Consider the following 57,671-nt stretch of genomic DNA (forward strand, 5'->3'; position numbering starts at 1 on the left):
GAGATGCGGTCAGATGTCATGAAAATGCATTTCAGTTCTATGGAGGACGAACAGAAGAAATTGTCTATGATCAGGACCACTTAATCACAGTGAGTGAAAATGCAGGCCAGCTGCTTTTAACAGCTGAATTTCAAAGCTATTTAAATGAGCGTAAATTCAAAGTTCACTTGTGTAGAAGAGCTGATCCAGAATCTAAAGGCATGATTGAAAATGTAGTGAAATACATAAAAGGCAATTTCGCTGATAGTCGGGTGTTTAGCGACATAGAAGATTGGAATAATCGAGCACTACAGTGGCTAGATCGTACTGGAAACCATCAGGTTCACCAGACCACGAAAAAAAGACCAGCAGAAGTGTTTCTCCTCGAAAAGCAACACTTACAGCCAGTCTCTTCGTTACTTTCATTTGAAAGTACCAATAACCAAAGTATAACAAGAAGTGTAAGCAAGGACAACACTATCCGTTATAAGTCAAACCGTTATTCCGTCCCACTTGGGACTTATCAAACAATGAGTGAGAATCTTGTATGGATTGAAGCGACAGGCGAAGAGCAAAAGACGCTCATCATCCGCAGAGAAGCAAATGATAAGGTACTTGCCGAACATCTTATTAGCTCAGAAAAAGGAAAACTCATTCAAAACCGTGATCATACTCGTGATCGCTCCAAAGGGGTTGAAGAGCTTAAGCAACGTCTAATCTCTTACTTTGTAAATCGGACACAAGCAGCTGCTTATTTGAATGAGATCAGCCAAAGATACCCGAGGTATCGTCGAGACTGATTACAGCCAAGGGTTTTTACCACCCTTGCCATCTTTTTTACCACTCTTCGCCAAGGAATTTACCAGGCTACGCCAACGTATTTACCAGTACGCAATAAGCCCTACAGATTAACATTCTAGTAATCCTGTAGGGCTTTATTTTAAATTAACTATTTAGAGTGGTTAATGAAGTAATTGAAGATTAACTTTCTAGTCCCTTCAAATATATCTTGCTCAGTCCAGCTATAAGGAACAGGTTCCTCACCGTATACCTTTAAAATCTTTTCATTTAGTTCCTTTGGGAAAGGAATCCAGGTTTTGTAACCCACCCAATAATAGTATTCTTCAATCTTCTGAATCTCTTTAGGGGTTAATGTGGCCAAATCAAGGTTACCTTCCTAACCCGTGACGCTCACGCATAGAAACTTCTCCATCTAGTAGAATTTGATAGGAGTCATGAATAATGCGATCTAAGATTGCTTCCGCAATCGTTTCATTTCCTAGCTTTAAATGCCATCCACTAGGATCAATCTGTGAACAGAATATAGTGGAACCCACCTTATGACGCGCCTCTGTAATTTCCAAGAGGATTGCTGCTTCATCCGTTGTTAAATCTGTTAATAGCCATTCATCTAGAATAAGGAGGTCTACTTTCGTATATTTTTTTATGCTCTTCCGATAACTTCCGTCGGCTGCTAATTTAGCGAGTGACAGCTCATCCAGTAATTCTGGTAATCGAATATATTTAACGTTGAAAAACTGGCGACAGGCAGATACTCCGAAGGCAGTAGCTAAGAATGACTTTCCTGAACCAGTAGGTCCTTTTAATATAATGTTGTGACTATCAAGTATATAATTACAACTAGCCAACTTCAAAATCAGTTCTTTGTTTAGCCTTCGATCTTCATGATATTCAAGGTCTTCAATACATGCATTGGAATTAAGAAAAGTCGCCATTTTGATTAACCGTTGAAGCTTATTACTCTTTCGGCGGGCATGTTCTAAATCGACAAGTAAACTAAATCGATCTTCAAAAGTCATTTTTTGAAATTCTTTATTAGCTGCTTGTTCCTTATAGGCTTCTGCCATTCCACTTAATTTCATCTCGATTAATTTGGTTAATGTTTGTTCATTCATCATTTATCCGTTCCCCCATAGTAAGAAGCTCCACGTGTAAAGCCAAAATTATTTGTGTTGATTTCTGTTTTCCGTTTTAATTCTTGCTCTGCGTCATTCTTCTTGTTAGTCTTCAGTAGCGTTTGAATACTTTTGACCGTTGGTCTTTTAGTCATTGAGATTACCATCTTACAAGCACGTTCAATCTCATATTTCGTGTATCGACGCTCAAACTTCTTCAAAGAAAATATAGATTGTAGGGCTAGCTTCTCTGTTTGTGAAGTATCTAGAAGATATTGAATTACACTTAACGTTGATTCTCCAATATTTTCTGCCCATTCAATCGCAGCTTCTGGGGTTTGATCAACGAATAACTTGTGATTATCTGGCATATGATCGTGAACAGTGGTAGTTTGACCAAATTTACCATATAATCGTTTATGAGAGGCTATTCTCATATGGTTAAAAAATACTTCTAAGAGTTTATCAGACACTCTCACTTCGACTTCTCGATTGATATATTCGTATGGTACGGAATAAAACATGCTATCGAAGGAAACGTGATAGTCAGGTGCTACAGTTGTCTTTTTCCATTCAGACATTTTATAAAGTTCTATCGGAAGGGGAGAAAGGGCAAATTTCTCTTCTTCTTCAAATGCAGACAAACGAGACCCTTTTTTTCGAGTAAAGGGTCTTTTATTAAATTCGTCTAATTTCTTCCTAACCTCTTCGTTCAATTCATCAATAGTAAAGCAATGCATGTTTCTTAATGCTGCGATTATCCAAGTAGAAATCACTCCAACCGAACCTTCTACACTGGCTTTATCTTTAGGGGTACGAACCCTCGCTGGCATGACAACAGTATTGTAGTAGTCCGCCATCTCTTTATAAGCAGGATTTAAGATCAATTCGCGGGTTGTATGCTTAGTAACGCTTGTTCTTAGGTTGTCTGGAACGACAATTTGAGTCGTACCACCGAAATACCTATAGGCATTATTGTGAAGTGTGATCCATGAATGAGAGTCCATAGACAGGCTTGCTTCTGCGTATGATAACTGGCTGCACGGCAAGGTCGCAACGAACACATAGGCTTTTACCTTTTCTCCAGTATCTCTATCAATGATGAATGCTGTGGAGCCCGCCCAATCGACTTCCATGATTTCACCTGGTTTTCTGCGAATGCGCAAAGTAGCTTTGTATTTATCTGCATAATTACTGTAATGACGTAAGAAACTTCGATAAGAGTATGGGATCTTTTGATTCGCTCTACATTCAGCTTCATATTCATGGTGGAGAAGTGAAAGTGTTACATTGGGCTTTGCCAACTCCTCATGAATATAGTCAAAATTCAAGGGATGCCGACCTGAAGCCTCCAATGTTTTCTGAGGAAAAAGAAATTCTTCAATCCATTTATCCGTCATTTCCTCCTCTAACGGACAGACTAGGCCCTTCTTTTCGGCAAGGGTGATGATCTCTGTTACTTTTTGACGAGAATGGCCAGTACTTGAGGCAATACCTCTAAGGCTAATACCCTCATCCTGTAATTCCAATATCTTTCGATAATGAATCATACAAAAAACCTCCTGAATAATAATGACACACCAATAGGTGTGCTCAATAATTATACAGAAGGCAATGTAGTGGTAAACAGCTTGTCATTTGCTGGTACATTTCTTGTCACTAGGTGGTAAATAGAATGTCATTAGTGGTACATTTCATTGGCCGTAATCACGAGACCAGTTTGCGATTATCTACAAGGTGATTCAACAGTATCCAGCATTAATTGATACTGTGATGACTAAGTGCGTGACAGAGAAACTATACAATGCGAATGATTTTCGGGATTTCGCTCATCACCTTGATACATTGCGTGAGGAATCAGTTATAAAGGTACAGTCCTGTTATGTCAATCCAGCAAAACATCCTCATATTAAGGCCTCCACCCGTTCTTTAAATACGTATACTAGCATTTTAGGAGGTCAAGTATGATGAACAAAACAGTGCATGAATTACAAGACCAATTTCGTCAGTTACGATATCAGAGACTGCGGAGGAGCTGCCGCAGCTTCTCCGCGAAGCTGAAAAAGCCTCATGGACCTACTTAGAATTCTTAGAATCTATCACAAGATATGAATTAGCAAAACGTGAAGCGAAGAGCCTTGAAAAAAGAATGAAATGGGCACGCTTCCCTAACGTAACGTCATTAGATGAGTTTGACTTAAAGGTCAATACGTTCTAACAGCCCACCAGCTTTCTCAGCTTCGAGAATTGAGTTGGCTAGAACAACAATATAATTTGATTCTTCTAGGTCCCCCTGGCATCGGAAAAACGTATATCGCAATTGGGCTGGGACTCGAAGCCGTTCACAGTGGATTCAATGTTTACTTCGCTACAATGGGTGAGCTTGTGCAGCTTTTAAAGACAGAAGAATACCTGAATAAATCTAAAGTACAACTCAAACGGATTAGATATGCCGATCTTGTAATTATCGATGATTTAATGTACATGGCGATGGATCAGAGAGAAGCAAACTTATTTTTTCATTTAATCAATCATTTATACGAACGAAGTTCGATCATCCTGACTTCAAATAAAAGTCCAGATGAGTGGGGTAATTTAATTGGAGATCAAGGCATTACGACAGCTATTTTAGATCGTTTACTTCATCGTGTGGAAGTCATACACGGTGGAGAGGATGAGGAAAGTCATCGGATGAAAAACCGGAAGAGCATTTTTTCAGCAGAAGTGTAAAAAGGAAACGAGCAATAAGTGTAAAATTCGACTTGACGTCTACAAGTGGCTCAAATCTCCGCACTGATGGCTCAATCTGTCCGCAATACTCATCTATCATCAATTAATTTACTCATTAAAATTTCTCTGTTAATAATCACTTAAACGCAAAAAATGGCTCACCTCCCTGAATGGAGATGAGTCAGTAATCTATTACTCTATTAAATTTCACTCAGCAAAGCTATTAACCTTACAAACCTGATAATGAAACACTTCTCTAGTTCCACCCTTTTCCGGTGCCTTGAACCTTTCTAGTATCCCCTGCTTCATTAATGGTCTCAAAATAACTTGGAAGGTGCGCGTATCAGAAATGTCCATCCTCTCATTCATAAAATCCACAATCTCTTTAACTGATTTTGGCTCCTCGCAAAATACTAGCAACTCCTCAACCTCAGGACCATAAATTCGGGTGGTGACAGGCACCCGAAATCAAACAACCATTATTTTTTTCTTCATAATAATCTACCAAATTTAACAAAATATTTGTAGAATATGATTTCTACATAGTCAAGTCAAGTTCTTCTCAAAGCGCCATGCATCAGTACACATTTCAATAATATCGCGTTTTGCTGTCCAGCCTAGTTCCCGCTTCGCTTTTGATGCATCAGCGTAGCATGAGGCAATATCCCCAGGTCTACGATCAACTATTTCATAAGGAACTTCGATACCGTTAGCCTCTTCAAAAGCTTTCACTAATTCTAGTACACTAGCACCTTTTCCTGAGCGGGGGTCTTATCCTAGAACCACTTAGTAAGTATATTCATTAGATTGATTCCACCTTATTTTAATTCCAAATATTACATCAATAATCGACAAATTTTGAGTGGTTATAGTGATCTAGATTTGAAAGAACCTCTAATAATTTTAGCCATTCTTTTATTAATAGATATAAATAACCCTCTTTCATAGTTATTACAGCCTATTAACCACATTAATCTTCCAAATATTACAGAAAACAATACAATCTTTAATACTAGAAAGCCAATACTATTTTGTGCTATTAGGTGATTTATTCCAAACCCTGTTAACAATGATAACAGAACTGGTATTGACATAAATATAATATGTTTCCAAAATAGTGGTATATTGAGTCCGAGTTTGCGTTGATAATAAATATTCATAATAATTCCAGCACCTAAAAAATAAGAGACCCCTGTACCTAAAGCAACCCCAACCCCTCCGTAATTTTGTGCTAAGGGGATAGAGATAGTCACATTCAAAATTGCTATCATGATTAATACGAGCGACCTAAAGCGTTGGAAGTTCTTCGCTTGTAAAATCGATAAACAAATATTTTGAATTAAATCAATTGTAAAAGGAATCATAATTAACAATGTCATATAATAAGCTTGTGAATAATCTTGACCAGCCCAAATACTAATAAAGGGATAGCCATACAGAATAAATCCACTTAAAATATAGGACATTATAATATATTGCAATCGACCAAACTTAATCATCATATTTGTCAGCTCAAGGTTACTTGCATTATTTGCCACCATCATTGTAACCCTTGGCAAAAACACTCCACTTATAGAAGTTGAGAATTGCATATAAAGTCTGATGAATTGCATGGCAATGGCATATACAGCAACAGCAACAGTTCCTGACACTACTCCTAGAATTATCTGACCAGTATTCCAATTAATCTGGTCCACTATAACTCCCAAAAAAATAAAAAAAGAATATCCTAATATTTCCTTTAATAACTGATAATCAATTTTTCCAAAATAAAATCGGATCTTTAATTTTTCAAAACAATAATAGACATTAAATAGAAGGCATGAGATATTTACTATTGTGGTTATTACAACCATAGTTACTGAGCCATATCCCATAAATAAAAACGGCAAAATTATTAATGGTGATATTAGGGATCGAAATATGCCTAAACCCTTGACAATTGCAAACCTTTCATACGCTTGCATAATCGAACCGAAAACTGATAATGGAAATGAAACAGCAAAGTTAATAATAAGAATAATCACCATTATTTTTGCCTTTTCTAATTCCAATACTGTCAAACTAGCCCCAAATAGATTGTATATCGAATTATACAAAATCACACCTATAAACAATGTCAATATACCTATAACAGAATAAAGTACTATAAACATTCCATTTAATCGTGATTCCGATTCTTTATCTCCAATTGCTCTATTTCTTGCATTATATCTTATTACAGCATTCCCTAGCCCCATGTCCATTACACTTAGATATGCAGCTATAGAACCTACCATAGCGTATAAGCCATATTCAGATTGCCCCAGTAATCTAATCATGATTGGTGTATACAATAGGGCAATTAGAATTGTAATAAATATTGATAAATAAGATAAAATAGCTCCTGATTTCATTTGACTCATATAAAATACTTCTTTCTATTTAATCATTTTCTCAAACTATAAATATATTCTAATAAACTATTGTAAGTATTCGAATTACTACCTTGAGTAATTTCTAAGAAAAGTATTTAATAGTATAGATCAATATAGCCCTATAAGCTACTTAGAGTACTCTCCTTAAATTAATCCAGAAAAACTGAAAAAATTTTGGGCTTATTGATATAATTACTGCATACAGTTTCTTTTTAAATGAATTATCACTTTTTTGCTATTTTTTTATAGCTGAAAACAGACTTAGATATATTTTTGGGGATTTTGAGAATATATAAAGTGCGGTCTTTTGATATATTGATAAACCTTTAAAAAAGTGTGTCTTTTTTAAAAGTAAATAGTTTGTAATAAATTTCTCTTTGAATTGTGCTTCATAGTCTTCTTTTTTATTTTCATCCAAATTAGCTATGCTTTGAGCAAAACGATACCCTCTCATTGCCCTAAAGCAATACAAAGCAATTCCATAATCAGTTAGTTCCTTATAATAATTTTTAAAGAACTCATAATAATATTTTGGTTCGTACAGACAACTCTTTAGGTGTTTAATGGTATAAGGTCCTCTCTGGGTACTATTAGTTGAAAGCACATAATAATAACCAACATTTTCAATTAATAGTACCCTTTTGGATATTCTTAAAAGATTAAGTAATACCATTCCATCCTCATAGTAATAACCATCAGCCATACGTATATTTGTCCACAAGGATGAACGGAATAATTTATCACAAATACTGGAAACTATTAATTTTTCTATTACATTTGCACGTATTGAATCCTTGTAACTTATATATTCAGTTTCACCCCTCTTTTCAGTATTTATTTTTTCACCGTTAGGACTTACTACATAATGACCTATTTGTACGATGTCTGCGTTCTCTGTTAATGATTTTTCCAACATAGTTTCGTACATATCATGAGAAATATAATCGTCACTGTCTACAAAACCTATATAATCACCTGTTGCAAGATCAATCCCCTTATTTCTTGCACTAGCTTGCCCTCTATTTTCAGTATGGACAACATTTATTCTCTCATCCTGGCTGGCTAATTGGTTACATATTAGACCGCTATTATCTGTTGAACCATCGTTAATCAAAATAATTTCTAAATTTCTATGGGTTTGTGTAGTTACGCTATTTACACATTTTTCTAAATAGAGTTCTGCATTATACACAGGTATTATTACACTAATCTTTATTTTTTCTCGCATTGTATAGCCTCCATGTGTAAATAAGTTCATAATAAGATCTAATTAAAATAAGTCTCCTTAATTATGGTTTGATATTTGCACAAATGGATAACCTGTCTTAAACATCGCAATTTCTAATCTTTTGTCTAATATAATTTCTCCTCATTGATGCAATACCGATTATTAACCATATAAATAAAGTAAAGGACATATCATTACCAATAAAAATTACCCCATTAACACCAAAAATTAAAGTAGCTATCAAAAAACTCATAGATAATCGAATAGACTTTTCTCCAAGATATTCAAACATACTTATCCAAATAGAATACATAAATCCAAAAAATAAAAACAAAGCTATAAACCCACCACTTAACAAAATTTCCACATAAGTATTATGCGCAGACATATATAGGTTATAAGATTCAAGAATACTGTTTCCAATCCCTATACCATATCCATAAAATGGTGAATCTAAAATAATGTCATTCATAATCCCCCAAATAGTTTGCCTTCCTGAGAAAAAATTTTGTTCTGTGTAAGTACCTGATAATTGGTTAAGTCTAATTCCAAATTCTGTAGAGGATAACCAAACATATACAAACTGAAAACTAGTTACTCCAAAAGCAACTACCCAAAAGAACAACTTATAAATTTGTTTATGAAGTTTTAATATTGGGATTAAATAATAGATTAATATTAAGATAATTAAACTAATAGCAATTCCTCTTTCTCCTGATAGAAAAGGCATAGATGCAAGCCAAACAATAATCAAATAAGGTCTCTTGGATTGAAGCAACATAAAATATGAAAGTGCAAATATAGGCTGATATATACCAAGAGCAAATGATTGTTCTGTCATATTTACTTTTCCTAACGCTAGAGCAATCAAAAAAACAATAGAAAATATATAATAAAAGGTATTAAATAGTTTGCTCAATCTTATTAGGTAGGTTTCTTCTAATGTACCCAATGTTAATATTGTTATAAAGGTGAACGAAATTAACTGTACAAAAAAATAGTATAGTCCATGTATACTTGGAAAAAATAAAAGTAATATCATATTATAAAAAACAATAATAAATAAAAAACTAACTGTTCTGGTTAATTTTATATCTTTAAAATAAATTAACCCTCTAAATAAAATTAGACCAATAATCATTAGCATTGCTATTTTATTAATAGGCACGAACCTAGCCGCAATTAAAATCATATACAATGCAAAAACTAAAATAACTGGTATTCTTAAAAAGTTAGGCCTTGTTAATGAAAGGATTTTCATTTCTATGCTCCTAATAACGATAAATAAATAAATAAATTAATTAATTAATTAATTAATTCTTTAAACATCTTCAGTTCTTCCCTACTAGTATTATCATTAAAATACTTTTCGTTCTTTTTATAGGGTTTATTTAAATACAATGAATTAACTATCTTTTCAAGGTCAACATTGCTATTTCCATTTTTAATGAAAGCTACATTTTCAAACCCTTCAAAAATTTCATGGCAAACTGGTATATCAGAGGTGATTACCGGTATACCGAAAGTTGCCATTTCGCATGTCATTAAACCTTGAGCATCAGCTCTTGTTGGCATTAGTGCACATTTAGCTTTATTTAGCATCTCTATAATCTGATCATGAAAAAGGTAATTATTAATCCAAAATAGGTTATCAGGTTTTCTGTAATGATTAAAAAACTCCCCTTTTCCCACCAATAAAAAACTGGATTTCGGATTATTTTCTGCTAATTCGCAAATTAGATCGACACAATACTTTGAACCATCTATTACACTACGAATAGTAATAAAATCATATTCCTTTTCAATTGAATTATCATAACTCTCCTTTTCGTAGTTAGACCCTATACAGTTATACGTTATACTGTATCTACCGGCAATTGTATCTTTATCTATTTCAGTCCATTTCATGAATTCATCATACATCCATTTACTCACAAAAACAAAGTAAGATTTATATGCTAATTTGGAGTAATATTTTCTCCATGTTTTCAGTTTATACCTATCATAGAAGTTTTGAATATACTTCCTTAGTTTAAGTTTCTGTTCCATAAAAGGATAAGGTTTAGGGTAAACTTTTCTAGTCATTAGTACCTCGTGCCCATGAAAGAAAAAGACTATTTTAGGGAATTTTTTTTCATATAGCTTTAAAAACTTATAATGATTTCTTAAATTTGGTGCATGGGCGACTAAAAGGTCAAACTTATCATTTTTATACTTATTCTCATAAGTTTCTTTGGTTATCACATTGATATCATCAAAAATATAATTTTCCTTAGCAAGGAAATTCAATACAGTAACCTCAACTCCATTTTCTTTATAATACAAATTACGTGCATGGATATAATATAGAGTTGCATTATTTGTTTTATTAGGATAATCAGTAGCTAATACAAGTATCTTCATGAGGTACCTCCATTCTATTGGTCTTTTTTAAACTACCTTCCTTTTCGAGCAAGGTCCTTATAGTAAAATTTAAATAAAGTATTTAATATAGGTGTCCCGATTCGTACTATATATCCTAGTATAGGAATGTGTTTAACTCTAGGTCCTGTTTTATTAAAATCCATTTTAACAGCAGTCCAGTATCTCCACCATGCAATAACTTTTAATTTATATGGTAAGTTTGAAACATAAGGAAAAACATTATCTAACCGGGATACATAATGGTGTAAAAAACCAATAATATTTTTTGTTTTATAGTCTACGGTATTAGAGATTCCTTCTTCCAAATATTCTACATTCTTATAAACCCGATTTGTACAAAGTAATTTATATTTCACACCTACTTGATCAAATAGATAAGCTTCAGGTACAAATTTTGCTTCCTCTGGTTCTGGAAAGTGATATTGTTTCAATATATTTGTTTTATTACATTCACAACAATCACCAAAGGGTCCATATTTCAAACCAGAGAAGAAATGAAAATCAACATAAGAAGATATAAACGGATCATCCGGGAATTTATTTCCAATAAGACTCTTGCCGTTAATCATTGACCGCCCCATTATCCCACTAAATTCATCGTTATCCGCAATCTTTTTACATTCTTCATACATTTCTTTTAAGGCACCTGCTTTAAACCAGTCATCTGAATCTAATATACAGAAAAATTCCCCTCTTGCCTTTTTTATCCCCACATTAAGTGCTGTGTGTTTCCCACCATTTTCCTTTTTAAAGTATCTAATTTCAAATGATGCTGTTTTTTTGTAGTCATTTATTACTTGTGTAGTATCATCAGTAGATCCATCATCAATTATAACAACCTCAAAATCTTTAAATTCTTGTTCGTTTAAACTGTCTAATGCCCTTATAATTGTATGTGCTCTATTATAGGTTGGAATACATATAGTGAAAAACATAAACAAAGCCCTTTCTTAAACTACTAAGATATTCTTTAATATTAATGCCATTAAATTTCATCCTCATAGTTTTTTTAACACAAAATCTCCTGTAAATTCATTTATCTTCTTTGGACCGGTGTCCAAGTGATAAAATATGATTCAGAGCCATGGTTATAGCAAAAAAATCAAAACATTAAAGATGAAATTATAAAATAAGTTATAGTAGTTTTTTCTGATATTATACTGGTATTATTACACTAATTTTACTATTTATTAGATAGACCTCATGCCCTTGTTCTATTTTTCAAAAAATCTATTGACTATTTTCAATTGATTTAAGTGTTGAATTCCATGATTGAATTATAGATTCCTTACTAAAAGGACTTGAATTTGCTATTTCATAAGATTTTAATGACATCCTGTTTAAAATATCTCTATGATCATCTAAGAAACTTATCTTCTGATAAAGAAATTGAATTAATTCATCATTCTTTTTCCCCGAGTACAAAGTTTGTTCTCGATGATTCCAAACTTTAGAGTTAGGAATATTGTTTTTATCAAAAAACCACCAATGGGGGTTTGTTAAGAAACCATTTTCTCCATCCTTTACCATCTCGGGAATTGCATATAACCTTGTTGCAATAACAGGAAGTCCTGCCTTCATTCCCTCTAATATTGTCAACCCAAAACTCTCATCACTTGTTGGTTGCAATAATATGCTGCTTTTAGAATATAGGTCTTCCATTTCTTCATATGAAAGTTGAAAATCTAAAAGCCTAACTTTGGGAATTTCTCTTATTTCATCTATCAGTTTTTCATCTACATCTTTAATTGAAGTTACTATTGTTAAATTAATATTATCTCTTTCCAAACAGAGTAATTTAAATGCATCAATAACTTCTAATCCTCCCTTAGATAAAAAACGAATACCTTGAGAGATAAATAATAGATTTATATCACTACTTGCGGCTCTTTGACTTATTTGCAGTTCATTTACATATCCATTCGAAGGTACATAAGGATAAATTACCTTTTTTTGCCCCTCAAAATTTCCACAAACTTGTTCAAAAGTATCGCAACATGCTTCGGACATACATATTATTGCTTTTAAGTTAGTATCATTTAAATATCTATTGATATTACTTTTACCTAATAAACTTTTCTTCCTATTCAGTTTATAGTGGTATAGCGCTGTAGGATTTTCAAGATATATAAAATAAGGTTTATCAGATTTTAAAAATCTATTAAAACTCCCGTTAATAATACCAAGTTTGTTTTTTGCATTAATTCGTTGAATTATGCCTAACCAATCAAATACCGGAGACCTTCCAATCCAACTTAAGATTTTTCTTTTTTGATTATTAAGTTCATAGATATTTTTATTGTCTATAATGAAGTTAAATTCAATTTCATTGCATTTAAAAACATGATTTAAGAAGCCCCTAGCTCTCGTAGCAAAAAAAACTTTTTTCATTTATATCCTCCATTTAATGTTGGTAATATGAAAAATTCCAATAATTTTTTAAATAATAAGTTGCTAAACCCTAATCTCTTGAAGTAGGGAAACGTTATTTTTTTATACCTTTACTAATATCGCACCAGGTTTATTTTTGTTTCTTTTATTATCTCTACATACCTTATAATAATAAATTAAAGTAATAGTCCATAAAAAGAAATACCTAAAATCATAAAAATCCCCCTAAAACATTTGTACAATTATCATATAAAAGGGTATTCCTGACAAAATATAAATGTCTGTGTTTTTATATTTAAAAAAATACTAATAAAATAAAACATAATAATCCCTAGTAACCTATATCAACCATTAACTCTAAAAACAAATTATATGGGGAGGTATGATATATTGAATGCGCCCCAAAATTATTTAATCCAACTACTAATGGATCTTCATTTTTTATTTCTTCTCCAATAAAAAAATCTTTAGTTAATCTCTACTAAATAAATCCCTTGTATACACTTTTCCCTCTACATCTTTGATATCATCTGTCAGTCTGTTTGCAACAATCACATCACTAATATTCTTAAATTCTTCAAAGTCATTAACTACTCTAGAATTAAAGAATGTCTCTTCACGAATAGCTGGCTCATAAACAACTACTTCAATTCCTTTTGCTTTAATACGCTTCATAACCCCTTGAACTGCAGACTGCCTAAAGTTATCCGAATCCATTTTCATTGTAAGTCTGTAAATTCCAACAATCTTCGGATCTTCCTTTATTATCATTTCAGCAACATGATCTTTTCTTGTTCTATTTGCATCAACGATAGCTGTCATTATATTATTGGGAACATCCTCATAATTGGCTAATAACTGCTTTGTATCTTTAGGTAGGCAATAACCACCATAACCAAAGGATGGATTATTATAATGATTACCAATTCGAGGATCCAAACCTACACCATCAATAATTTGCTTACTATCTAATCCTCTTACCTCTGCATAAGAATCGAGCTCATTAAAAAATGCGACTCTCATCGCAAGGTATGTGTTAGCAAAGAGTTTAATAGCTTCCGCTTCTGTTGAGTTAGTAAATAATACAGGAATGTCCTCCTTAATCGCTCCTTGAACTAACAAATTAGCAAAAACTTGTGCTCTATCAGATTGTTCACCAACGATTACACGTGAAGGGTATAAGTTATCATACAGAGCCTTCCCTTCACGTAAAAATTCAGGTGAGAAAATAATATTATCTGTTTCAAATTTCTCTTTTATTTTTTCTGTATAACCAACTGGTACTGTTGATTTGATTACCATTACAGCATCAGGATTAATAGATAATACATTTGCAATAACCGCTTCAACAGTTCTAGTATTAAAATAGTTTTTCTCTGGATCATAATTTGTTGGCGTAGAAATGATTACATAATCTGCATTCTTATAAGCTTTATAATTATCTGTAGTAGCAGTCAGGTTTAGGTCTTTAGTTGATAAATATTCTTCAATCTCATTATCAATAATCGGAGATCTTTTATTATTGATCATATCTACTTTTTCTTGAATTATATCAAGAGCTATTACATCATTATGTTGAGCTAATAAAATAGCGTTGGATAAGCCAACATAGCCTATCCCAGCAATGGTTATTTTCATAATTTATTTCTCCTTAATTTTCTCTTACCTTGTACTCTCAGCTTTCTCCCAAAACGGCTTTGCCTTCCCAGTCAATATATTATAGACCCCTGCCCATTGTGCAAGTATTGTTACACAGTAGTAATAAACTAAAGTCAAATACTTATTATTGGATTTAGTAATTACTCTCGCCAATGCCAAAAGGTAAAACAATACCTGTCCTAGAAATGCTATTTTATAAAACAGTGACTCTGGTAGTAGTAAGGCATTAGATATAAATACTAATAGATGAGAAATCCATAATAAATATCTACATGTTCTATGTCCAAAATAAAAATATGAAAACCATTTATATTTAAATACGTTCAGAATTCTTACATCAGGTAATATATGTTTAAGGATAATTCGGTTCATCCTTACTTTGCGACCGAATTCATCTTCTATAACTTCTCCAGCTTTCTCGTAAGCAATAGCATCATGGTTTGCAATGGCCCTTTTACCCTGAAGAGCATATAAAGGTGGCATTGCACTATCATGGCATTGAATTGGATCAAAGTCATGGTAATCCTTTGTCCTACAAGCATATAATGCACCATTACCCGCAGTTATAGTTTGTATTCTCCCTTCAATCTCACGGGTTGCTAGATCACTATCCCAATAGCTTGCTTCAGCATTACTCACATCACTAGAATCCTGATTCACAAAAGATAACCTTCCCGATACATAGGCAATATCCTCAGAAGTAAAAGCTGCCATAAGTTCTATTACAGAGTCTTTATCCATAATTGAATTGGCGTCAGTCATAACTAGATATTCTGTTGTTACAGTTTTTTGTGCTTCATTTTGAGCATTTGTTTTTCCTTTTCGTGCCTTAACTTCATAGAGTCGTATATTTAACTCTTGATGTTCTTTTATGAACTGCTTTACAATTTCATTTGTTTTATCAGTACTATTATCAGATGCAATCAAGAACTCTATTTTTTCTTGAGGATAGTTTAACTCAATAATGTTATATAACTTGTCTAAGATTACTTTTTCTTCATTATGTGCAACCACCATAACCGTTACAGTAGGCTGACGAGAATAATCCTTTTTGAGACTTCGATCCTTAAATAGCTTCGCAATAAACTTTAACGATACTGGATAACCAAGCATTGCCCACAATATGATAAATCCACTTATATAAAATAATATTTTATATAGTAATTCCATGTAATTTCTCCCTTATTTCATTAGTATTCTATTTTTTTTGCAGGTGCCCCAACATAAACTCCGGGTTCATATATGTCCTTAACCACAACCGAACCTGCACCTACCTTGCATCCGTTAGTGATGTTTATATTATTACTAACTACACTGCCGATACCTAACCAAGATCCTTGTCCAACTTTAACCGTACCTGCTAGGTGAACTCCCGGTGATATATGAACGTAATCCTCAATAAAATTATCGTGATCTATTGTAGCTCCAGTATTAATAATGCAACCTTTACCTATTTTCGTGGAGCAATTAACAATTGCTCCTGCCATTACAACTGTCCCATTTTCTATATCTACTTGTGAACCTATAACCGCATTTGGGTGAATTAATACCGGAATACTAGCCCCAAATGTTTCAAGCATTTCATGAATCTTCCATCTCGTATCATTATTACCAATACCAACAAATATTTCGTACTCATCTATATGTGTAAAAACATCACCTGAAGTACCCATGACTTCTAAACCCATTGATGTTTTGATGCTTTTGTCGTCATCTAAAAAAACAATACTCTGCCATTTATTCATTTTCAATGCAATGTCTGCAACAACTTTTCCGTGGCCGCTAGCACCAATTATTAAAAGTTTGTTTTTCATATTTCCATTCTTTCCTTTTTTGTTCCCTTAAAAGGCTCAATCGTAGCAGCAGTTTCTGAATTAATACCCTCTCGAACGAAAACCTTTTTTATGGTTAGAAAAATTATTTTCCAATCTTTAATGAATCTTACTTTGTCCACATACTCAACATCGAGATTAAATTTATCTTCCCAACTAATCGCATTTCTACCACTAACCTGTGCCAAACCAGATAGCCCTGGTCTGACTTCATGACGTCGTCTTTGATGATTGTTATATAATGGTAGATACTGAACCAATAGTGGTCTAGGGCCAATAATTGACATATCACCCTTCAAAATATTGAAAAGCTCCGGTAGTTCATCAAGAGATGTAGAGCGTAGTAACCTACCAAACTTTGTAAGCCTAACACTATCTGGCAGTAATTCCCCTTTATCATCTCTTTCATCCGTCATAGTCCTAAACTTATACATCATAAAAATCTCTTCATTAAGCCCAGGTCTCTTTTGCTTGAAAAGAACAGGGCTACCTAATTTCGTTCTCACGAGAATTGCAACTACTAGAAGTATTGGACTAAGTACAATAATGGCGATTAATGATAGGATGAAATCCATCGGTCTTTTTATAAAGCTCCTATAAATACCACCTTTGGAATTATTCATTACTTAAACCACAACCCCTTAATAGTCTCCACAACTCTTTCTAAGTCCTCATCTGTCAACTTCGTATCAGACGGCAGACATACACCATTCTCAAACAAATTCTCCGAAACACCCTCACCAACAAAGTCGTATTTCTCAAAGAAAGGCTGCAAATGCATCGGTTTCCAAACGGGTCTTGACTCAATATTCTCAGCTTCCAATGCGCCGAATATATCTATAGGTCTAACTTTACCGGACAATGTTATCGAGCTTAACCAATAGTTCGGTTCATCCCATTCATTACTAGGCATAAATTTAATATCTTCTAGCCCACCAAGTTCCCTCTTATAAAACTCAAAAATGTAGTTCTTTTTTGCAACTCTTTGATCTAACACTTTAAGCTGCCCTCTACCAATCCCAGCAACAACATTACTCATACGATAATTAAAACCTAATTCGCTATGCTGATAGTGTCTAGCTTGGTCTCTTGATTGCGTTGCCCAAAATCTCGCCTTAGCAATTCGCTCTTCATTATTAGAAACAAGCATTCCTCCACCAGAAGTAGTGATAATCTTATTTCCATTAAAAGAGAAGATGCCATAATCACCAAAAGTCCCTGTATGCTTACCTTTATAGTAAGTGCCCAAAGACTCAGCGGCATCTTCAATAACCGCTACATTATGTTTCTTACAAATCTCCATTATCTTGTCCATATCTGCGGATAAGCCATATAAATGAACAACAATTACTGCCTTTACTTCTGGATATTTTTCAAATGCATCTTCCAATGCCTTCGGACTCATATTCCACGTTTCATAATCACTATCTATAAAAACAGGAATAGCATTTTGGTAGATGATTGGATTTGCAGTAGCAGAGAAAGTAAGTGTTGGACAGAATACAATATCCCCTTCTTCAACTCCTGCTGCTTTAAGAGCTAAATGAATAGCAGCTGTTCCTGAAGAAAGCGCTGCTGCAGCTTTAGAACCAACCTTATCAGCAAGTTCTCTTTCAAATCCATTTACGTTTTCACCAAGTGGTGCAATCCAGTTTGTATCAAAAGCTTCCTTAACATATTGCATTTCATAGCCTTCATCACTCATATGCGGTGATGAGAGGAATATTCTTTCTTTCACTTTTGTCGATTCCATTTTCTAATCTTCCTTCCGTTATTAAGTGAAAATTCTATTAGTAAATTAGGACTTGATTAGAAACTATTAATAATTACTCTAAACAACTCCTAAGCCACTAATCTTCTGTATATTGTTCTTTAAGTCTTATTGCAATATCAAATAATTTAAATTTCAAATCTAAAGGTAAACCTAGTTTCTTCCTATTCATATATCTTCTTTAATTAGTAAAGTAAATATAGGGCATCCAACCCCACCTCACACCACCGACAAAAATGTCTAAGGTCCACACCCACAGCGCAGCCGAGTGCCTCCATTGATAGTGGTCAGGAGACATCACCATTGGTACTTTCAACAATTTGTTACATATTCGGACATGTTTTGGACAAAAAAAGATCTAGATAAACTGTTTGTGTCTTCGGAACAGCCTATCTAGAATGTCGGTTTACACGTTTAATGCTTTTAATTCATTTAGTTTCGTTTCCATGTATTCCACTAAATCGCCATTGATTTCTTCGTTTTGCAGGGCGAATTCGAGTGTTGTTTTGATGAAGCCGAATTTTTCGCCGACGTCGTAGCGTGTCCCTTCGAAGTCGTAGGCAAAAACGCGCTGGATTTCGTTTAGCTGCTGGATGGCATCAGTAAGCTGGATTTCTCCGCCTGCGCCTTTTTCCTGCTTGTCTAAGAACATGAAGATTTCAGGTGTTAAGACGTAACGGCCCATGATCGCTAGATTAGATGGTGCCGTTCCTTGCTTTGGTTTTTCAACGAACTGGTTCACTTGGTAACGGCGACCATTTTGACTTGCTGGGTCGATAATACCGTAGCGATGTGTTTCATTTTCTGGCACGGTTTGAACTCCGATTACAGAAGAGAATGTCTGGTCATATTCGTTCATTAATTGCTTTAAGCATGGTGTTTCAGCTTGAACGATATCATCTCCAAGCAGAACAGCAAATGGCTCATCACCAATGAATTTACGCGCGCACCATACCGCATGTCCTAATCCTTTTGGTTCTTTTTGACGGATATAGTGAATGTCTACTTTGGATGATTTTTGAACTTCATTTAAAAGTTCAAGCTTTCCTTTTTCAATCAGGTTTTGTTCCAATTCAAAGGAGTTATCGAAGTGATCTTCAATCGCTCTTTTGCCTTTGCCTGTTACGATGATGATATCTTCAATGCCTGCTTCGATCGCTTCTTCAACAATGTACTGAATCGTTGGTTTGTCGACGATGGGCAACATTTCCTTTGGCATTGCTTTTGTTGCCGGCAGAAATCTAGTTCCAAGTCCTGCTGCTGGGATGATCGCTTTTCTAACCTTCATGTTTAAGTGCCCTCCTTAGTTAGCTACTAGTACTGCTTCCTTGGCTTTTACTCTGTTATTGGCAATATCAAGTACAGTTTTGCTTAGTTCTGCATCGTTCATATTCAGATTATTAATGAGTTCTCTTACTTCATCTACATATAAATTAGCGGTTTTGCCAATAAAGATTTTTGGGTATATAGCTTCTGGGTGTACTTCGTTGGCACCAAGCAGTTCTTCAAACATTTTTTCTCCTGGCCGTATTCCAGAGTATTTGATTCCGATTTCTTCTATCGTATAGCCGGAGAGTTGGATTAAGTTTTTGGCTAGGTCGACAATCTTGACGGGTTCACCCATATCCAATACAAAGATTTCGCCGCCACCTGCAAGAGCCCCTGCCTGCATGACAAGTCTAGATGCTTCTGGGATGGTCATGAAGTATCTGGTCATCTCTGGATGTGTGACGGTTACTGGGCCACCCGCTTGAATTTGCTTTTTGAACAGCGGGATGACACTGCCGCGGCTGCCAAGAACATTTCCGAATCGAACAGCGACATATTTGGTTGCACTATGCTTGTCCAGCTCTTGAATGACCATTTCGGCAATCCGTTTCGTCGAGCCCATCACGTTCGTTGGATTCACGGCTTTGTCAGTTGAAACAAGGACGAATGTGCCAACAGAGAACGTATCTGCTGCTTCAGCAACATTTTTCGTGCCAAGTACATTGTTTTTAACTGCTTCTTTTGGATTGTATTCCATAAGCGGAACATGTTTGTGTGCTGCCGCATGGTAGACTACATCTGGACTATGTGTCTCCATTACTTCAAAGATGCGGTCACGGTCTTGCACATCGGCAATAACAGGTACAATTTCAATGTCATTTTTCTTTAAGTTCCGCAGCTCCATATCAATCGTATAGATGGAGTTTTCTCCGTGTCCAAGCAGAATCATCTTTTTCGGTTTGAATTTGTATACTTGACGGCAGATTTCTGAACCGATCGAACCGCCTGCACCTGTGATCATGATCGTTTTACCGGTCAGTTTTTTCGAAATACTTTCGGTATTAAGAACGACTGGATCGCGACCAAGTAAGTCCTCTACTTGTACATCGCGGAATTGATTAACGGATACTTTGCCTAGCATGACGTCTTCAATCATTGGCATGATCACGGTTTTGGCCTTTAAGCCAACGCATTTCTCGAAGATACGCTGCATTTCTATTTTGTTTAGTGATGGTATAGCGATAATAATTTTTTGTACATCTAATTTGTCCACTGTTTCTTTGATCGCTTCACTATTGCCCACAACTGGAACGCCGTGGATTTGAAGACGGTATTTTGAACGATCATCATCGATAAACGCAACTGGTTTCATCCCCGCATCAGGATTATTCAGCAGCTGACGCGCCAGCATGGTTCCGGCAGCACCAGCACCGATAATGAGCGCTCGCTCAGGTTCGATCTCTGGTTTGATGATACGATCGCGATACATGCGCCAGGAAAAGCGTGATCCTCCGATCAGGAGTACATGCATCATCCATGCCAGCATTAACGCACGGAAGTAAATATCCTGGAATGCGAATTGCTGCACAATGGCGGTCATTAAGATGGATAAGCTGACCGCTTTAACTATGACCATCAGCTCTCCTACACTTGCATACTCCCACGCCTTACTATACAGTCGATAAACAGAAGCAAAAATATGATGGCTAAGCAGTAAAGTAATCGATGAAACAAGCAATGTTTCAAGAGTGAATATTTTCAGTGTCGGGTGCAGGGTCAGGTAGCTTACATAAATAGCGGATAAAACGATTAATGAATCGAGCATGATTAATAGAGCCATTCTTTTTTGGTACGTCAACTCTTAAGCCCCCAGTTCCTAAAAAGCAAGAGAAAATTTTGGGAATTCATATGCTTTTCGACCTATTTTTTAGTAGAAAAAAGAAGTATCTAACGAGAACGTTGTCGCGTATTTCATTAGATACTTATTACTGTGATCATGTTGGAAAGTAAGCGCTTAGAAGATTCCAAATAACTTCTTTCTTTTGACCTTTTCTGGTATTTCTTTGTAGACGTTTTGCCCATTTAAAAGCAGCTGGGCATTTTCCGTTAACAGATAGACCAGATCTGAACCATATTGTGACTGTATTTCCGCAAAGGCGTCTGCCATCTGGAAATTACGGTTGATCGTGTTATGGGCATCAGATGCTATAAAATGCGTTAAGTTCGCATCAAGTAATTGGTTTGTGAATTTTTGTATGTTCTTACCAAAATGTCCGTTAAGACTTGAAGCTGTTACTTGTGTAAGCGCCCCATTCTTTACAAATTGGTATAACAGGTCCGGCTGCTCCAGAAGCTGCTTGTTTCGTTCTGGATGGACAATGATCGGAGTGAGTTCCTGCAACTGAATGTCGTATAATAGTCTCTCGGTGTACCTAGGAACATGATTTGAAGGCAATTCAATAAAAAGGTATTGTGTGTGATTTAAAGATAAGATTTTGCCATTCTGCAAATCTTCTAGAAGTTCCCCGTAAATTCTGACCTCCTGGCCTGGCAGAACGTTCAGCGGGATTTGTTCCTTGTTAAGACGATCTTGCAGCTGCTCTACACTCGCTTTGATATCATCCTTATAATTCTGATAGGATGCATTTAAGTGGGGAGTGGCAATGATGGTGCGAATGCCTTCCTGAACAGCAGCTCTTGCCATTGCCAGACTATCTTCTATTGTTTGGGCACCGTCATCTACACCTGATAAGATATGACTATGAATATCTATCAATCTCTTCACCTTCTCTCCCACTAAATTCCCAGATTTAAAAAGCTATTGTCATAGTACCACCATACTTTTATGTGGTAAAGGATTTATTTTGTCGAAAAATGTCAGTTTGCACCATAATAATAATAATTATCGGTATCTTTCATCTTTTTGTTGTTTAAGACAACACCTAAAATCTTTGCTTGCGCCGCTGTCAGCATCTCTTTTGATTTGAGAAGCTGTTCTTTTTCCGTCTTCCCGCTTCCGACCACTATGATTGTTCCTTCACATTTGTTAGCGAGGATTTGTGCATCTGTTACCGCTAGTACTGGCGGAGTGTCAAACAGGATGATATCGAATTCGTTTAATGCTTCTTCCATTACGCGTGTCATCGCCCTTGATCCAAGCAATTCAGATGGATTTGGCGGGATTGGTCCGCTTGGAAGAATGAAGAGATTCTTCTCTTCATTTGCTTTAACAGCTTCCATTAATGACATCTGATTGGTCAGGACATTGGTTAAACCTGTTGTGTTTAATGTGTTAAATGTATAGTGTACGGTTGGCTTTCTCAAGTCCGCGTCAACAAGAAGAACTCTCTTTCCTTGCTGTGCAAAAACGACTGCCAGATTCGCCACTGTTGTCGATTTTCCTTCTCCAGGACCTGAAGATGTGACAAGAATGGTACGAATTTCTTGGTCGATTGCTGAGAATTGAATATTTGTACGAATGGTACGGTATTGCTCCGCAATTGGTGATTTCGGATCATTTTTTGTGATGAGCTTTCGCTTACTATTCATTAATTGCTTTTTATCTTTTTTCTTAAGAGCCAATTGATTCACCTCTTAATCGTGTAGTTCGCTCTGCGCGGCTTGCTGTTTCAGCAGTATTGTCAATCGTTGCGATGACACCGATGACTGGAAGTTCAGCGATTTTTTCAATATCCTGCTCCGTTTTGACTGTGTTGTCCATGTACTCTAGAAGGAATGCTAGTCCGACACCAGCCATTGCTCCGACTACTAAGGCGATTGCAATGTTTAATAGCGGCTGTGGTTTGATTGGTGACTGGTTCTCCGTCACTACAGCAGGAGATAGAATCGTTACGTCATTGACGTCTATGCTCATGATCGTTGCAATTTCGTTTCGGAACACTTCTGCTGTTGTATTGGCAATTTCTGCTGCTGTTGCTGCATTTTCATCTTGAACAGAAAGGTTCACAACTTGAGAGTTTTGCTCGTTTTGAACGGTTAATTTTGCATTCAATTGACTTGCTGACATATTAAGATTTAATTCATCGATTACTTTTTCAAGAATTACGGGACTTTTTATAATGATGTTATACGTGTTAATCAACTGTAGATTCGTTTGCACTTCATTTGTGCTGTATTGACCCTCTTCTGCTGTCTGATTCACGAGAATTTGTGTTGATGATTGGTAAACCGGGGTTAAAACAAAGTAACTAACGGCACCACTTGCCATCACTGCTACTAAAGTAATAATTATGATAAGAGCCATTCTCTTTTTTAACGTTTGAAATAGTTCTTTTAAACTAATCGTTTCTTCCATCTTATCCTCCTAGTTCGGTAAAGTGCTAAAACATAAAGTATTATACCATAATATATTGCTAATATTGTGATTTATTGTCATAATTTGAATGAAAATGTAACGTTGAAACACTTAACACTTTTTTATTTAACAATACTTTGTAAGCAAATGATAGTCTAAATAGCATAATGGAAGTAATTTACTAAGAAAGTTGGGTTCGGTTGGTATGCGAGCAGGTCTTTCGGTGTGGTTTTTTGGATGCTGGTTGGTTGATTAGGTAGGTTTTGGATGCGATTGTGGGTGGGTCGTGAGGATAGTTCCTCGATCCACTCGTTGATTATAGGAGGAAGTGGGTTGGGGGGACAGGTTCCTCGACCCAGCTTTGATTATAGGAGGAGTTTTTAATGAAGAACTTTTTATTAACTATACTTGCCGTTGGGTGTGCGGTGGTTCTTTTTTTAGGGAATATGCATTGGAAGGAAGAGACGGCTGTTTCGGTGGAGGATGTTGAGAGCAGCAGTGGTGGAGCTTCGGTGGCTGAAAGTGACGCACCTGTTGAGGAGGAAGCAGATTCTACTGGGGATACGGAGGCAATTCTGCAGCTGGCGAAGAATTGGCCGGAGGAAGCTCGATTACAATTAGAAGAGAGTATTGCTGAAGGTGTTCCTTTTAAGATGGCTTTTGTCGGGTCAAATGCTTTAGATAGCTGGGCATCATTATCCAAGGCTGCGATTGAAGAAGCATATGGCGAGGAAGTTGTGAGTGTTAGTTTGCAGGGGTTTGATGGAACTACGGCAGATTATACGAATGAGAACAAAGTGGCAGAGTTGAATGATTTAAATGCGGATCTTGTTTTGCTGGAGCCATTCACACTTGCGGATAATGGTGTGATTCGAATTGAAGATTCGCTGCTTCATATATCTAATTGGATGGATGCTGTTCAAGCTGAGCATCCGGATACGGTGTTTATGCTGCAGCCATCGCAGCCTATTTATCAGGCTGGCTATTATCTTACACAGTTGGATGCCTTGGAGCAGTTTGCGAATGAGCGGGAGATTGTGTATTTGGATCACTGGTCAGCGTGGCCGGGAACGCAGGAGGATGAACTGCTTGGCTACTTGACGGATGAGAACCTGCCGAATGAGGAAGGTGCGCGGGTTTGGAGTGAGTTTGTGAATGGTTTTTTTGTTGGGGAGTGATATGGATTGGGTTTGGGTTATGGGGACAGGTTCCTTGACCCATTTTTCACTCAGATAAAGAACACCTCGAATGGTTGGGCAGCCTGACCATTTGAGGTGTTTTTTTATTGTCGGAAACGATCTAATAAGACGAAGTTTTTTTCTAGCTCTTTTTCGCTTAGGGCAATTCTGGTGGATAAGTCGATTGGCCGAAGGACGTATTCTTTGATGCCGATGAATTCGGATTCGGCTATTAAGTAGAAATAGGTGCCTTTTTTTAGGCCTTTGAAGTTGTTTTTTAGTTTGTATTTTTTCATTGGTGATGGGGACAGGATCCTCGGTCCAACCTCCTTTGTCTTATCGTTAGTGGATTTTTTTAATATACCATTATTGCTTTCATATAGGGGCAATCTTTTATTTTTAGACCATATGGAGTTGTTTTTATCAGATAAGGATTTGCGATTTTTTATTGGAGTGAGTCATGTAGAGAGTATTTTAGCGGATTCGAAGAAGAAAATGAAGTTTGAGGAGGGTCTTCGTTATTTGGTGAGGAATATAGTGAAGCGAAATAGTTAGGAGAGGAGCAGAACTTGTGCCCCTCTCCTTTTTGTTTGTCTTAGTCAATCATTAGGTCTTCCCAATTTACTGAGAAGGTATCTCCTTGGGTTGTAAAGATGACTTTTTCGTTTTCTTCATCCACTTCGATTGCACTTACATAACGGTAGCCATCAAAATGGAAACGTTTCTTTTCTACTCCGTTCGAATCGTAAGCAATGACGATGAGTTTGTGGTAATTGTTGTTGTCATCATAAGGCCAGTACGTATGACCGTTCCAGGTGAAACCTTTGGTGTCATAGTATGAGACCCCGTTATCATAGCCTGTTGACCGATGGTACCCTTCCATTGGTGCCTGTGGTACTGGATGTGTATTGCTTGAGATTTCTGTTGGAATGCTATTCTCGTTTTATACCTAGTGGTTTTTATGACGAGCCTTCACCGGACAAGCGATTTTCATCGCATACGGCGATCGATCAACGTAGTACTTTTTTCTTATATCCCCTTGTTTTATTATATAGATATTTTTGTTGGGGGCAAGTGGGTTTATGGGGACAGGTTCCTTGACCCATTGTGGGTCGAGGAACCTGTCCCTATGCTCGCTGTATCACACTTTTCGAGATCCCGGTGACTCTTGATATTTGCTGGATTGTTACGCCGTCTAATGTTTTGAGTTTTGCGAGGATGCTGTTGCGATTTTCTTTTTCCAATCGCTGCAGGATGGGGACATTGGGGTAGCCCCATTCTTTTAGGATGCTGATTACTTCGCTGTCGGGGATGAGTTTTTTGACGTAGTCTTCGAGGCAGTTGTCTTCGCTGCTCTGCTGCATGTATTCATTGAATAGTGAGATGGCTTCGGTACGTTTTTTGGAAAACAAGTTAAACACGCGGGCAGTATTGATAAGCTGTTCTTTTTTGGTGTATTCGTGGATGCTTGTCCATTCGCATTCGAAAACGGACTGGGCTAAGCCTGCTTTTAGGGGATTTTGATGAATGTAGCGAATCACTCTCATGAAGTAGTCTCTATTTTCTACGGGCTCGCTTTTGAATCGTTCTTGGAATAGGTGTCCGCAGCGTTCGTACTTTTTGTTGTACCAGTGGACATAGCTGGCGCTGATCCTTTTTACAATTTGAGATACTGGATCGTCTTTTTCTTTTACTAATAGGTGGACGTGATTGTCCATTAGGCAGTAGCAGTACAGCTCGAGTTTGTATGCTTTGATGAATCTGAGGAGAATGCCCAAGAAGGTTGTTTTGTCTTCGTTATCCTCAAAGATCAGCTGGCGGTTTACTCCTCGGATAATGATATGGTAGATTCCGGTTTTGCTTTTTTTGCGGGGGAGTCTTGGCATGGGGGTGTCCTCCTAGTTTGGCGGCAAGGTTGGGGGCTTGCTGCATGGATTTGTTTTGTTTTTGGGTGCCTTTTTGGCGGATCGGAAATTATTTTATAAAGCGGTATTTTGAGGTGAATGGATTACAGTGATTACATTGTTGATGGATCTGGGTTTTCGTAGAGAGGATAAACTTAAGGTTGTCAGTGGGTAAATGGAATGTGGGGTCACAACTTTCAAATATTTGTGGGTGTGAGCCGAGTAAGCCTTTTTTATAAGTTCTACAGCGTATATGGGAGTTCCTGCTTTGGGGCTTTTTGGGGCGTCACAGTGACGCCCCGAAAAAACTCTCATATTGTCGAATGTGGTTCGAAGAACCTGTCCCCATAACCCACCATTTCCCTCTTCCCAATCCAAACTTTATAAACTATAATCATTTCGGGGATATAAGAAGAAAGAACTAGTTTTGACGGATCGCCGTATGCAGTGAAAGCTGCCCGTGCGGTGAAGGCTCGTTATAAAACTTGATTGCTTTATATGGATAAGACGAGAATAGCGAATTAAAAGCAGCACCAACTATAACACCTGTAAATGGTGAGGGTTTACTTTATTACTCTTTTGATGGTGGAGCAGATTGGATTCAATCAATAGAAGAAGTAACATTAAATGGAGAACCAATTTTGCCAGGCATCGCTACATTGGATCTTGAAGCTGTAAATAAAAATGTAGCTGAAACTTCCAAATATATCATTGCACCTAATCCAAAAGAGATTATAAATGCGGAGAATGTTATCTATTTTAATTTAGATAATCTGTCTGATGAAATAAGAAATGCCGGTACGCCACATTTACAATTTGTTATTAAGGCAAGCGGTTATAATAATGTGACTTTGGATTATACGATGAGTTTGTAAAGGATAGAGCTAGCGGGGCGTCACAGTGACGCCTCGCTTTTTGTCGATTTTGGGTTATGGAACCTGTCCCCATGACCCACCCCACCATTTCCCTCTTCCCAATCCTCTCTCTTTAAACTATAATCTTTCTGGGGAAGTAAGAAAAAAGAACTATTTTTGACGGATCGCCGTATGCAGTGAAAGCTGCCCGTGCGGTGAAGGCTCGTTATAAAACTTGATAGACATAAGAATAAGACGAGAATAGCGGATTGAAAGCAGCGCCAACTATTAATATAGTTACTGATTTATCAATTCCAACGCCACTTCCTATCTACTCTTTTAATGGCGGAGAGAATTGGATTAAATCTGTTACAGAAGTGACAGCTAATGGGATTAAACTAGATGGAATCTCTACAACAGATTTGAATGACATCAATCAAGAAGAAGTTCAAGGTGATGTTCTACAAGGAGACTTAGACTATATCATTGCTCCTAATCCAGGTGAAGCAGATCAGTTCAATATTGCCGGAGATAACGTTATCGTTTTCTATTTATTCGCTTCTCAACAACAGATTATTGAAGAAGGTACAACATCTTTGGAGTTTGTTATTAAAGCAGACGGCTATAATGATGTGACATTAAACTTCACTATAGATAAATAAGTTAAAGCTTAACCTCACCATTTTGGTGAGGTTTTTTCTTTTGATGGGTTTCGGAGTGTCGCTGTGACGCCCCGAAGTTCCTCGCTTTTTGTCGATTCTGGATCAAGGAACCTGTCCCCATGACCCACACGACCAACTCTGCCCACACCCATGCCAAAAGTATCAGAATCTTCCTTATTAACTTTAAATTTACATTGTTCTGTTGTTTCTGTCGAAATAAGTTGGTAAACTAGTATTGTTTTTAAAACCCATATTAGGAGGATCTAGAATGAAACCATTCGTTCTAAAGTCTTTAGTCAGTGCAACGGTAGCTGCTGGCTTCTTTTTGCCTGCATTTGCGTCAACACCAGAAGTACAAGCTGCGGAGGAGGCGACAATTGATCTCAGAATTCTTGAAACGTCTGATATCCATATGAACCTCTTAAACTACGATTATTTCGTAGATCAGCCAAGTGAGTCGCTTGGTTTGTCAAAGACAGCAGCATTGATCAAGCAAGCACGTGAGGAAGAACCAAACTCTATTCTTTTGGATAATGGAGATCTTCTTCAAGGAAATCCGTTTGGAGACTACTATGCAACAGGCAAGGAATTACAGCCTGGCGAGGTTCACCCTGCAATCAAGGTTTTAAACGAATTAGATTATGATGCAATGACTCTTGGAAATCACGAATTCAACTATGGATTGGATTTCTTGAATGAAGCAATTAATGATGCAGATTTCGATGTATTGAGTGCTAATATTTATAAACACGATCAGCAAGATGAAAACTATTTTACTCCATACACAATTATGGATAAAACAGTGAAAGATTCTAATGGTCAAGATCAAACGATCCAAGTTGGTGTGATTGGATTTGTTGCTCCTAAGATCATGAGCTGGGATAAGGCACACTTAGAAGGAAAAGTCATTGCAAATGATATCGTGAAGGAAGCTGAAAAGTTTGTTCCTCAAATGAAAGAAGAAGGCGCTGATGTGGTTGTCGTTCTTTCACACGCTGGTCTAGGTGAATTCGAAAATGGTGCACCTGCTGAATATCAGGAGTTTGCTGAAAACGCTTCTTATCACTTAACAAATGTTGAAGGTATCGATGCTGTTTTAACAGGGCATGAGCACGGTAAGTTCCCTGCCGCTGATCCGGCATCTGCAGATTATCCAGATGGGCACGGTATTGACAATGCAAAAGGAACAATCAACGGTGTTCCTGTCACAATGCCAGGTTCTTTTGGTGACCACCTAGGGGTTATCGATTTAGAATTGAAGCAAGAAAACAATGATTGGGTTGTTCAAGAGGAAGCTTCTACTGCAACATTGAAGTCAATCGAGGGTGTTCAAAACGATGATTCTGTAAATGAATTATTAAAGACTGAACACGAAACAACTTTAAACTATATTCGTGAAGCGGTTGGAACTACAACGGCTCCGATTAACAGCTATTTTTCATTAGTACAAGATGATCCATCTGTACAAATCGTTTCAAACGCTCAAAAATGGTATGTAGAGAACTGGGTTGAGAAAAATCCTGAATTCAAAGATATTCCTGTCCTTTCAGCTGCGGCTCCATTTAAAGCAGGCGGACGCAACGGCGTTGAGTATTTCACTGACCTTCCAGAGGGTGAAATCGCCATTAAAAACGTAGCAGATTTATACTTATATCCAAACACATTGTATGCAGTGAAAATCAACGGTTCTGAATTAAAAGAATGGTTAGAGTGGTCTGCTGGCCAATTCAACCAGATCGATCCGAACAAATCAGAGGTTCAATCTTTAGTAAACGCTGATTTCCGTTCTTACAATTTTGATGTTATCGATGGCGTTACTTACGAAATTGATGTGACTGAGCCAGCAAAATACGATAACGGTCAAAAAGTTCTTAACGAAGGTGCAAACCGTATTAAAAACTTAGAATTCAATGGCGAAGATGTAACAGCTGACATGGAGTTCATCGTTGCAACAAACAACTACCGTGCTTCTACAAACAGCATTATGAATGCTGACAGCAAAAATACGATTCTAGCATCTCCAGATGAAAATCGCCAGATCATCATCAACTATATTACTGAAACAAAAACAATTAACCCAGCTGCAGACGGCAACTGGACATTCGCTCCGATCGCGAAGGACACAAAAGTTTCTTTCGAATCTTCACCAAAAGCAAGAGACTATATCGCAAGCGGATCTCCAATTTCTTATGTTGAAACACAAGATTCCGGCTTTGCTTTATTCGAAACAGTTCTTAGCAGCGAAGGTTATGGAGAAGGAAATGAAGGAAGCAAAACATTTACAGATGTTCCTGCTGGTTTCTGGGCATACGATTACATTACAGAACTAGCTGAAAAAGGCGTTATCAACGGTACAACTGAAACAACTTTCTCACCTTCTGCAAACGTAACACGCGGTCAATTCACTGCATTCATCGCACGTGCATTTGATCTGGAAAGCACGAAAAAAGCACCATTCACAGATTCTAAAGGTTCACTGGAAAACGAGATTGCCGCAGCATATGAAGCTGGCATCATCAACGGTACATCTTCTACTAAATTCGAGCCTAACAAAGAAATCACACGTGACCAAATGGCAGCAATCGCTGTACGCGCATACGAGTACAAAACAGGCAAAAAAGCACCAACAGCAGAATTAAAATTCAAAGATAACACCAAAATCAGCGCTTCTCTTTACACAGAAGTACAAAAAGCAGCTGCACTAGGCATCATGAACGGTACGAGCGCAGGCACATTCGAACCACTAAAAACAGCTAAACGCGACCAAGCCGCTAAAGTTGTTTCTGAATTACTTGGTAATCTATAAGAGTTGAAGAGGGACAGGGTTCTGTCTCTCTTTTTTTGTGGGATAATGAGTGGGTTTTGGGTGGGTTTTGGGGACAGGTTCCTTGACCCACTTTGGGTTTTTGGATGAGATTTTGGGTGGGTTTTGGGGACAGGTTCTTTGATCCACATTTGGTTTTTGGGAATAGGCTTTGACCCAACCTTCCGCCAATAGTATCACCCCTGACGAGGTTAGGGGCAGGTCCACCTAATCCATTACTCTATTTTCTATCGAACTCTTAGAAAGTGGTGAATATATGGCGAAGTTTCTTTACCTTTCAACAATCACTATAGGATTAGGATTTATATTATATTTTCATGGCCCGGAAACATTCTTAATTGTATTTGCTTTGTTCCTTATTGTTTTTGTTCCGCTCATTTATTGGATTTCAAAAACTCAAAAGAAATAAAAAGAGTTGGTGATGGACCAACTCTTTTTTAGTTCGACAAATTCTGATGATTTTCGGGGCGTCACTGTGACGCCCCGTCGGACGCTTCGAAGACTTTGAAGTCAATCTTTCCTTCCATGTTGTAATCCTTTCTGTCTCCTTGATCACCTTCAAGGTCCCCGGTATAGAATTCTGCGGATCCATTTAGAATGTAATATCCCTCAAGAAATCCATCTTCAACGAAGCTTTTCATGAATTTCGTATAGTCATCTTGCTTATCCGTTGAGTAACCTCCTGCTCTGGTGTAATCGTGCCGAAGAGGTTCCCCTTTTTTTAGTGTTGTCCCGACTAAAGGTTCTGCCATAGCGTATTCAATTTCATAATTTCTCACTTTTTCAACCATAGGAAAATAGAACGGTGACATTGCGTGGTAAATCATAACTTCTTTCTGATCCCCTACATATTCGAGTTCAGCGTAAATGTTTACTGATTCATCTGTTGTATACTCTGACTTTTCCGTAACAAGGCGGTAGATAAAGTCGCCGTCTTGTACCTCGCTCTCGGTGTTTACAACCTCGTATTCATCTAACTTTGAATGACTTTTTTCAACATCGTAACCATCTGATTTTGAATTCGTGTTGTCTGTTGTGCCACAACCAGATAATAAAAGAACTGCCAGCATGAACGAGACAAAAGTAAATTTTTTCAAAATAGTTCACCTCATATTTTAAGACGCAGTTGAACGGGAAAAGTTACAACAGCAATTTGTTTTTATCCTATTAAATAAAATAAACCCCACCAAATGGTGAGGTTTACAATTGTTTTACTCTTTTACTTTAACTTCTACTGTCATATCGCCCATATTGTTATTAAAGTAAGAAGTGAACGTAATAGAGCCATCGCCATTATTGCTTGGCAAATAACCAAATATCGCTTGTGTTGAGATCTTTTCAAATGCTTTATTCGCAACTGTGATGTTCGAATCTCCTGCTTCTACCTCCACATCAACATTCGTATAGCCAAAGTCAATGTTAAGTGTTGCAGCAGCGTCTGAACCTGTAAAAGTCAGCTTTGCAACTTCAGGATTTCCTTTTTCACCATCTTGAACTTTTGTAAAAGTATCAATAATTCTTGGGAATTCATTCGCCCAGCCATTTTCAGACCATGTTAGATCTAGATCTGGCTGATCTCCAACATGTAAGGATGTGATGATCATCGTTCCCCTAGAAGTGTTGTAATCATAACTTTCGGAAGCAGAGTATCCGGGTAAGTTTAATCCATTTACAAACGATTTAAACATTCCATAGATTGTATCGTTTGGAATTGAAATTACGTCTGTAGTATTTGGATTAACAGTTGTTACATTGATAGTTCCAGAACCCGATTTATTAGCATTAGTTCCTGAAACAACTTTATAGGTTTCGAAAATATCATTTTTACCTTGTTGCGTAATTTCTAAAGTGCCTGAAACATCAGGTAAGCCATTCTCGTCTTATACATTCTCTTTCTCTCTGTTTTATAACGAGCCTTCACCATACAGGCGGCTTTCACCGCATACGGCGATCCGTCAACAGTAGTACTTTTTTCTTATGTCCCCTGTTTTTTATTATAGGGGGAATTGAAGAATTAAATAGAAGTATATTTTTCCAGTTTTGGGGTGGTTTTTTGGGGACAGGTTCTATGATCCACATTGGGTTGTGGGGACAGGTTCCCCGACCCATAAACCTTTAGGGTTTAGCTATTCTCTTTTCGACAAAGTTCGAGGCGTTTCGGGACGTCACTGTGACGCCCCGAAACGCCTCGAACCAATCCAACATTTACCACTCCGTTCCCGCCAATTTTCTCCGATATATAAGTTGATAGTATTAGGTCAAAACAACCATCACCCACATCATTAGATATAAATAGCCCTATTGCTATCCATATTGAATTCGGAGGAACATTGATGAAGAAGACAGCAAGTTTCGTATTATCGGCAGCTATTTTGAGCGGGGCGTTTGCGCCAACTTATTCTCAGGCTGCGGGCACGATCCCATTTAAGGATATTGAAGGTTCATATGCAAAGGCAGCGATTCTTGAATTGCAGGAGCATGGCATTCTTCAAGGAAATGGGGCAGGCAAATTTAATCCAACTGGGTCTATCTCTCGTGAGCAATTTGCCATTGTATTAGCTAATGCGTTAAAACTAAATCTTGAAGAAGCACCAGCAACTCCATCCTTTAGTGATATTCCTGCTTCACACTATGCATATAAACATATTGAAGCAGTTAAAAAAGCTGGAATTGCTTTAGGTTATAAAGATGGTACTTTTAATGGTACTGAAAAGCTAAATCGTGAACAAATGGCCGTTTTATATGTTAGAGCATTAGGCAAAGATGTTGATGGCTATGATGCAAAGCTTCCGTTTTCGGATAAAGGAATGATTTCTGCTTTTGCACGTGATGCTGTTGGTTATGCTACAGAAATCGGTCTTATTAATGGGTATTCAAACGGAACATTTGGTCCGAACAATTTTGCAACACGTGAAGCGGTAGCGAAAGTGACGTTGCCATTTATTAAGGTAGTGGAAAATTTGAAGCCGGTTAAACCTGAGCCGACTCCAGACCCTGAGCCAGTTCCTGTTCCAGAACAGCCTAAGCCAGAACAGCCCGAGGTTGATCCTGAGCCTGAACTGCCAGAAATTGACCCTCAGCCTGAGGTTCCTGAAATCCCAGGAATTGACCCAATGCCTGAAGAACCAACACTTGATCAAAAAGTAGAAAACCTTTCTCTTATTTTAAATGCATTTGCCGAAGAGAAAGATAGTAAATATGATGGCTGGGGAACAACGATTACAGCGAAGACGTTTAATAACGTTGGTATGCAAGGAGTAACAGACGAAAACTTTGATCTTGTACTTGGATTACTGGCTGCTACTTTATATCAATATGAAGAGAAAGATCCTAATTTCCAAATGATTCTTGGAAGCAAAGAGTATTCGGAAATGTTTATTAATGAATTTATGTATTTAATGGCAAAAGAAGATCTTATCCAAGATTTCAAAGCGAAATTAGATTATATCAACACATCTCTTCGTACACAGCACTGGGAGGAGTTTGATGGTTTAATCGTAGCTCCTGAAGTAAGAACTGTTCTTGAAGCAGAATATAAAGGTGTAGACCTTACGCCGCTGGAAATCAATGAAATTATGTTTGCTAATATAATTAATGAGATTGATAATGAGGAAGTTACACCTCCTGTAAATGAAGAAGTACCTGTATCCAATGAAGAGGTACCAGCAGAAATACAAACTCAACCAATAACAGACTTCTCAATAAATGGTTATAAAGGTGAAGGGTATTTAACTTTCAGATTTAGTCATGCTGCAGGTGCAAGCAGCATGAAAGTCCTTCAATCAATTGATGGCGGACAAACCTGGACTGACTCTGTTGTAGTATCTGTATATGATGGTCCAAACGGAAACTACATCGGCACTTCAACTCTAACAGAGACGAACACAGGAGTACGAGTTTCCGAATTAACTGCCGGCACGTATTACGAGTTTAAAATCGTTGTAACTGGCGGAGAGCATGCAGGGGACTCAAATATCATTTCAACTATATATTAAGGTGGGTCATGGGGACAGGTTCCCTGACCCATTTCTTTAAAGCGAGTTCTCGATTGAGAGCTCGCTTTTTTGGATTAAACCTGGACAGTCTCACTCCCTGCAAGGAAAGGTAAACCCAATGAAAAATGGAAAATATTAAGCAGTGTTAATTTTCTAAATATCACTATAATTAAGTTTGGGGAAGTAAGAAAAAAGTACTATTTTTGACGGATCGCCGTATGCGACGAAAGCCGCTTGTACGGTGAAGGCTCGTCATAAACCTGTGAGGGATAAAACGAGAATAGCGGTCCAGCAACAACAGATTTAAAGGTTGTCGAGGGAGGTCCTGTCCTTTCAGTAGAAAATGTTAACAAAACAATCCAGGTTACATTTGACTATGTAACAACTGATCGTTTTGGAAATGTTAATCTCCATTTAACTTCAGTCGAAGATGTTATTAATCACCTTGATCCGCTAGCTGAGTCAGCTAGCCAAACGTATGCAGCCTTTATGCTCGATGCAAATGGGGAGCGCATGGCTCATGGAAATACTGAACCAGTTGGCTTAAACGGTCCAAATGGCGGTGTTTATCTAGAAGTAACAGCCTCCAATGGCAATAAAGCAGTTTACTCAATAAATGTTCAATAAGGGACTAGTTCTCTACTGAATATTTATTAAAGCGAGTTCTCAATTGAGAGCTCGCTTTTTCTTTAACAGCTCACATCCCATTAGAATAAGAAATGGGTCAAGGAACCTGTCCCCTAAACCCACAAAACCCACAAAAATATTTTCTCTACTTTAACTAAACTTAAGGTTCATGTTCTATAATTAGATTGGGGAAGTAAGAAAAAAGTACTAGATTGACGGATCGCCGTATGCAATGAAAGTTGCCTGTACGGTGAAGGCTCGTTATAAGGCCGATAGGTTATAAGACGAGAATAGCGTTTTACCAGATACAACACCGCCAACGATTGTTGAGGCTAAACTAATTAGAGATTCCTCCACTGGGTATCTCAATAAAATCCAAGTAAAGTTTTCTGAAAATATTAAGGATAGTACAGTAGAAGCTGGGCTAGGGAATTTCCAAGTTGAAAATGACCCTTTTTGGTTATCTGTAGATGGATTTTCCACTGAGAGATCTGACGGAACGATTGATACAGATGCAGATGATGAATATGTTACTTTATCTTTCAATTCTAAGGAAGCTATTACAAAATTTAAATATGTTGAGAACAATGAAAATCCTGATGTGACTGATTTAGCGGGGAATAAACTGATGTCACAAGAAATGGAATTAGATCCTGTTAACTAATTATAAGGACTGAAAAGTGTGGTTGAACACAACAGGTTATTTGTTAAACAAACTGTTTTAAAAACAAATGATAATGAAGAAACTCTCTTACTTGAGGTAACGGATTCTAGTAAAGCAGTAAAATGTTCTTGTACTCTCCTCATAGATAAAAACGAGGCAGAAGTTTGCGATCTACATGTATTAGAAGAAGGAAATGAGCCGGTTTATCAAGTATTGTTCGAGGAAATTAAAAGGATCAGTATAGAGAAACAGTTATCTCTAATTCATTCAAATATTTCTCAATCAAACTTGAAAAACATAGGAGAACAAACGTATCTGGAAAAGCTACTCCTTGACATGAATTGGTCGATGAGTGATCACCAAAATATCTTTATTCTTATTTGTAAGGAAATGGCTCAGGATAGTTGGTTAAACAAGGAGCATTTAACTACCGATTTCACTATTGATAGTATTAGTACTATTACAAAGCAAGAAAAGGAAGAAATCGAAATAGGGAAAAATGTTTGGTATCCTGATAGAGTGTACCCTTTTCAATACAGGTCAGTTGGAAAAAACAGCCTTGTAATGAGATTCAAAGGCCGCGTGATCGGCTGGTGCATCACATATATTTCTGGCAGCAATTTGCTTATGTATGATTGCTTATTCGTCAGAAAAGAATTTTGGAACTTAGGGAGAAGTATTTCCCTTTTTGGAAGCTCCTTAATGATTCAATCTGAAGAATCCGACATCAGATACTTAACATTTACAGTACATGGAGAAAACACCCCGCTCCTTAAAATAATACAAAAACGAGCTGGCAGCTATATTGTCGATTTTAAAGAAATTAAACTATATGTAAATAAATGATTTGCGGGTCATGGGGACAGGTTCCCTTACCCATTTTTATTATGATTAATGAGAGAGTTCCCGGTTGGGAGCTCTCTTTTTTCATGCATCACGAATACCTCAAAACCACGTCTATAAAACAAGTGGGTCGAGGAACCTGTCCCTCATGCTCGCATAATTTTAAGGCAACTGGTTATGAAGATGCTACTGTAATTGTAGTTCCGGATTGGAGCTAAACCACTTCTCTAATCGTTATACTTGAATATTTATTTAAAAAGGAGCTCTCAGATGAGGGCTCCTTTTTCATTTCACGAACTTAAGTAGATCAACACCTCTTTCGATAAAACAAAGTGGTTCAAGGAACCTGTCCTCAAAACCCATTTTCAAACTCACAACACTAAAATAAATTAAAATTTTCAATCTTTTATATTTATACATTCGAATTTATGATATATAATGTGTTTGGGGAAATATAAAGATACGATTGTTGGCGGATCGCCGTATGCAGTGAAAGCTGCCTGTACGGTGAAGGCTCGGTGCGAAAGCCGTGTGATCATGGTATAAGACGAGAATAGTGAGATTGTTTATGGAGAAATTGCTTATGAACATTTAAAACAATTAAATGCCTTTGGTTCAAGAGTTGCGGGTACTGAAGATGAAAGAGCGGCGGAAAGTTATATTAAGAGTGAATTTGAAAAGATTGGTTTAGAGACAAGTGTTCAGCCTTTCAGCTTTACAAGAGGCGGCACAACTATTAACTCTGCAAATGTGATTGGGTTTAAACAAGGGAAATCCTCTAAGGAAATCATTGTAGGAGCTCATTACGATGCAGTGTCAGCTGGAAAAGGAATCGACGATAATGCTTCCGGAGTAGGTGTTTTATTGGAAGCAGCAAAAGCACTTAAAGATATTGAAACTCCTTATTCCATTAGATTTGTATCTTTTGGTGCTGAAGAAGTTGGACTTCAGGGCTCTAAATACTATGCAAATCAAATGGATGAATCTGAAATCAGCAATACAGTTGGAATGATCAATTTGGATAGTCTTGCAGCAGGTGACCATATGTATGTGTATGGCGGAGCAGGCGACTCTGGATTTATTCGTGACCTGGCTTTAGAAATTGTTGCTGAGAAAGACCTTAATATCGGCACAAACCCAGGAGAAAATCCTGCATATCCAGCTGGTACTACTGGTGATTGGAGTGACCATGCTCCATTTAAAGCTAAAGGGATTCCTTATGGGTATTTTGAAGCAACTAATTGGGCACTTGGTGACAAAGATGGATATGTTCAAACGGTTGAACATGGAGCTATCTTCCATACGAAAAACGACACATTAGAATTTATTGAGAGTGCATTCCCAGGAAGAGTGCAGGAGCATTTATCAAGCTTTAGCTTGTTATTGCAGGAGCTTTTGAAATCGCTGGGCAGCAAATAAGTTTGATATTAATAAAAACTAAAAGCCTACACGGAGGGATTATATCCGTGAGGCTTTTAGTTAACAATGTTAATACAAAAATAAACCCACAATTTAAGTAGGTTTATTTTTTTTGCAGATTAATGGGATTGTTAATATTACCGGGTTTAAAAGACCCTGTCCCCTGCTCCCACTACAATAATTTTAGTGACATTCCTCCTAAAATATTTATAATGAAATTAGGGGAATTAAGTAAATAGAACTAATGTTGACGGATCGCCGTATGCGATGAAAGTCGCCTGTCCGGTGAAGGCTCGTGATAAGGCCTTGCGGTATAAAGCGAGAATAGCGATAAAAAAGCACCAAGTTTAACGAATGCAATATCTGTGAGTGTACCTGCTTATGGTGGAGCTGCTGAGATCAATGCTGCTTTTGATGAGAAGGTTAATGGATTTAGACTGCAGTATGTATCTCCAGACGGTGCTAAAAATGATATTCATATTACTGACTTAGCAACTGGAAAAGGCATTTATACATGGGTAAATCCGGGTGATACCAAAGAAAATACTACTTCATTATTTAGTAGAACTTTCGATGATCATTACCAGGCTTATAATTATTCATTTATGCGAAACGATGGCACTTTTTATGAACTAAGATTAAAAGCGGGAATTGATAACTCTATCTCCATTGTTTTTCTAAACCCTGGTCTAGATGCTGATGATGTTTATGCAAATCAAGTAAGATTCTTGCTTTCACAGACTACTTCTCACCTATTTGTGACTGATGCAGCAGGAAATGTTTCCGCTGATTTACTTCTTATTGGAGAGTAACCAATAAGAAACTGAACCAAACTCTAATTGAGCATTATCATTACTACTTAGAAATGCAAAGTTCTGGCCTCACCTTTAAAACGGTGAGGTTTTTTGTTCTTTAATTACATATCTCCTTTTCAATGCTCCTTATTGCTGATTTAATACTGTTAGAAAGTGCAGCTATAAATTTGCTTTGCGGAAATAAAATAAACCCGCCATTGGGCGGGTCTTTCTTTATTCGCAGATTGATCTGTTGTTGAGTTAAGGAACCTGTCCCTCATTACCCACTTGCCCAGTAGGGTCAAAGGACCTGTCCCCATGATCCAACTAGTGCCTAACCTTAGTTCCAAATAGACTCCGCCCACTCTGGGTGGTCAATAAATGGGTTGCGGTTGCCTTGGATTTCGTGGATTTTGTCGTTTCTGCGTTGTTCTATTTCGTCCACTGGGTCTTGTTTGTGCCATTCAAGAAGAACGGATAGTTTACCGTGATAGGGCGCACTTCCGTTATTTAGTTTTTCGTTTAATTCCAAGTCCACTCGGTCTCCAGCTTCGTAGCGTGTTGCCATGTAAAATAGCATTCTTGCTACGTCACCTTTTACGCGATCTGGGGGCTCAAATGAGTTTGAGCTCCTTTTACAGTCATCACAATTATTCACAGGATTTCCGCCATAATCGAAATCTAGATTTCCTCTAGAGCTATTCACTTGCACATCCGTTGGGCGCAGGTGGTGAATATCAGTACCAGGGCCATTGCTTGTTCCGAAATTCCCGTGAGATTTTGCCCAAACGTGTTCACGGTTCCAGTCCCCTACGTTTCCGCCATTGCTGGATTTAGAACGTGCTTCTCCAGAATAGAATAACAATACATCATTAGGACTATCAGGGTGTTCATCCGTTACTTTTAAAGCATCCCAGACTTGAGAATAAGAAAGAACTTTTTGATCTGAAATAATATCATGAAGAGCTGATTTCAGAGCTTGGCCTTCTTTGCCCATAGCCGCTTGATAGTAATCGTTGTTTTCATCGTTACTAGCTGCTGTTATTGTTACACTAAATCTTTCTGTTACACTTAATTTCCCATCAGTTGCAGTGACTGCAACTAGATGTGTTCCTTCTGCCAACTCTAAGGTTAAGGTATTCCCGTTTACTTTACCAAGTGTCGAATTAAAAGAGAGTTTATCTTTATCTGGATCAGAAAAATGCTCTGATAAATCAATTGTAACCGTTTCTCCTGCTGCTGCTGTTTTGTTCGTGATTCCTTTAGATACTACTGGAGCATGGTTCTCACTTGGCAAAGGAAAAGAAGGACCTTGAATAAGGTCCCCCTCTAAATTATAGAAATCAATTTGTTCAGGATCGGCACCGTTGATATATTCAATGCTTTCGATATCTAAGTTGTCTGCGCCTCTGATTTCACTTACGTTTGTTCCATCAATGATTAGCTTTTGTACAGCATTGCCTTTGAAGTCAACGATTGCGCCAGCTTTTTTAGGGTTAATCGTCACATCATTTGTCTGGAAGCCTTCACCATGGAATTCCGCATATTCCCCTGTAAAGAAGATGCCGTTTTTAATAACTGAAGCTGCATCCAATGTTAGAGAAACACTTGGTTTTGTGATTGTCAGTTTGCCTGTTTTAAAGTTTTTGAAGTTGTACTCTTTTTCAGCTTCGATTGGCTCTAAACCTGGCTGTTCGCCTTCATCATCTGAAGCTTTCAAGTCAATTTGAACCATTACAGGGTCATGGTCACTTGCTCGGCCAGCCATATCGGTAAAGTCTGCGTTAATGTGAAGAATATCCACTTCTGTATTTGCTGCTAGGTTATTAGATACTAAGATATGATCTAATACTTGAGAGTTACCTTGGTATAGATATGTGTAACGATCTGATGCTTCAACTTCATTGATCATGTTAGTCATTAATTCACCTTCATGAATTTTAAGAGCATCTGCGAATTGGTAGTCATTAAAATCTCCAAGAGAAACAATATTTGCTGATGGATTCTTTGTTTTTACATCTTCAATAAAGTCATAAATTACATTAGCAATTTGCTTACGCTGAATTTCACTATCGTATACTGGCGGTTGAATCGCACCAAATAATGGTGTATCACCAGATTTAGAATTCCAGTGGTTAGCAATAACAATTACATCTTCACCATCAAAAACAAATTCTGCCGCTAATGGTTTACGGCTATCATCAAATGCTGCATTGTTTGGATCGATTCTGCCTGGGTTAAGTGTTAAAGAACCATCTTCGTATCCTACTGCAGTAGTAGCATCTCCTGCTGGCTTACCTTCCTTCATTTGGACACGCTCAGGATTGTAAAGGAAACCAACACGAATATTTGCATTCGGTGCTCCGCCATCCTGATTGTTTACAGGGTCGATATTTGCGTATTCGTACTCTACGCCACTTTCAGCTTTAATCGCTGCAATTAATCTCTCATAACTTTCATTTGCAGCTGAAGTTCCTGCAGATTCTCCATTGTTGTCCTGTACTTCTGTAACACCAACAATATCAGGTGTTTCCATATCTGTACCGATCGCTCTTGCTAGTTTGCGGGCTTTATCATCTGAAGAAGATGATCTGTTATTTGAGAAGTTTTCCAGATTATAAGAAGCAACTGTTAACTTGGCGTCATCTTTTACAATCTTTGTTTTTTCAGGTACTACAGTTCCTTTTCTGTGTGCAGCTTCCATCTCATTTAATGGAACATAAATTTTATAGTTTTGGTATGAGTAGCCAACAACACCAGTAATCGGACCTTCAAACGTATCGCCAGTTGCTACTTCGAAATCACGAGCGACTCCATTTGGCTCCAAACGGAAATGAATGCGGTTTGGATTTGCATTACCTTCTTCATATAATACGCCGCCATGAAGAGAATTTGTTTCTTCGCTTTCAAGAACTGTAATAAGGTCGCCGTGCTCTTGTGGTGATACTGCTTTAACCGTATCCAGTTCAACGCGCATGCTTTCAATGCTTTCCCAGAAATCGATTGCATCTACTTCAGGGTTAAAGATTTCAAATTGGTCGCTGTCAATGTGATCAAATTTGATATTTGATTCATCAAGCTTAATTGGTTCTGGCAATTTAACATTCTCATCTAGAACTTCAACCACTCCGCCTTGATCATTGCGAACATTAATTTGAGTAGACTTCAGATCTGTAGTTTGTCTGTCGCTATACCCATCATATGCATACTCAGATACTCTGCCAGTAACTGAAACTAAATCACCCACTTCGATTGGCCAATTTCTTGTACCACTATAAAGCAAGATTCCTTCCGAAGTATTCGGGTTATCATCTGCTAGTTCATCTGGTGTCTGGATCGTATAATAGTAGCTTCCGCTTAATGTAAATGAATTTGTTACAATACCCTGGATCCCGCTTACTGTTTCATTCATAAATGGTGAATCATGTCCCTCACCTTGTAAATCATGAATTTGCAGTGCATCTGTAATCGTATACTCATAAGAAGCAATTTCGCTGAACTTACCTGTTGCGGCTTTAACGATTGCTTTTAAAACAGTATCTTCAGTAATTTCAATTGGAGTTTCGTACTTAGTGCTCTCATCAGTTGGATTTGTCCCATCTAACGTATAGAAGATTTCAGCATCAGCAGTCGTCGTGCTAAGTGTAACTGTAGTTCCATCAACATATGTTCCTGTTCCCGGAGAAGCAGCTGCTTCTTTTAAAATCGTGCTGTCAGCCACAATATCTTCTTGAGAACGAGGAATAACTTGGTAATCATTATCGAACTGCTGTACAATACCACTAATGGATTCATATGTTGTTCCAACTGCTAGATCAAGTGAGCCATTTTCATCGCGAACAATGAAGGTGCTGCCATCATCAGCTGTATAGTTTGCCCAGCCGCTGCCTTCGTTTACAGCAGTCAATTCAACATTTTCTACTGTAACAAGCTGAGATTCATTATCTTCATTAACCTCTGCACCTATCACTTTTTTAGCTGTTGGGGCATCCCCAGCCTTTTTTTCAACAACTGTTGCACTGTCTAATTGCAGAAGGCCACGGTAATCCGCTAATTTACCTGTTAACGTTACTTCATCCCCAACAGATAAGCCTAAGCTTGTTGGGCGTACTGCAATTCCGCCAGTTTCATCTTGAATCGAGATTGTATTTTTCAATCCAGCTGCTACTACACCTTTTACCGTAACGGTTTCACCTAAACTCATTCCACGAGCTGCTTCAATCGTGATTGTTTCAGGATCTGCTGGCTGTTCCGGATCGGGATCTGGATCTACTGGTGGGTTTACATCTCCACCGGACATTTCATGTGTGCCTAAATGTGAAAAATCATTTGTTGGATACTCAATCCACTCTTCTTCAGGGTTAAAAGCATCATCAATAATGGCGTCACCAGTTAAGATATTGCTCTTACGAACTAATGTAACATCAGTTCCAAAATCTTCTCTAGTTCCCACTTGTCCGAAAGAATCAATTACCTCGGAATTTTTTTCTAATACTAATGCATCATCACCGTTAAAGTTAGCAACTTGGCTGGATAGGTTCCCTTTATTTTTAACTTCCTCAACTGCTGAATTATTGTAAAGAACAAAAGTTGAACCGTTTTCTAAGGAGCCAGATAATCTTTGAGTGTTTGTTGCTGTTGTAGCACCATTTGAAAATAATTTCATTGTGTACTGGCTCAAATCTACCGTTTCTCCAGTGCCGTTATATATTTCAATTGCCTTATTGCTGCTAGTGCCCTCAATATACTCCGAAATAATCAAATCCGTAGCCAATGTTTCTGCTTTAGCACTAATCGGCAACGCCGGAACAGCTGCACTTACTAGCAATGCCGATGCCAATAGAGCATTTACTTTGCTTCTAATATATTTTGTGCCCATTAAGTCAAATCTCCTTTTCTGCTATTATGTCTATCTACTATAAAGGGAGAAGGCCCTCAACCTTAAGCTGAAGGCCTCTGCTAAACTATTAATTATAGGATTGTTTCACCTTCAACAGTGATTCCATCAAGGATAACGTCGCCGCCAAAGTCAGATAAATCTAAATTACCTGTTACTGTAATATTTGAGAATGTTGCTTCTTCAGATGGTGTACCTGTTAAAACTAAGTCGCCATTTACAACAGCATTGCTTAAGGAATCAATGTTTGTCGTATCGACAGTCACGTTCCCTTTATATTGTTTTGGTTCTTCAGTTGTACCAGAGAAATCTGCAGCCGGAACTTCTTTAACAAGTACATCGATGATTCTGCCTTCAATTTCACCAGAAACTGTTCCAAGAGATTGTAAATGCTCAGCAAAGTTTTCCCAATCAGATAAACCAAGATCTGTTACGCGACCTTCTTGATAAATTTTCTCGAATACGTCATAGCCATCTCCACCTTTAGCAGTAAAGGCATTTGTAGCAACTACATATTCTTCAGCATCTTGAACTTCAATATATTCACCTTGCTCATTCTTGTAAGAAACACTTACAACACGCTCGCCTGCTGGTTTAGAAGAATCATATTCTACTTTTCCTCCTGAAACATGAAGGAATCCTCCATTTTCACCTGGCAGATTTCCTAAGCTAATTTCAAATGCTTGTTTTAACTCTGCACCAGTAATGCTCATTGTTGCTAGAGTATTACCAAATGGAAGAACAGTAATAACATCACCATTTGTGATTGGACCTGCATCAATGCCAGCACGGATTCCGCCTCCATTTTGCAGCGCCATGATCACATGATCTTCTGGCTTGTATTCTCTAGCTTTTGCTAGCATGCCATCGGTAATTAAGTTTCCTAAAACAGTTTCATTTTTACGTACACTTTCTTTTGTGTTATCACCATTTGTGCGTGGATTTTCTAACGCTTCCGTTGCAGTTGCACCAATTTCAGTATTAGACACCTCATCTACTCGATCTTTATAAGGCTTTAACATTTCTAGCGCTTGTGCATCTTCGGCAAAATCAGCTACATCAATTAACTCACCATCATGTTCTACAACTACGCCATTTTCATCAAATGTTACATCTAAAGTTCCAAGGTATTTATGATACTCTTGACCTTGTACAATAATAGTTGGTTCTTTAGCTTGTCCATTTTCGTTTTTGTCGATAACAACAGGATTATCTAATTTTGTATGGCTATGTCCGCCTACGATTACGTCAATTCCGTCAACAGCTGCTGCCAAAGTCAGATCGTTGTCATATGCTGGATTATCATCATAACCAATGTGAGTAAGAGCAATAATTTTGTCTACGCCTTTATCTTCGAAAGCTTTTACCGCTTTTTCGGCTTCTTCAATATAATCCTCAAATTTCACATCACCTGGTGATGAAATGTCAGCGGTTTCAGCTGTTGTTAAACCGAAAATTCCAACCTTTTCCCCATCAACTTCCTTAATGATTCCGTTGTAGATTCTTCCGTTCTCAGGATCACTTGATTGCAGATCTGAGAATAATCCTTTCAGATTATCATCAGCTGAGAAATCAATATTAGAAGATACAAATGGGAATTGAGCACCTTTGATAAAGTCAGCTAACGCTTTATGTCCTTCTTCATTTGAACCAAGATCGAACTCATGGTTTCCAAATGTCATTGCGTCGTAACCTAATAAATTCATGAAGTCTAGATCAGCTTGTCCTTGGAATTCGTTAAAGTATAATGTACCAGAGAATACGTCCCCAGCATTTAACAATAATGCTTCTGGCTTATCAGCTCTAACCCCCTTCACTGCTGTTACAAATTTTGCAACATCATCTAAGTGTGCATGTGAGTCATTGTTATGCATCAATGACAATGTAAAACGCTTTGGTCCGCTATTCTCGTTTTATACAGAGCTATTTGCACTGACTTATACCGAGCCTTCACCATACAGGCGGCTTTCACCGCATACGGCGATCCGCCAACAGCAGACATCTTTCTACTTATTTCCCCACTGACTATTGTAATGTATTTTATATATTTTTGAAATGTTTTTAATATTAACTCTTTGTTAATGAATGGTTAAAGTTTGGTTAATTGTAGTTTACAATCCAATTTTTGAGAGTATTATAGTTACTCTTAATTTCCAAGATAAAAAAAGAGCAGAGGGACATTACTGTCATCTCTGCTCCCTTTATTTATAAATCTTACTCAAACTGGTAAACTGCTACTGTACCTGAAACTTCATGTGTTGCAGCAAGCAAAGCCTTACCTGTTGGGCTTTGATTCGCTGGGATAAATTGCAATCCTTCAGGAGAAACGTCTCCAGCAAATTTACCAGCATCATCGCCTTCAAGATCTCCAGCAAATTGTGTTACAGAGAAATCACGGCTGGAAAGCAATGATACAAAGCTTGGTGAAGCTGGGTTTGATACATCATAAACCATAATTCCACCGAAACGTTCTAATGCGATAAATGCATAAGTTTTACCATTAATGACGCCTGTAACAGCTGTTTCCGGCTCAGGACCTTTACTGTTGCTTCGGTCATCTTTAGCTACTTCTTCATTGTCAGAGTTGAAGTACTCTGGAGCAGCTTCTTTTGTGATTGTTTCAAATTCATTTCCGCTGTCATAAACCAATTCCATTGTTTCTGCATTGAAAATGGAGAAGCTTCGGCCGCCAAAGCCATATAATGCTTCATACTTGCCAGTTTCCTCATTGTATCCACTTTCAGTTGTTACTTTAAAGTCTTCTAATAGACCTACATCAAATGCATCTAATTCTTCTTGTGTATAACCAGCATAGTTTTCTGCTTTTAATTCAATTTCCCCTAATTTTCCAACTTTCTTTTCCTCTGAGTATGCATCCCAATCGCGAGTATCGCCCTCGTTTGGAGTGATGATATACTCATTTCCACCAACGGTAAACGTGCTAATGGCATCTGGTAAATGGTATGTTAAGATCGGCTGTTTTTCAATTTTAATCTCACCGTCTTTGATTGCATCCATTTCATTCCCTTCAACGGAATGATCAATAACACCAAGCCCTTTTACACTTACAATTTTTTCTTCTACTAGATCAATTGTAGCAATCGCATTGTTTTCTTGCATTGCAACATAAGCTGTTCTGCTGTCTGCAGAAACTGTGATATATTCAGGCTCTAATTGCTCTAGCTTTGACCCTCTTGAAGAAACACGAACTTTGTCATCAATTAAATCTTCTGAAAAAGTTAATTCTTTTGCTGTAAATCCAGCAGGAGCACCTGTTACATCAATCACTGAGATCGATCCTTCTGTGTCTACACTGTAATCTTGGCTTGGTTCTCCTTCGTTCGCTACAAGTGCTTTCGTACCATCTGGAGTAAATGTAACCATATCAGGTAAAGAGCCTACTTGTACACTTGAAAGGAATCCGCCGTTCTTGTTGACAAAAACGATATAGCCTTTGTCTGTCTTATCGTTTCTTGCAGCAGAGATCGCTACTAAATCCCTTGTAGGATGTACAGCAATGCTTGTGATATCTTTAACATCTTCTACTCCGAAATCTGCTAGTAGCAAACGTTTTTGTGAAGCCACTTCTGTAAATTTACCGGATTCTAAATCAGCAAATGATAGAATATCAAATCCGCTAACTGCTCCGTTTGTCACAAATGCTTTTTGCGTTTTTGCATCATATGCCATAATTTCTGTTCCAGCTGCACCTTTTCCGCTATCATATCTAGCAATTTGAGATACTTTTAAAAGGTTGCCATGCTGCAAAGTAAGTTTTAAAGCTGGTCCTTTGCTATTCCCGTCTTATACCAGTCTACTACCTGGCTTTCGCATCGGGCCTACACCATACAGGCGACTTTCATCGCATACGGCGTGCCGTCAATTGTACTATCTCTTATTTCCCCAGATACATAGTATCATTTTGTAACTAGTGTATTTTGGAGGTGGAGTTAAAATAGTGTAAATATTATGTAAAATTATTATTATACTGCAATTAAGGAGGTTTTTAAAAATCATAAAATAAGTATTAAAAAAAGGACTCCCAGCAATGGAAGCCCCTTTTATCTATCACTATAAAAATTTATTGAAACAGGTTATCTTTATCATTACCACCAATAATAATATCACTGCCTGGCACTTGAGAGGTAATTTTAAATTGATTTGCGTTCATTTTCTCTGCTGTAGCTTTTACTCCGTCTGTGCTTAATTTTGAGTTAATTAGAGTTACAATTTGGTCTATGCTAGTAAAGTTTCTTGTCAATTGAATAGTGGATATTTTTTCTCCATCACTAACCGTAAAGCTGCGATTTTTAGATGTATCCTGATCTTTACCAATGCTGCTATTTTGATCGAAAAAGTAATCCCAATCATTTCCTTCTAAGATGATAGAGGATGCGGAACCCGTCTTAAATGATTGAATAGAGAATGTGTCACCAAACCCCATAGCATAGAGCGGTCTGTTCATTAGACCATTACTGCCGCCTTTTTGATAATAGTAATCTTGTATAAAGCTCTCAACCACAGAACCCATTGCTGCTCCTCTAGAGAAATCAGTGGAAAGCTGCCAATACACATTCACTGGTATTCTATCTTGTCCATAAACAATCGTAAAACTTTTTGCATTATTGGTAAAATTATCTACGGTAACTGGCTTACTATCAAGTTTTGGTGCTGTTCCAGGAATAGTCGAAAAGTCAAGACTTGCTAACATTTGACTTTCAATTACTGAATAGGCTGGTGCCTCTTCTACTATAACCTCTATAGAAATGGAATGACCGTTTAAATCTACGTCAGCTGGTACCACAACAACAGCAGTAAACGTATAAGATCCACTTACTGCAGGATCATAATGATCATTATCAGTCCACAATGTAATGTTCAAGTTACGTGTTAATCCATTCGCCAAGGTTACCTGTGCTTGAGCAGGCAATGAACCTTTGACATCTTCTGGTGCATTTCCGGCTTTCCCCACTATGATGGGATTAGAGCTGCCTACAGATGCAACTAGAACTTTTAAATTATTTATTGCCTCCTGAATAGCTTGCGTTTTTGCTATTACTTCATCGTTCGTTGTTTCAGGCAAATTTAGCGCATTTGTTATTAAATTGAAACTTTCTTGAGAGTAGTGCTCTTTAATCAGTTGATCTACTTGGCTTTTCACAGAATCCAAGCCTGATTGATCTGCAAAAATTAACCCTGCTAATGCTTCATTTAATGCTTCTGTTTTTGCAACCATTTCTGCATTGGTTGCTTCTAGCATTTCTATTGCTAACTTTAGTTTGTTATAACTTTCAGTTGTGTAGTCGGCTTGTTGCTTTTCCTCAGCTTTTGCTTTTGCTGCGTTTAATGCTGACTGGCCCGCAAATTCTAAGTCTGCCAGGGCATTTTGAATTGCTTCTGTTTTGGCTACTACTTCTGCATTTGTTGTTTCTGGCATTTCTAATACTGTTTTAAGAGTGTTATAGCTTTCTGAAGTATAGTCCGCTTCTTGCTTTTCCTCAGCTTTTGCTTTTGCTGCGTTTAGTGCTGACTGGCCCGTAAATTCTAATCCTGCCAGTGCATTTTGAATCGCTTCTGTTTTGGATACTACTTCTGCATTTGTTGTTTCTGGCATTTCTAATGCTGATTTTAGGACGTTATAACTTTCTGAAGTATAGTCCGCTTCTTGCTTTTCCTCACCTTTTGCTTTTGCTGTTTTTAATGCTGATTGGCCTGCGAATTCCAAACCTGCTAATGCACTTTGGATGGCTTCTGTTTTTGCTACTACTTCATCATTCGTTGTTTCTGGCAGTTCTAATGCTGCTTTTAATGGGATATAGCTTTCAGAAGTGTAATCTGCTTCTTCCTTTTCCTCAGCTTTTGCTTTTGCTGTATTTAAGGCTGATTGGCCGGCAAACTCTAAGCCTGCTAGGGCTTCCTGGATCGCTTCCGTTTTTGCTACCACTCCACCATTCGTTGTTTCTGGCAGTTCTAATGCTGCTTTCAATGGGCTATAGCTTTCAGATGTATAGTCGGCTTCTTCCTTTTCCTCAGCTTTTGCTTTTGCTGCATTTAAGGCTGTTTGGCCGGTAAACTCTAAGTCTGCTAATGCTTCTTCAATAGCTTCCGTTTTTGCTACTACTTCTGCATTTGTTGTTTCTGGCAGTTCTAATACTGATTTAAGGGCGTTATAACTTTTTGAAGTATAGTCGGCTTCTTCCTTTTCCTCAGCTTTTGCTTTAGCTGTATTTAGTGCTGACTGGCCCGCAAATTCTAATCCTGCTAGGGCATTTTGAATCGCTTCTGTTTTGGCTACTACTTCTGCATTTGTTGTTTCTGGCATGTCTATTGCAGATTTTAATGCGGTATAAGTTTCTGAAGTATAGTCTGCTTTTTGCTTTTCCTTAGCTTTTTCTTTTGCTGTATTTAGTGCTGACTGACCGGCAAATTCTAAAATTGATAGCACTTGTTTGATTGCTTCCGTCTTTGCTTTAACTTCTGCATTTGATGTTACTGGAAACTCTAGAGCTGTCTTGAGCCAATTATAGCTTTCTGTTGTATAGTCTTCGGGTGATAGAGCATATGCACTTTTCATGATTTCTTCTAGTTCTTTCTGACCTTCAAAAGCTACCTGACTGTCAATCGGAATTTCTAAAACTCTTCCACTGCCGCTTATATCTACGACTTGGCCTTGTGAAACTGCTAATTTCTTAATCGTTCCCTGAACATTAAGAGTAGTAGATTTTGTTACAACTACTTCGTCAATAGTCCCTCCTATTGTCACTTTGCCAATAGTGTCAATTGTCAGCAATCCACTAGTTCCATTATTGATAAATCTGGTACCATTTGAATCAATAATTCTGACCTTGCCTATTACACCGTTATTCGTAAAAGTAGAAGCTGCTACATCTTCTATAACGATAGTCCCAGTTACGTTAACAGAAGAGTCTAATACGACTGATGCATTTGGTGTATTTATAATTAAATCTCCATTGATCGTTAAATTCCTGAGTTGTATTGTTGATGAAATCTCACCATTTATGACGACATTTCCAACAATGGTGCGAGTGTTATTTTCTGGTCCGTAATTAATAGGGTCTGTGCCTTGGGGATTAAGATTTAAGTTCCCCCTATAAATTCCCTCAGTACTTATAATCTCTTCAATGCTATTCTCACCTTATAACCATAATGGTCTTTCGGATAAGCCTTCACCGTGCGAGCGACTTTCATCGCACACGGCGATCTGTCAATAATAGTTTACTAGTCCTTAAATCTAGTACTTTCTTCTCAATAATTCCCCATAAAAAAATGACCTATCAAACGATAGGTCATTATCGAACTTATTTTGGGGAAATAAGTTGTTTAAGATACTACTATTGACTGGGTTTCTTCGCTCCCACTAGTTTTCTCCTCCCAACATGTTGCCATGAAGGTACAAACGGCTAGCGATCAACACTACTATAAACCCGCAGCCATCTTGTTATCCTCACAGGTGCTAACTCACCTCTTATAACAAGACTTCAAACGTTCCATCACTGTTATCCCTTATTTTAATGGCCTTAGGTCTCCACTATTCAGGTATGAGAAAGACCAGGTTAATAGTCAATTCTCTGATCTCCAGTTAATCATTTCGAATTAACGGAAAGGCAATAAGCTCCTAGCAATTCTTAATACCTTCTACCTCACCCTGCATAAACATGGATTCGTCTCCTAACCATAGCCATTTTTTATGGAGCCCCGCCTCAATTTCATGAGTACGACTTCACCTGACTTCACCCCTTCGGCTTGTTAGCGCCTCAATGGATGCAGGAGGATTAGGCACATGTCAGTGACTATTGAACACGCATGGGAATTCCACCCATAAATTAACAGCAATAGTTCAAAGAGTACCTCATGCTTCAGGCTTGAAACATGAGGTAACTGCTTTGACTTTTTTCACTTAATCAGAGATTAAGCTTATAAAGTAACGTTTCGTTTAGTTTTATTGAGGAGCGCCAACTTTAACTTTAAGTTCTTTAGTCTCAGAACCTACTTTGATTTTCAAAGTAACTGTTGATTCTTCAACACCAGCACGTAATGCTACTTCAGCATTTGGTGTACCGTTTCCAGTGATTGTTACTTCACCAGCTTTTTCAGGTACAACAGTGATTGTATCGTTTGTAGGGATAGCAACAACTTTCTTGTTACCATATTGGTCAACAGTTGCAACGTTAACTGCTTTTTCACCTGATTTAAGTGAAGTTGCAATTGTGCTACCAGAAGCAAGTGTAGCTTCAGTGATTGCTTTTGCATCAGCATAGCTTCCATCAACAGCTGTAGTTGTGAAGAAGAAATCTTGAACAACAGGAGCTTTGTTAGATGCTACGAATTTTTGCTCGTATACTTTACCAGTTGCATTTACTGTCACTTTAAGAGTGAATTCTGTATCAACTTCGTTACCGTTGCTGTCAACGTTTAGGTTCTCTTCTGCAACAGTGAACTCTTTATCAGCAGTTACTGCAACAGTGCCTTTTCCACCAGAGATAGAAGCAGTGTACTCGCTATCAGCAAGAGCTACTTTACCACCGTTTAGTAAGCCGCTAACAGAGATTGCTTCTGCAACGCCAGTTTGGATTTTACCAATTTCAGCAACTTCATAATCGCTGTATTGAGTTCCATCAGTAACTTGTACTTTTACTTCTACAGCAGAATTGATATTTCCATTTTCAGTCACTAGAGAAACTTTTAATGTAGCAGTACCGTTTTTAAGTGGAGTTACTGCATTGTTTGCTACAGAAACAACGTCAGATGTACCAACTAATTCAACTTTTACAGGCGCAGCTGAATCTTTAATTACACGGCCATACTGGTCTTCGATTACTAAGTGATCCTTAGCAGTAACCGTTACAGCACCTTTAACAGTTGAAAGTACTAATGGCTTTTCAAGTCCGCGTACTAGAGTAGCTTTCGCTGCTTCTTTTACGCTTACTGTAACTGTAGCTACTTTGTAAGTAGAAGATTGGAATACTAATGCTTGAGTACCAGCATTAGCAAAAGTAGTCTTGTAGAATACTTGACCGTCTTTTACTTCAAGAGCTCCCTCAGCTACTGTTACACCGCCAACTTTGATACCTTTTGTAGGGTTAGATAATAATTTCTTATCTGTAATAACGTTACCAGCTTTATCAGTAACTGTTACAGGGATTAAAGTAGTTTCATCTTCAACAGCGATTTCTGGCTGTGATACAGCAATTGCATCAGATGTAGCAGTTTCAGCAACGTTTACTGTATACTTAGCAGATTGACCATTAGTTGTAGAAATTAATAATACGTCAGTGCTGCCAGCTTTTTTGATATCAGCGATTTTAATAACTAATTTATCTTTGTCACCAATTTTAACTTTTTCAACTGCATTAGCAACTGTTAAGTTAGTTGGGTTTGTATTAGTGATTACTAATCCAGAAGCTTTAGCAGCATCTGTAATTTCTTTGCCGTACTGATCTTTAAGGTTCAATACGATGAATGCTTCGCTAGCTTTAGAAGCATCGTTAAGAGCTACTTCTTCACCTTTAGCGTTATAAATACCAGCTACTTCGATAGAAGATACTGTAGATTCAGCTGATAGTTTAACAGTTTTAGAAGCAGATGTACCTGTAGCAGTATCGATTAATACAACTGGTACGATATCTCCAACTTTTTTGCCGTTAAGTCCGCTTAGAGTTACAACACCCTTAGAAGCTCCAACAGTATTACCATCGTTAGTTGTTAAAGAAATGTTATCGGAAATATCAGTGCCGTATTGGTCTTTAACTTGGTAGCCAACAGTTGCTGTTGCACCAGTTGGTAAAGAACCATCAGAATTAGAATCTGAAACAACTGCTACTTCGTCAAGAATTTCGATAGAAGCTACTTTTTGAGCTTCGATCTTTACTGAACCTGTTAATGTTTTTTCAGTTAAACCTGAGATGTTAACAGTGTAATCAGCAGCTTGGAAGTTTGATGCTCCAACTAATTGAACTGATTTCTTATCTTCAGACCAGTTGATTGTTGCGTTTTGCTTGAAAGCGCCACGTAGTAATTCAACTGAAGCTTTAGAAGTATCTTCTACAGCAGTGTTGAAGTCAACTTCGATTGTTTTAGCGTTGATTGCACTTACTTCTACTACTTCAAGCTCAGCATCAACGTTGCTTGCTCTGTGTAAGAAGATAGCGAAATCGCCACGCTTAGCGTTTTGAGTTACTCCAAATGAAGTTGCAGAAACACCGTTAGTGATTTCGTTAGCAACTAATGCTTCAACAGCCTCTGCATAACGATCAGCAACGTCAGTGAAGTTGTGGTCAGCAGAACCTTCTAGGTTGAATGCACGGTCGATCCAGATAGCAAGTTCTCCACGAGTGATAAGATCTTGCGCACCGAATGAAGTAGTTGATTTACCAGAAGTGATTCCTGCTTCTTTAAGTGCGTTAACAGCACCTTGAGCACGAGCTGGTACATCTGTGAAGCCTGCAGCAGGAGCGCTTTCAGTGTCTAAGCCGACAACTTTAGCAACCATAACAGCAGCGTCAACACGCTTGATGTTTTCGCCAGTTCCGAATTGAGTATCAGAGAATCCTTGGATTCCTTTTGATACTACGAAATCTACTGCATCTTGATATCTTTCTGGTACATCTGTGAAGCTAGCAGCTGATACAGCTGGAGCTAGAACACCTGCTACTAAAGTAGCTGTCGCAGCTGTAGCTACGAACTTACGGTAAGACTTTGGTTGGTAAGCCATTGTAATATTTCCTCCCCGTTTTGTGAAAAAAGTTTGATTTTTCTAAATCGATGAGAGTTCATCGCTTAGTAATGTAAGTATCGTTTAACTCCTATCCGCTCTTTTTTAGGTAATAATTCATTAATAAGAACAATCTGGCAGACTTGGAAAATTAAACTTGTCTTTATTCTACCAAATTAGTACTATATTTCAACCATTTTTTACAACGTTTGCGGTTGAAATTATTACCATATGTATCTTTGCGAAATATGGAGTTAAATGTTCAAATAGTTTCCCATTTGATTCCACCTTTTTCATTATACATACTAGGTTCATAAATTGGAAGTTTTTTTATAAAAAAGTTAACGGATTCACAATACCCATTCATTAACAATCAGGTAGGTTAATAGCCACAGCTATTTGTAAATTTTCTGTTAAGAAGGCTGTTCTTTCCCTGTTCCTTGAAAATCTTATAAAAATCCAAGGGGCAAATAGCTTATTTTGAGTTGTAACATCATGGTAACTCTGAAGCACTATTAACCTCCCAAATCCGAATAATTTGGCTATTTTTGTTTAAATATACACAAATGCGGATCATTATCTGTTTTAAGCCAGATCCACACAGGTATCATTCTTACGTGAATGATTAATTATAATTAGGAAGCGTTACAAAGGGCACACTTCTGCCCTAGTGATCTAAAAACAATAAAAAACCCCAGCACTCACCGTGCTGGGTTTCTAACTCAAGCAGCTTCCTTCCGATTCTTAGCCAAGAATGCCAGGACAAGACCTGCTGTGAGCCAGAAGATCATGTTCAGCTGTGGAATGAAGATTAGGTTATTGGATAGGTTTTGGACCATGTAGCAGACGCTTCCGACGAAGAGACCAACTGCCATGACTTTCCCTAATACATTTTGTTTTTGATCAAGGTATAGCTTAATGATCGTTAAGAAGTACACGATATAGATGAGAAGGAATGAGATTAGCCCAATAAAGCCTGTTTCTGCTCCAACCTTTAAGTAGGAGTTATGGACAGAATAGCTGTCATGCCCAATGTAGAGCTCTGGGTATTTTTCTACATATTCCTTGTAGTTCGCTGTGTAGTTTCCGACACCAAGTCCAAGGACAGGGTTGTCTCTCAGCATATACCAGCCTGTTTTCCAAAGAGTTGTACGCGAGACAACGGCACGGCTTGTTGTAGCGTCCTCTTCTACTTCTTCCTCTTCTCCGGGAACTTCCTCAACATCACCGCCGTCCGGATCAGCTGAATCGCCGCCTAAGCTAATGTTTGTGCCTTTTGGAAGCAGCTGTTCAATCGCGTAAAGCGCTGAGCTTGTACGGGACTGCACATCCGGCATAAAGTATACGACAGTAAAAAGGATTAAAAATGATAATAAAATATGCGGTTTGATCGCATTTTTAATAAATAATTTTGGCATTAAGATAATCAGTAAGATTAAGGCACAAGCCATTGTGACCCAAGCTGCACGTGTATAGGTTAAAACAACGTTAGCAACGTAGATGGCAAACAACGCAAACATAAGCAGCTGTGCTGTGCGGTTTTTAAAGTAAACAACAGCAACCAGCAGAATCGTTGGAATTAGATAGTTTAAGTATGCAGAATAATAGTTTGGATTGACAAGGGTTGAATCAACACGGCCCTTTGCTTCCTGCAGTGCATACAATCCTGCCTTATTAAGGGAGAAATTGAATACATATTGCAGGACACCGAATACCCCAACAATAACAACTGCTGCACCAAACCACTTAGCAAAGCTTAAATATTGCTTCTTTGTAAAATCCACTTTCGCCACAATCAGAAACAGCACGACGTATGATAGATAACGGGCAGTCTCCATAATGGCAGATTTTAAATCGATCGCATTGACAATGGAGATCAGCGATACAATTAAAAATAGTGCAAAAGCAGCCGTAAGCGGCCAGATTTTAAGATCATTCAGTCTGATTTTACCTTTGAAAAATTCATATATACCCGCAAGTGTAACAAGCGGAACGAGAATAACCTCAGCTGATAATGGCAGCGGGCCAAGATACGTTTTGAAGTATAGTATCGGAATAAAAAACAGGCACGCTATCACGAGGTAATATGTCAGTGTATTTTTATTAGCCATTTTAAAGCTCCTTTTTCATCTTAAATCACGCTTTCCCTGTATAAGGTTACAATATTCTGCGGCATGTGACAATTTTAATTTTTTCCTGCTGCTAGTTTTTTATAATAATTCATTGTTGAATCTGCCAGCTGCTGCAGGGAAAAATGGCTTGATGCAAAAGAATAAAGCTTCGTGCCCATCTGCTTCAGCTCGCCACTTTCCTTTTTTTCATAGGCAGAGGCGAATGCGGACGCGAG

39 protein-coding genes and 5 pseudogenes (2 of these 44 running past the window's edge) are annotated in these 57,671 nt (G+C 37.6%); 13 read left to right on the plus strand and 31 right to left on the minus strand.

From position 1 onward, the window contains the following. Positions 1 to 776: pseudogene (locus J1899_RS20410) on the plus strand (transposase) (its annotated part extends 19 nt beyond the left edge of the window); the annotation flags it as partial. Between the two features lie 372 nt (positions 777 to 1,148). On the opposite strand, the gene istB (J1899_RS20415) reads toward J1899_RS20410, so the two are convergent. Together istB (J1899_RS20415) and istA are read right to left on the minus strand one after the other, a co-directional pair. After that, a complete protein-coding gene (gene istB / locus J1899_RS20415) occupies positions 1,149 to 1,898 on the minus strand; it encodes an IS21-like element helper ATPase IstB (protein WP_180320196.1) in 750 nt (249 codons plus the stop codon). Next, positions 1,895 to 3,445 carry an IS21 family transposase gene (gene istA, locus J1899_RS20420; protein ID WP_214476366.1) on the minus strand — a complete coding sequence of 517 codons (1,551 nt, stop codon included), beginning with the start codon at positions 3,443 to 3,445 and terminating at the stop codon, positions 1,895 to 1,897. The genes istB (J1899_RS20415) and istA overlap by 4 nt, the downstream gene beginning before the upstream one ends. A 160-nt stretch (positions 3,446 to 3,605) precedes the next feature. On the opposite strand from istA, the pseudogene J1899_RS20425 reads away from it, so the two are divergent. Both J1899_RS20425 and istB (J1899_RS20430) read left to right on the plus strand, forming a co-directional pair. After that, a pseudogene (locus J1899_RS20425) lies at positions 3,606 to 3,863 on the plus strand (IS21 family transposase); the annotation flags it as partial. Beyond that, positions 3,863 to 4,625, plus strand: a pseudogene (gene istB / locus J1899_RS20430) (IS21-like element helper ATPase IstB). The pseudogenes J1899_RS20425 and istB (J1899_RS20430), both read left to right, overlap by 1 nt. A 546-nt stretch (positions 4,626 to 5,171) precedes the next feature. Here the strand turns inward: istB (J1899_RS20430) and J1899_RS20435 are convergent. The 17 genes and pseudogenes from J1899_RS20435 to J1899_RS20515 all read right to left on the minus strand — a co-directional run. Then, a pseudogene (locus J1899_RS20435) lies at positions 5,172 to 5,387 on the minus strand (GDP-mannose 4,6-dehydratase); the annotation flags it as partial. Between the two features lie 104 nt (positions 5,388 to 5,491). Beyond that, complete coding sequence (locus tag J1899_RS20440) at positions 5,492 to 7,030, minus strand: oligosaccharide flippase family protein (RefSeq protein WP_214476367.1); 1,539 nt, start codon at positions 7,028 to 7,030, stop codon at positions 5,492 to 5,494. Positions 7,031 to 7,277: 247 nt separating this feature from the next. Continuing rightward, on the minus strand, positions 7,278 to 8,270 hold the full coding sequence (locus J1899_RS20445; RefSeq protein ID WP_214476368.1) for a glycosyltransferase family 2 protein: 993 nt from the start codon (positions 8,268 to 8,270) through the stop codon (positions 7,278 to 7,280). 97 nt (positions 8,271 to 8,367) lie between these two features. Beyond that, positions 8,368 to 9,531 (minus strand): O-antigen ligase family protein, encoded by a 1,164-nt coding sequence (locus J1899_RS20450; protein ID WP_214476369.1) that lies wholly within the window; start codon positions 9,529 to 9,531, stop codon positions 8,368 to 8,370. Positions 9,532 to 9,575: 44 nt separating this feature from the next. Continuing rightward, the gene (locus J1899_RS20455) at positions 9,576 to 10,673 is read right to left on the minus strand and encodes a glycosyltransferase (RefSeq protein WP_214476370.1); all 1,098 of its coding nucleotides are present in this window, start codon (positions 10,671 to 10,673) and stop codon (positions 9,576 to 9,578) included. A gap of 32 nt (positions 10,674 to 10,705) precedes the next feature. Further along, a complete protein-coding gene (locus J1899_RS20460) occupies positions 10,706 to 11,629 on the minus strand; it encodes a glycosyltransferase family A protein (protein ID WP_214476371.1) in 924 nt (307 codons plus the stop codon). A gap of 295 nt (positions 11,630 to 11,924) precedes the next feature. Next, the gene (locus J1899_RS20465; protein WP_214476372.1) at positions 11,925 to 13,085 is read right to left on the minus strand and encodes a glycosyltransferase family 4 protein; all 1,161 of its coding nucleotides are present in this window, start codon (positions 13,083 to 13,085) and stop codon (positions 11,925 to 11,927) included. Between the two features lie 471 nt (positions 13,086 to 13,556). Then, complete coding sequence (locus J1899_RS20470; protein WP_214476373.1) at positions 13,557 to 14,723, minus strand: nucleotide sugar dehydrogenase; 1,167 nt, start codon at positions 14,721 to 14,723, stop codon at positions 13,557 to 13,559. 24 nt (positions 14,724 to 14,747) lie between these two features. Further along, positions 14,748 to 15,914, minus strand: a complete 1,167-nt coding sequence (locus J1899_RS20475) for a glycosyltransferase family 2 protein (protein WP_214476374.1) — start codon at positions 15,912 to 15,914, stop codon at positions 14,748 to 14,750. Positions 15,915 to 15,934: 20 nt separating this feature from the next. Next, positions 15,935 to 16,558: an acetyltransferase gene (locus tag J1899_RS20480; RefSeq protein WP_214476375.1), complete on the minus strand. Its 624-nt coding sequence runs from the start codon at positions 16,556 to 16,558 to the stop codon at positions 15,935 to 15,937. Then, positions 16,555 to 17,199: a sugar transferase gene (locus J1899_RS20485; RefSeq protein ID WP_281420585.1), complete on the minus strand. Its 645-nt coding sequence runs from the start codon at positions 17,197 to 17,199 to the stop codon at positions 16,555 to 16,557. The genes J1899_RS20480 and J1899_RS20485 overlap by 4 nt, the downstream gene beginning before the upstream one ends. After that, positions 17,199 to 18,314 carry a DegT/DnrJ/EryC1/StrS family aminotransferase gene (locus tag J1899_RS20490; protein WP_214478942.1) on the minus strand — a complete coding sequence of 372 codons (1,116 nt, stop codon included), beginning with the start codon at positions 18,312 to 18,314 and terminating at the stop codon, positions 17,199 to 17,201. Before J1899_RS20490 ends, J1899_RS20485 begins: the two co-directional genes overlap by 1 nt. Positions 18,315 to 18,753: 439 nt before the next feature. Further along, the gene (gene galU, locus J1899_RS20495) at positions 18,754 to 19,635 is read right to left on the minus strand and encodes a UTP--glucose-1-phosphate uridylyltransferase GalU (protein ID WP_214476376.1); all 882 of its coding nucleotides are present in this window, start codon (positions 19,633 to 19,635) and stop codon (positions 18,754 to 18,756) included. Positions 19,636 to 19,650: 15 nt separating this feature from the next. Continuing rightward, entirely contained in the window at positions 19,651 to 21,474 is a 1,824-nt protein-coding gene (locus tag J1899_RS20500) for a polysaccharide biosynthesis protein (RefSeq protein ID WP_281420586.1), read from the minus strand. A 156-nt stretch (positions 21,475 to 21,630) separates the two neighbouring features. Beyond that, a complete protein-coding gene (locus J1899_RS20505) occupies positions 21,631 to 22,392 on the minus strand; it encodes a tyrosine-protein phosphatase (protein ID WP_214478947.1) in 762 nt (253 codons plus the stop codon). A 101-nt stretch (positions 22,393 to 22,493) separates the two neighbouring features. Beyond that, positions 22,494 to 23,198, minus strand: coding sequence for a CpsD/CapB family tyrosine-protein kinase (locus J1899_RS20510; protein ID WP_425514987.1), 705 nt, complete (start codon positions 23,196 to 23,198; stop codon positions 22,494 to 22,496). Next, complete coding sequence (locus tag J1899_RS20515; protein ID WP_214476377.1) at positions 23,188 to 23,931, minus strand: YveK family protein; 744 nt, start codon at positions 23,929 to 23,931, stop codon at positions 23,188 to 23,190. The genes J1899_RS20510 and J1899_RS20515 overlap by 11 nt, the downstream gene beginning before the upstream one ends. A gap of 383 nt (positions 23,932 to 24,314) precedes the next feature. On the opposite strand from J1899_RS20515, the gene J1899_RS20520 reads away from it, so the two are divergent. Continuing rightward, positions 24,315 to 25,109, plus strand: a complete 795-nt coding sequence (locus tag J1899_RS20520; RefSeq protein ID WP_214476378.1) for an SGNH/GDSL hydrolase family protein — start codon at positions 24,315 to 24,317, stop codon at positions 25,107 to 25,109. Positions 25,110 to 25,704: 595 nt separating this feature from the next. Here J1899_RS20520 and J1899_RS20525 read toward each other — a convergent pair. Together J1899_RS20525 and J1899_RS20530 are read right to left on the minus strand one after the other, a co-directional pair. After that, complete coding sequence (locus J1899_RS20525; protein ID WP_214476380.1) at positions 25,705 to 25,992, minus strand: hypothetical protein; 288 nt, start codon at positions 25,990 to 25,992, stop codon at positions 25,705 to 25,707. 244 nt (positions 25,993 to 26,236) lie between these two features. Continuing rightward, positions 26,237 to 26,995, minus strand: coding sequence for a transposase (locus J1899_RS20530; protein WP_214476382.1), 759 nt, complete (start codon positions 26,993 to 26,995; stop codon positions 26,237 to 26,239). Positions 26,996 to 27,654: 659 nt separating this feature from the next. Between J1899_RS20530 and J1899_RS20535 the strand changes: the two genes are divergently transcribed. The 4 genes from J1899_RS20535 to J1899_RS20550 all read left to right on the plus strand — a co-directional run bounded on the left by J1899_RS20535 (position 27,655) and on the right by J1899_RS20550 (position 31,762). Next, complete coding sequence (locus J1899_RS20535; protein WP_214476385.1) at positions 27,655 to 27,888, plus strand: hypothetical protein; 234 nt, start codon at positions 27,655 to 27,657, stop codon at positions 27,886 to 27,888. Positions 27,889 to 28,136: 248 nt separating this feature from the next. After that, positions 28,137 to 28,529, plus strand: coding sequence for a hypothetical protein (locus J1899_RS20540; RefSeq protein WP_214476386.1), 393 nt, complete (start codon positions 28,137 to 28,139; stop codon positions 28,527 to 28,529). 268 nt (positions 28,530 to 28,797) lie between these two features. Next, positions 28,798 to 31,335: a bifunctional 2',3'-cyclic-nucleotide 2'-phosphodiesterase/3'-nucleotidase gene (locus tag J1899_RS20545; protein WP_214476388.1), complete on the plus strand. Its 2,538-nt coding sequence runs from the start codon at positions 28,798 to 28,800 to the stop codon at positions 31,333 to 31,335. A gap of 274 nt (positions 31,336 to 31,609) precedes the next feature. Further along, a complete protein-coding gene (locus tag J1899_RS20550) occupies positions 31,610 to 31,762 on the plus strand; it encodes a hypothetical protein (RefSeq protein WP_214476390.1) in 153 nt (50 codons plus the stop codon). A 61-nt stretch (positions 31,763 to 31,823) separates the two neighbouring features. On the opposite strand, the gene J1899_RS20555 is transcribed toward J1899_RS20550, so the two are convergent. Together J1899_RS20555 and J1899_RS20560 are read right to left on the minus strand one after the other, a co-directional pair. After that, a complete protein-coding gene (locus tag J1899_RS20555) occupies positions 31,824 to 32,450 on the minus strand; it encodes a hypothetical protein (RefSeq protein ID WP_214476392.1) in 627 nt (208 codons plus the stop codon). A 114-nt stretch (positions 32,451 to 32,564) separates the two neighbouring features. Continuing rightward, positions 32,565 to 32,957 (minus strand): hypothetical protein, encoded by a 393-nt coding sequence (locus J1899_RS20560; protein WP_214476394.1) that lies wholly within the window; start codon positions 32,955 to 32,957, stop codon positions 32,565 to 32,567. 729 nt (positions 32,958 to 33,686) lie between these two features. Here J1899_RS20560 and J1899_RS20565 point away from each other — a divergent pair. Next, positions 33,687 to 35,348, plus strand: a complete 1,662-nt coding sequence (locus J1899_RS20565) for an S-layer homology domain-containing protein (RefSeq protein WP_214476396.1) — start codon at positions 33,687 to 33,689, stop codon at positions 35,346 to 35,348. Between the two features lie 888 nt (positions 35,349 to 36,236). Here the strand turns inward: J1899_RS20565 and J1899_RS20570 are convergent. After that, positions 36,237 to 36,563: a hypothetical protein gene (locus J1899_RS20570; RefSeq protein ID WP_156495668.1), complete on the minus strand. Its 327-nt coding sequence runs from the start codon at positions 36,561 to 36,563 to the stop codon at positions 36,237 to 36,239. A gap of 94 nt (positions 36,564 to 36,657) precedes the next feature. Between J1899_RS20570 and J1899_RS20575 the strand changes: the two genes are divergently transcribed. The 3 genes from J1899_RS20575 (at position 36,658) to J1899_RS20585 (ending at position 39,713) form a co-directional block, all read left to right on the plus strand. After that, on the plus strand, positions 36,658 to 37,485 hold the full coding sequence (locus J1899_RS20575; RefSeq protein WP_214476398.1) for a hypothetical protein: 828 nt from the start codon (positions 36,658 to 36,660) through the stop codon (positions 37,483 to 37,485). A gap of 747 nt (positions 37,486 to 38,232) precedes the next feature. Continuing rightward, entirely contained in the window at positions 38,233 to 38,901 is a 669-nt protein-coding gene (locus J1899_RS20580; RefSeq protein ID WP_246586538.1) for a M20/M25/M40 family metallo-hydrolase, read from the plus strand. A 365-nt stretch (positions 38,902 to 39,266) separates the two neighbouring features. Then, positions 39,267 to 39,713 (plus strand): hypothetical protein, encoded by a 447-nt coding sequence (locus J1899_RS20585; protein WP_214476400.1) that lies wholly within the window; start codon positions 39,267 to 39,269, stop codon positions 39,711 to 39,713. A 322-nt stretch (positions 39,714 to 40,035) separates the two neighbouring features. On the opposite strand, the gene J1899_RS20590 is transcribed toward J1899_RS20585, so the two are convergent. The 4 genes and pseudogenes from J1899_RS20590 to J1899_RS20605 form a co-directional block, all read right to left on the minus strand. Continuing rightward, positions 40,036 to 44,574: an endonuclease gene (locus tag J1899_RS20590; RefSeq protein WP_214476402.1), complete on the minus strand. Its 4,539-nt coding sequence runs from the start codon at positions 44,572 to 44,574 to the stop codon at positions 40,036 to 40,038. Between the two features lie 92 nt (positions 44,575 to 44,666). After that, positions 44,667 to 46,481 (minus strand): annotated as a pseudogene (locus tag J1899_RS20595) (bifunctional metallophosphatase/5'-nucleotidase); the annotation flags it as partial. Between the two features lie 325 nt (positions 46,482 to 46,806). Beyond that, positions 46,807 to 48,360, minus strand: a complete 1,554-nt coding sequence (locus J1899_RS20600; RefSeq protein WP_425514988.1) for a choice-of-anchor I family protein — start codon at positions 48,358 to 48,360, stop codon at positions 46,807 to 46,809. A 313-nt stretch (positions 48,361 to 48,673) separates the two neighbouring features. Continuing rightward, a complete protein-coding gene (locus J1899_RS20605) occupies positions 48,674 to 51,382 on the minus strand; it encodes an Ig-like domain-containing protein (protein WP_214476406.1) in 2,709 nt (902 codons plus the stop codon). Positions 51,383 to 51,398: 16 nt separating this feature from the next. On the opposite strand from J1899_RS20605, the gene J1899_RS20610 reads away from it, so the two are divergent. After that, on the plus strand, positions 51,399 to 51,659 hold the full coding sequence (locus J1899_RS20610; protein WP_214476408.1) for a hypothetical protein: 261 nt from the start codon (positions 51,399 to 51,401) through the stop codon (positions 51,657 to 51,659). An 893-nt stretch (positions 51,660 to 52,552) separates the two neighbouring features. Here J1899_RS20610 and J1899_RS20615 read toward each other — a convergent pair. The 3 genes from J1899_RS20615 to J1899_RS20625 form a co-directional block, all read right to left on the minus strand. Beyond that, positions 52,553 to 55,324, minus strand: coding sequence for an S-layer homology domain-containing protein (locus J1899_RS20615; RefSeq protein ID WP_214476411.1), 2,772 nt, complete (start codon positions 55,322 to 55,324; stop codon positions 52,553 to 52,555). A gap of 722 nt (positions 55,325 to 56,046) precedes the next feature. After that, a complete protein-coding gene (locus J1899_RS20620; protein ID WP_214476413.1) occupies positions 56,047 to 57,435 on the minus strand; it encodes an O-antigen ligase family protein in 1,389 nt (462 codons plus the stop codon). Between the two features lie 74 nt (positions 57,436 to 57,509). After that, positions 57,510 to 57,671, minus strand: partial view of a glycosyltransferase family 4 protein gene (locus tag J1899_RS20625; protein WP_214476415.1) — the final stretch only. Its footprint extends 945 nt past the window's final position; the window shows 162 of its 1,107 coding nt (coding positions 946-1,107); its start codon lies off the right edge, out of view — the gene reads right to left on this strand; the stop codon is at positions 57,510 to 57,512.

It is taken from the genome of Cytobacillus gottheilii (assembly GCF_018582665.1).
GTDB classification, from domain to species: Bacteria; Bacillota; Bacilli; order Bacillales; family Cytobacillaceae; genus Cytobacillus; species Cytobacillus gottheilii.

Coding starts and splice junctions, on each gene's coding strand:
- istB (WP_180320196.1), bottom strand. CDS start 1,898: ATGATGAATGAACAAACATTAACCAAATTAATCGAGATGAAATTAAGT.
- istA (WP_214476366.1), bottom strand. CDS start 3,445: ATGATTCATTATCGAAAGATATTGGAATTACAGGATGAGGGTATTAGC.
- J1899_RS20440 (WP_214476367.1), bottom strand. CDS start 7,030: ATGAGTCAAATGAAATCAGGAGCTATTTTATCTTATTTATCAATATTT.
- J1899_RS20445 (WP_214476368.1), bottom strand. CDS start 8,270: ATGCGAGAAAAAATAAAGATTAGTGTAATAATACCTGTGTATAATGCA.
- J1899_RS20450 (WP_214476369.1), bottom strand. CDS start 9,531: ATGAAAATCCTTTCATTAACAAGGCCTAACTTTTTAAGAATACCAGTT.
- J1899_RS20455 (WP_214476370.1), bottom strand. CDS start 10,673: ATGAAGATACTTGTATTAGCTACTGATTATCCTAATAAAACAAATAAT.
- J1899_RS20460 (WP_214476371.1), bottom strand. CDS start 11,629: ATGTTTTTCACTATATGTATTCCAACCTATAATAGAGCACATACAATT.
- J1899_RS20465 (WP_214476372.1), bottom strand. CDS start 13,085: ATGAAAAAAGTTTTTTTTGCTACGAGAGCTAGGGGCTTCTTAAATCAT.
- J1899_RS20470 (WP_214476373.1), bottom strand. CDS start 14,723: ATGAAAATAACCATTGCTGGGATAGGCTATGTTGGCTTATCCAACGCT.
- J1899_RS20475 (WP_214476374.1), bottom strand. CDS start 15,914: ATGGAATTACTATATAAAATATTATTTTATATAAGTGGATTTATCATA.
- J1899_RS20480 (WP_214476375.1), bottom strand. CDS start 16,558: ATGAAAAACAAACTTTTAATAATTGGTGCTAGCGGCCACGGAAAAGTT.
- J1899_RS20485 (WP_281420585.1), bottom strand. CDS start 17,199: ATGAATAATTCCAAAGGTGGTATTTATAGGAGCTTTATAAAAAGACCG.
- galU (WP_214476376.1), bottom strand. CDS start 19,635: ATGAAGGTTAGAAAAGCGATCATCCCAGCAGCAGGACTTGGAACTAGA.
- J1899_RS20515 (WP_214476377.1), bottom strand. CDS start 23,931: ATGGAAGAAACGATTAGTTTAAAAGAACTATTTCAAACGTTAAAAAAG.
- J1899_RS20520 (WP_214476378.1), top strand. CDS start 24,315: ATGAAGAACTTTTTATTAACTATACTTGCCGTTGGGTGTGCGGTGGTT.
- J1899_RS20525 (WP_214476380.1), bottom strand. CDS start 25,992: ATGGAAGGGTACCATCGGTCAACAGGCTATGATAACGGGGTCTCATAC.
- J1899_RS20530 (WP_214476382.1), bottom strand. CDS start 26,995: ATGCCAAGACTCCCCCGCAAAAAAAGCAAAACCGGAATCTACCATATC.
- J1899_RS20545 (WP_214476388.1), top strand. CDS start 28,798: ATGAAACCATTCGTTCTAAAGTCTTTAGTCAGTGCAACGGTAGCTGCT.
- J1899_RS20550 (WP_214476390.1), top strand. CDS start 31,610: ATGGCGAAGTTTCTTTACCTTTCAACAATCACTATAGGATTAGGATTT.
- J1899_RS20560 (WP_214476394.1), bottom strand. CDS start 32,957: ATGATCATCACATCCTTACATGTTGGAGATCAGCCAGATCTAGATCTA.
- J1899_RS20565 (WP_214476396.1), top strand. CDS start 33,687: ATGAAGAAGACAGCAAGTTTCGTATTATCGGCAGCTATTTTGAGCGGG.
- J1899_RS20590 (WP_214476402.1), bottom strand. CDS start 44,574: ATGGGCACAAAATATATTAGAAGCAAAGTAAATGCTCTATTGGCATCG.
- J1899_RS20615 (WP_214476411.1), bottom strand. CDS start 55,324: ATGGCTTACCAACCAAAGTCTTACCGTAAGTTCGTAGCTACAGCTGCG.
- J1899_RS20620 (WP_214476413.1), bottom strand. CDS start 57,435: ATGGCTAATAAAAATACACTGACATATTACCTCGTGATAGCGTGCCTG.